Origin of the sequence: Alkanindiges illinoisensis, from assembly GCF_004377485.1 — a bacterium.
Taxonomy (GTDB): Bacteria; Pseudomonadota; Gammaproteobacteria; order Pseudomonadales; family Moraxellaceae; genus Alkanindiges; species Alkanindiges illinoisensis_A.
In genome coordinates, this window is record NZ_SNTY01000088.1 from 1 (window position 1) to 57671 (window position 57671).

59 protein-coding genes and 2 pseudogenes (1 of these 61 running past the window's edge) are annotated in these 57671 nt (G+C 44.9%); 17 read left to right on the plus strand and 44 right to left on the minus strand.

The features are described 5' to 3' along the window. Positions 1-129: 129 nt before the first annotated feature. A pseudogene (locus E2B99_RS14010) lies at positions 130-600 on the plus strand (solute carrier family 23 protein); the annotation flags it as partial. 184 nt (positions 601-784) lie between these two features. Then, positions 785-1318: a DUF2058 domain-containing protein gene (locus E2B99_RS14015; RefSeq protein ID WP_134245903.1), complete on the plus strand. Its 534-nt coding sequence runs from the start codon at positions 785-787 to the stop codon at positions 1316-1318. Positions 1319-1476: 158 nt separating this feature from the next. On the opposite strand, the gene pyrF is transcribed toward E2B99_RS14015, so the two are convergent. The 9 genes from pyrF to ung all read right to left on the minus strand — a co-directional run bounded on the left by pyrF (position 1477) and on the right by ung (position 8464). After that, entirely contained in the window at positions 1477-2160 is a 684-nt protein-coding gene (gene pyrF / locus E2B99_RS14020) for an orotidine-5'-phosphate decarboxylase (RefSeq protein WP_134245905.1), read from the minus strand. A 35-nt stretch (positions 2161-2195) separates the two neighbouring features. Beyond that, positions 2196-2546: a lipopolysaccharide assembly protein LapA domain-containing protein gene (locus tag E2B99_RS14025; protein WP_134245907.1), complete on the minus strand. Its 351-nt coding sequence runs from the start codon at positions 2544-2546 to the stop codon at positions 2196-2198. Between the two features lie 27 nt (positions 2547-2573). Next, positions 2574-2882, minus strand: a complete 309-nt coding sequence (ihfB, locus tag E2B99_RS14030) for an integration host factor subunit beta (protein ID WP_134245909.1) — start codon at positions 2880-2882, stop codon at positions 2574-2576. A gap of 123 nt (positions 2883-3005) precedes the next feature. Then, positions 3006-4691, minus strand: coding sequence for a 30S ribosomal protein S1 (gene rpsA / locus E2B99_RS14035; protein WP_134245911.1), 1686 nt, complete (start codon positions 4689-4691; stop codon positions 3006-3008). 147 nt (positions 4692-4838) lie between these two features. Next, positions 4839-5537, minus strand: coding sequence for a (d)CMP kinase (gene cmk, locus E2B99_RS14040; protein ID WP_134245913.1), 699 nt, complete (start codon positions 5535-5537; stop codon positions 4839-4841). Positions 5538-5568: 31 nt separating this feature from the next. After that, entirely contained in the window at positions 5569-5997 is a 429-nt protein-coding gene (locus E2B99_RS14045) for an SRPBCC family protein (protein ID WP_026470581.1), read from the minus strand. 101 nt (positions 5998-6098) lie between these two features. Then, on the minus strand, positions 6099-6590 hold the full coding sequence (gene tadA, locus E2B99_RS14050) for a tRNA adenosine(34) deaminase TadA (RefSeq protein WP_276320947.1): 492 nt from the start codon (positions 6588-6590) through the stop codon (positions 6099-6101). Between the two features lie 51 nt (positions 6591-6641). Next, complete coding sequence (locus tag E2B99_RS14055; RefSeq protein WP_430981489.1) at positions 6642-7778, minus strand: enoyl-CoA hydratase/isomerase family protein; 1137 nt, start codon at positions 7776-7778, stop codon at positions 6642-6644. Next, positions 7760-8464: a uracil-DNA glycosylase gene (gene ung / locus E2B99_RS14060; RefSeq protein WP_134245917.1), complete on the minus strand. Its 705-nt coding sequence runs from the start codon at positions 8462-8464 to the stop codon at positions 7760-7762. Before ung ends, E2B99_RS14055 begins: the two co-directional genes overlap by 19 nt. Before the next feature lie 262 nt (positions 8465-8726). Here ung and E2B99_RS14065 point away from each other — a divergent pair, with 262 nt between their 5' ends. Continuing rightward, complete coding sequence (locus E2B99_RS14065; RefSeq protein WP_134245919.1) at positions 8727-9860, plus strand: HPP family protein; 1134 nt, start codon at positions 8727-8729, stop codon at positions 9858-9860. A 169-nt stretch (positions 9861-10029) separates the two neighbouring features. Here the strand turns inward: E2B99_RS14065 and E2B99_RS14070 are convergent, their stop codons facing one another. From E2B99_RS14070 to E2B99_RS14180, 23 genes and pseudogenes are all read right to left on the minus strand, one after another. After that, positions 10030-10632: a 6-pyruvoyl trahydropterin synthase family protein gene (locus E2B99_RS14070; RefSeq protein WP_134245921.1), complete on the minus strand. Its 603-nt coding sequence runs from the start codon at positions 10630-10632 to the stop codon at positions 10030-10032. A 163-nt stretch (positions 10633-10795) separates the two neighbouring features. Beyond that, complete coding sequence (gene gspK, locus E2B99_RS14075) at positions 10796-11803, minus strand: type II secretion system minor pseudopilin GspK (protein WP_134245923.1); 1008 nt, start codon at positions 11801-11803, stop codon at positions 10796-10798. Between the two features lie 14 nt (positions 11804-11817). Beyond that, entirely contained in the window at positions 11818-12615 is a 798-nt protein-coding gene (gene gspJ, locus E2B99_RS14080) for a type II secretion system minor pseudopilin GspJ (RefSeq protein ID WP_134245925.1), read from the minus strand. Positions 12616-12626: 11 nt separating this feature from the next. After that, entirely contained in the window at positions 12627-13043 is a 417-nt protein-coding gene (gene gspI / locus E2B99_RS14085; RefSeq protein ID WP_134246073.1) for a type II secretion system minor pseudopilin GspI, read from the minus strand. A gap of 47 nt (positions 13044-13090) precedes the next feature. Further along, positions 13091-13702 (minus strand): pilus assembly FimT family protein, encoded by a 612-nt coding sequence (locus E2B99_RS14090; protein WP_134245927.1) that lies wholly within the window; start codon positions 13700-13702, stop codon positions 13091-13093. A 101-nt stretch (positions 13703-13803) separates the two neighbouring features. Continuing rightward, positions 13804-14415: a TetR/AcrR family transcriptional regulator gene (locus E2B99_RS14095; RefSeq protein ID WP_134245929.1), complete on the minus strand. Its 612-nt coding sequence runs from the start codon at positions 14413-14415 to the stop codon at positions 13804-13806. A 12-nt stretch (positions 14416-14427) separates the two neighbouring features. Continuing rightward, positions 14428-15228 carry a TatD family hydrolase gene (locus E2B99_RS14100; RefSeq protein ID WP_134245931.1) on the minus strand — a complete coding sequence of 267 codons (801 nt, stop codon included), beginning with the start codon at positions 15226-15228 and terminating at the stop codon, positions 14428-14430. 74 nt (positions 15229-15302) lie between these two features. After that, positions 15303-15647, minus strand: coding sequence for a PilZ domain-containing protein (locus E2B99_RS14105; protein ID WP_026470590.1), 345 nt, complete (start codon positions 15645-15647; stop codon positions 15303-15305). A 50-nt stretch (positions 15648-15697) separates the two neighbouring features. After that, positions 15698-16741, minus strand: a complete 1044-nt coding sequence (locus E2B99_RS14110; protein ID WP_134245933.1) for a DNA polymerase III subunit delta' — start codon at positions 16739-16741, stop codon at positions 15698-15700. A gap of 37 nt (positions 16742-16778) precedes the next feature. After that, a complete protein-coding gene (gene kdsB, locus E2B99_RS14115) occupies positions 16779-17540 on the minus strand; it encodes a 3-deoxy-manno-octulosonate cytidylyltransferase (protein WP_134245935.1) in 762 nt (253 codons plus the stop codon). A gap of 62 nt (positions 17541-17602) precedes the next feature. Beyond that, positions 17603-18640: a tetraacyldisaccharide 4'-kinase gene (lpxK, locus tag E2B99_RS14120; RefSeq protein WP_134245937.1), complete on the minus strand. Its 1038-nt coding sequence runs from the start codon at positions 18638-18640 to the stop codon at positions 17603-17605. 105 nt (positions 18641-18745) lie between these two features. Further along, a pseudogene (msbA, locus tag E2B99_RS14125) lies at positions 18746-20494 on the minus strand (lipid A export permease/ATP-binding protein MsbA); the annotation flags it as partial. Next, positions 20494-20919: an ExbD/TolR family protein gene (locus E2B99_RS14130; protein ID WP_134245941.1), complete on the minus strand. Its 426-nt coding sequence runs from the start codon at positions 20917-20919 to the stop codon at positions 20494-20496. The gene E2B99_RS14130 and the pseudogene msbA, both read right to left, overlap by 1 nt. Beyond that, positions 20906-21583 (minus strand): MotA/TolQ/ExbB proton channel family protein, encoded by a 678-nt coding sequence (locus tag E2B99_RS14135; protein ID WP_134245943.1) that lies wholly within the window; start codon positions 21581-21583, stop codon positions 20906-20908. Before E2B99_RS14135 ends, E2B99_RS14130 begins: the two co-directional genes overlap by 14 nt. Before the next feature lie 70 nt (positions 21584-21653). Beyond that, positions 21654-22556 (minus strand): ParB/RepB/Spo0J family partition protein, encoded by a 903-nt coding sequence (locus E2B99_RS14140; protein ID WP_134245945.1) that lies wholly within the window; start codon positions 22554-22556, stop codon positions 21654-21656. After that, a complete protein-coding gene (locus tag E2B99_RS14145; protein WP_134245946.1) occupies positions 22553-23344 on the minus strand; it encodes a ParA family protein in 792 nt (263 codons plus the stop codon). Before E2B99_RS14145 ends, E2B99_RS14140 begins: the two co-directional genes overlap by 4 nt. Positions 23345-23577: 233 nt before the next feature. After that, a complete protein-coding gene (gene rsmG / locus E2B99_RS14150; RefSeq protein ID WP_134245948.1) occupies positions 23578-24201 on the minus strand; it encodes a 16S rRNA (guanine(527)-N(7))-methyltransferase RsmG in 624 nt (207 codons plus the stop codon). A 176-nt stretch (positions 24202-24377) separates the two neighbouring features. Next, positions 24378-25082 carry an N-acetylmuramate alpha-1-phosphate uridylyltransferase MurU gene (gene murU / locus E2B99_RS14155; RefSeq protein WP_134245950.1) on the minus strand — a complete coding sequence of 235 codons (705 nt, stop codon included), beginning with the start codon at positions 25080-25082 and terminating at the stop codon, positions 24378-24380. Then, positions 25079-26131 (minus strand): aminoglycoside phosphotransferase family protein, encoded by a 1053-nt coding sequence (locus tag E2B99_RS14160; RefSeq protein ID WP_134245952.1) that lies wholly within the window; start codon positions 26129-26131, stop codon positions 25079-25081. The genes murU and E2B99_RS14160 overlap by 4 nt, the downstream gene beginning before the upstream one ends. A gap of 152 nt (positions 26132-26283) precedes the next feature. After that, a complete protein-coding gene (locus E2B99_RS14165) occupies positions 26284-26652 on the minus strand; it encodes a hypothetical protein (protein WP_134245954.1) in 369 nt (122 codons plus the stop codon). Positions 26653-26664: 12 nt separating this feature from the next. Continuing rightward, positions 26665-27846: a BLUF domain-containing protein gene (locus tag E2B99_RS14170; RefSeq protein WP_134245956.1), complete on the minus strand. Its 1182-nt coding sequence runs from the start codon at positions 27844-27846 to the stop codon at positions 26665-26667. A 166-nt stretch (positions 27847-28012) separates the two neighbouring features. Further along, positions 28013-28213 (minus strand): hypothetical protein, encoded by a 201-nt coding sequence (locus E2B99_RS14175; protein WP_134245958.1) that lies wholly within the window; start codon positions 28211-28213, stop codon positions 28013-28015. 170 nt (positions 28214-28383) lie between these two features. Continuing rightward, positions 28384-28584, minus strand: a complete 201-nt coding sequence (locus tag E2B99_RS14180; RefSeq protein ID WP_134245960.1) for a hypothetical protein — start codon at positions 28582-28584, stop codon at positions 28384-28386. Positions 28585-29041: 457 nt separating this feature from the next. Here E2B99_RS14180 and lptD point away from each other — a divergent pair, with 457 nt between their 5' ends. Together lptD and E2B99_RS14190 are read left to right on the plus strand one after the other, a co-directional pair. Further along, positions 29042-31504, plus strand: coding sequence for an LPS-assembly protein LptD (gene lptD, locus E2B99_RS14185; RefSeq protein WP_134246075.1), 2463 nt, complete (start codon positions 29042-29044; stop codon positions 31502-31504). Further along, positions 31504-32823, plus strand: coding sequence for a peptidylprolyl isomerase (locus E2B99_RS14190; RefSeq protein WP_134246077.1), 1320 nt, complete (start codon positions 31504-31506; stop codon positions 32821-32823). Before lptD ends, E2B99_RS14190 begins: the two co-directional genes overlap by 1 nt. Positions 32824-33012: 189 nt before the next feature. Here E2B99_RS14190 and hfq read toward each other — a convergent pair whose 3' ends face one another. The 4 genes from hfq to tsaE all read right to left on the minus strand — a co-directional run bounded on the left by hfq (position 33013) and on the right by tsaE (position 37105). Further along, entirely contained in the window at positions 33013-33546 is a 534-nt protein-coding gene (hfq, locus tag E2B99_RS14195; RefSeq protein ID WP_134245962.1) for an RNA chaperone Hfq, read from the minus strand. Positions 33547-33635: 89 nt separating this feature from the next. Continuing rightward, on the minus strand, positions 33636-34616 hold the full coding sequence (gene miaA, locus E2B99_RS14200) for a tRNA (adenosine(37)-N6)-dimethylallyltransferase MiaA (RefSeq protein WP_240687850.1): 981 nt from the start codon (positions 34614-34616) through the stop codon (positions 33636-33638). Position 34617: 1 nt separating this feature from the next. Beyond that, positions 34618-36624, minus strand: a complete 2007-nt coding sequence (gene mutL / locus E2B99_RS14205; protein ID WP_134245964.1) for a DNA mismatch repair endonuclease MutL — start codon at positions 36622-36624, stop codon at positions 34618-34620. After that, positions 36608-37105 (minus strand): tRNA (adenosine(37)-N6)-threonylcarbamoyltransferase complex ATPase subunit type 1 TsaE, encoded by a 498-nt coding sequence (tsaE, locus tag E2B99_RS14210; protein ID WP_134245966.1) that lies wholly within the window; start codon positions 37103-37105, stop codon positions 36608-36610. The genes mutL and tsaE overlap by 17 nt, the downstream gene beginning before the upstream one ends. 116 nt (positions 37106-37221) lie before the next feature. On the opposite strand from tsaE, the gene E2B99_RS14215 reads away from it, so the two are divergent. The 3 genes from E2B99_RS14215 to E2B99_RS14225 all read left to right on the plus strand — a co-directional run bounded on the left by E2B99_RS14215 (position 37222) and on the right by E2B99_RS14225 (position 39018). Then, positions 37222-37545: a DMT family transporter gene (locus tag E2B99_RS14215; RefSeq protein WP_134245968.1), complete on the plus strand. Its 324-nt coding sequence runs from the start codon at positions 37222-37224 to the stop codon at positions 37543-37545. 87 nt (positions 37546-37632) lie between these two features. Further along, positions 37633-38571 (plus strand): pseudouridine synthase, encoded by a 939-nt coding sequence (locus E2B99_RS14220; protein WP_134245970.1) that lies wholly within the window; start codon positions 37633-37635, stop codon positions 38569-38571. 120 nt (positions 38572-38691) lie between these two features. After that, complete coding sequence (locus E2B99_RS14225; protein WP_134245972.1) at positions 38692-39018, plus strand: type II toxin-antitoxin system RelB/DinJ family antitoxin; 327 nt, start codon at positions 38692-38694, stop codon at positions 39016-39018. Positions 39019-39179: 161 nt separating this feature from the next. Here the strand turns inward: E2B99_RS14225 and E2B99_RS14230 are convergent, their stop codons facing one another. Next, complete coding sequence (locus tag E2B99_RS14230) at positions 39180-39428, minus strand: RNA recognition motif domain-containing protein (RefSeq protein ID WP_034279474.1); 249 nt, start codon at positions 39426-39428, stop codon at positions 39180-39182. Between the two features lie 388 nt (positions 39429-39816). After that, positions 39817-40524 carry a pseudouridine synthase gene (locus tag E2B99_RS14235; RefSeq protein WP_134245974.1) on the minus strand — a complete coding sequence of 236 codons (708 nt, stop codon included), beginning with the start codon at positions 40522-40524 and terminating at the stop codon, positions 39817-39819. 126 nt (positions 40525-40650) lie between these two features. On the opposite strand from E2B99_RS14235, the gene E2B99_RS14240 reads away from it, so the two are divergent. Together E2B99_RS14240 and E2B99_RS14245 are read left to right on the plus strand one after the other, a co-directional pair. Then, positions 40651-40899: a type II toxin-antitoxin system Phd/YefM family antitoxin gene (locus E2B99_RS14240; protein ID WP_205669696.1), complete on the plus strand. Its 249-nt coding sequence runs from the start codon at positions 40651-40653 to the stop codon at positions 40897-40899. After that, positions 40896-41267: a type II toxin-antitoxin system VapC family toxin gene (locus E2B99_RS14245; protein ID WP_134245978.1), complete on the plus strand. Its 372-nt coding sequence runs from the start codon at positions 40896-40898 to the stop codon at positions 41265-41267. Before E2B99_RS14240 ends, E2B99_RS14245 begins: the two co-directional genes overlap by 4 nt. On the opposite strand, the gene E2B99_RS14250 is transcribed toward E2B99_RS14245, so the two are convergent. The 3 genes from E2B99_RS14250 to E2B99_RS14260 all read right to left on the minus strand — a co-directional run bounded on the left by E2B99_RS14250 (position 41264) and on the right by E2B99_RS14260 (position 45147). Then, positions 41264-41638 carry a hypothetical protein gene (locus E2B99_RS14250; protein ID WP_134245980.1) on the minus strand — a complete coding sequence of 125 codons (375 nt, stop codon included), beginning with the start codon at positions 41636-41638 and terminating at the stop codon, positions 41264-41266. The two genes, E2B99_RS14245 and E2B99_RS14250, sit on opposite strands and share 4 nt — an antisense overlap. Before the next feature lies 1 nt (position 41639). Beyond that, complete coding sequence (locus E2B99_RS14255) at positions 41640-42353, minus strand: hypothetical protein (RefSeq protein WP_134245982.1); 714 nt, start codon at positions 42351-42353, stop codon at positions 41640-41642. Between the two features lie 154 nt (positions 42354-42507). After that, a complete protein-coding gene (locus tag E2B99_RS14260) occupies positions 42508-45147 on the minus strand; it encodes a bifunctional aconitate hydratase 2/2-methylisocitrate dehydratase (RefSeq protein ID WP_134246081.1) in 2640 nt (879 codons plus the stop codon). Between the two features lie 633 nt (positions 45148-45780). Here E2B99_RS14260 and E2B99_RS14265 point away from each other — a divergent pair. After that, positions 45781-47148 carry a hypothetical protein gene (locus E2B99_RS14265; protein ID WP_134245984.1) on the plus strand — a complete coding sequence of 456 codons (1368 nt, stop codon included), beginning with the start codon at positions 45781-45783 and terminating at the stop codon, positions 47146-47148. Between the two features lie 67 nt (positions 47149-47215). On the opposite strand, the gene E2B99_RS14270 is transcribed toward E2B99_RS14265, so the two are convergent. The 3 genes from E2B99_RS14270 to tsaA all read right to left on the minus strand — a co-directional run bounded on the left by E2B99_RS14270 (position 47216) and on the right by tsaA (position 50429). Further along, complete coding sequence (locus E2B99_RS14270) at positions 47216-47563, minus strand: hypothetical protein (protein ID WP_134245986.1); 348 nt, start codon at positions 47561-47563, stop codon at positions 47216-47218. Between the two features lie 290 nt (positions 47564-47853). Then, positions 47854-49620 (minus strand): GspE/PulE family protein, encoded by a 1767-nt coding sequence (locus E2B99_RS14275; RefSeq protein ID WP_134245988.1) that lies wholly within the window; start codon positions 49618-49620, stop codon positions 47854-47856. A gap of 80 nt (positions 49621-49700) precedes the next feature. Further along, the gene (tsaA, locus tag E2B99_RS14280; protein ID WP_134245990.1) at positions 49701-50429 is read right to left on the minus strand and encodes a tRNA (N6-threonylcarbamoyladenosine(37)-N6)-methyltransferase TrmO; all 729 of its coding nucleotides are present in this window, start codon (positions 50427-50429) and stop codon (positions 49701-49703) included. Between the two features lie 98 nt (positions 50430-50527). Between tsaA and E2B99_RS14285 the strand changes: the two genes are divergently transcribed. The 6 genes from E2B99_RS14285 to gcvH all read left to right on the plus strand — a co-directional run. Continuing rightward, positions 50528-51307 carry a ferredoxin--NADP reductase gene (locus E2B99_RS14285; RefSeq protein ID WP_134245992.1) on the plus strand — a complete coding sequence of 260 codons (780 nt, stop codon included), beginning with the start codon at positions 50528-50530 and terminating at the stop codon, positions 51305-51307. Positions 51308-52043: 736 nt separating this feature from the next. Further along, a complete protein-coding gene (locus E2B99_RS14290) occupies positions 52044-54287 on the plus strand; it encodes an FdhF/YdeP family oxidoreductase (protein WP_134245994.1) in 2244 nt (747 codons plus the stop codon). Further along, complete coding sequence (gene fdhD / locus E2B99_RS14295) at positions 54284-55087, plus strand: formate dehydrogenase accessory sulfurtransferase FdhD (RefSeq protein WP_134245996.1); 804 nt, start codon at positions 54284-54286, stop codon at positions 55085-55087. Before E2B99_RS14290 ends, fdhD begins: the two co-directional genes overlap by 4 nt. Positions 55088-55237: 150 nt before the next feature. Beyond that, the gene (locus E2B99_RS14300) at positions 55238-56155 is read left to right on the plus strand and encodes a LysR family transcriptional regulator (protein WP_134245998.1); all 918 of its coding nucleotides are present in this window, start codon (positions 55238-55240) and stop codon (positions 56153-56155) included. Between the two features lie 152 nt (positions 56156-56307). Then, positions 56308-57333 carry an AraC family transcriptional regulator gene (locus E2B99_RS14305; protein WP_134246000.1) on the plus strand — a complete coding sequence of 342 codons (1026 nt, stop codon included), beginning with the start codon at positions 56308-56310 and terminating at the stop codon, positions 57331-57333. Positions 57334-57492: 159 nt separating this feature from the next. Next, positions 57493-57671, plus strand: partial view of a glycine cleavage system protein GcvH gene (gene gcvH, locus E2B99_RS14310; protein ID WP_134246002.1) — the beginning only. The gene runs 199 nt beyond the window's last position; 179 of the gene's 378 nt are visible here — the first part of the coding sequence; it begins with the start codon at positions 57493-57495; its stop codon lies off the right edge, out of view.

Sequence of the window (57671 nt, forward strand, 5' to 3'; positions counted from 1 at the left end):
TGGGCGCACGCCTATGGAAACATTGCTTGATGGAAAACAGATTTGGGCTGAAAAGAATCTAGCTCAAATTTAACCTGACACTCATCATCAAAACGGGTAACTGTCAGATCAGGTTTGAGCTAGTACAGTTTAGTCTATGCACTTATTGGCGCTATTGTCGTTTTCGCTGGAACAAACTGGATTGAAAAAATGATGCCACCTGTAGTGACAGGTGCGATTGTCATGATTATTGGCTTAAATCTCGCGCCAGCAACTGTTGGCAGCGTGGCCAAAACTCTAGTAGCAGCACTGATAGCTATTGCATTAGGTTTATCCCCAAAATTTGGTGCCGTCATAAGTATTATTCGGGCAGCTATTTTAGGTGGCGCTTCTATTGTGGTTTTTGGCTTAATTACGGTTGCTGGTGCAAAGATCTGGATTAATAACCAAGTAGATTTTAATAATAATAAAAATCTGCTTATTGCAGCAGCAACATTAATTTTAGGTACTGGCAACTTTGCACTTCACATTGGAACATTTGACCTAGGTGGCATTGGCACAGCAACTTTTGCAGCGATCTTACTCAATGCATTTTTTAACCTAAAAAAAGAAGTTAACTAAAAAAATTAATTGAGTTAACGAAGGTGCAGTTTTAAAATAATTCTGTACCTTCACAATTAATAAACTACTGTAAAACAGCTTACGTTAAACTTATAAATAACCATTAGTTCACTTTAGAAATAATTGGCACTCAGCAAATTTTGCTAATATAACAAGCTGTTCTTTAAGATAAGGTAATTGCATCATGGCTAAAAATGCTCTACAGGCGCAGCTTTTAAAAGCCGGTTTGGTTGATACCAAAAAAGCCCAGCAAATTAATAAACAAAATCAGCATGCGAAGCGCACGGGTGAGCAAACTGATGCTGAGGTAAAACAGGCTCTTGCTGAAGCACAAAGAAAGAAATTACAAAAAGATCAGCAGCTGAATCTGGAAAAGCAGCGCGCTCTTGAAGAAAAAACGCTAAAAGCTAATATTATACAAATGCTTAAGCAGCATCGTCTTAAAGAAACTGATGGAGATATAGCTTATCAGTTTGTTGATAATGGCAAGATTAAAAAGATTTATATTACTCAAAAGCTTTATGATCAGATAGTCGCTGGCCATGTTGCCATTGGTCGTCTGGAAGATAGTTATGCCCTGCTCCCACGACCACTGGCTGATCGTATTAATGAAAAAATGACAGGATTTATTGTTGTGGCTAATACCAAGAGTGAGAAACAGATGGATGAGGATGATCCATATGCTGCTTATGTGATTCCAGATGATTTAATTTGGTAAGTAATTTATCTGGTTATAATTTGGGTTAGTGGATTTAATTTATTAATTTTTTAGAAAACTACACTAGGATATTAAATTAGTTTCTTATTGTGATAGAAAAATTAAAAACCGCTATTCCACAAAAGAATAAGCGGTTTTTTATTTAATCATTATCAAAGCTACTGAATAGACTGATAAATTTCTATAAGTTTTTGTTGAGGGTTATCAGCCTTGGTAATCGGACGACCAATTACCATATAGTCCACGCCATCCTGAATGGCCTGTTGCGGTGTAACAATGCGTTTTTGATCATCTGTAGCGCTATCAGCTGGCCGAATCCCAGGAGTTACCAATAAAAAATCTGGCCCCAATTGAGCTCTAAGAATTTTTGATTCCTGTGCCGAGCACACCACACCATCTACCCCACAGGATTTTGTTAAAGCTGCCAGTTTAACCACCTGCTCTGCTGCATTAGCCTGAATGCCCAGCTCATGAAGATCGTCGTTACTCATGGAAGTAAGCACGGTAACGGCAATAAGATGGGTATTGTAATTGCCCTTTTTAAGTCTTGATATCGTGGTTTCCATCATTTCACGGCCACCACTGGCATGAACATTAACCATCCATACCCCGAGATCAGCGGCTGCCAGTACGGCTTGTGCTGTAGTATTTGGAATATCATGAAATTTAAGGTCAAGAAATACATCGAACTGCCGCTGATGTAACTCCTGAATAATCTGGGGTCCAAGCCGTGTAAATAACTCCTTACCGACCTTAAGGCGGCATAATTTCGGATCCATCTGATCTGCCAGACTTAAGGCATCACGCTGGTTATTGACATCAAGGGCAACAATAATACTCAAAATCGTATCCAAACATCAGGCAATAAAAAAGCCCATTATAATGGGCTTTTGTGTTGAGCGGGAGTTACATCGACTACCGATTTTTCCTGCTGTGCAGCAATTGCAGCGGCACTTGCAGCCTGAATTTGCTGTTGTCTTAAAATATCAATTTCACGATTCAAGCGCTGGATCTCCCAGTTACGTTGAAAGACCTTGAATAAGACAACACCCAGCAAGAGTCCAACTACAATTCCTAATATCAGGGTTAATAGCAGTAATAAACCCACTCTCATGGTTGGAACTTGAGTAAATAACAGATCAACAGGTAGCTCAGTACTATTTTGCAGGACCAATGCAAGCGCATAGCCAAAAATAATGATAAGCAAGACTATTAAGACATAGCGCATTGCATTCTCCAGCTGAAAATTTATATCTTATTTGGAATTTAAGGGATCGTTCACTGCATCACGCAGTGCTTTACCAGGTTTAAAGTGTGGCACTGCTTTAGCTGCTACTTTTACAGAATCACCAGTTTTTGGATTACGGCCTACACGGGGATCACGATGATGCAAAGCAAAACTGCCAAAACCGCGGATTTCGATTCGGTTGTTGGTGGCCAAAGTACCAATCATTTGATCCAGCATGGTTTTAATGGCCTCTTCAACAACAGCTTCGGAAATGTTGGGTTGCTTACCAGCAATCCGTTCTATGAGGTCAGATTTATTTAAAGCATTCGTTGTCATGATTAATCTCTTAGAAATTCAGATAGTTAATCATAGCAGTTTTTTATAATAGTTCGGTAGCACGAGTATTATCACTGTGCTACCGAATGCAACTTTTTATTAAAAGTAAGTGCTAATTCTCACTTACTTGTTTTGAGCTGCCTTGATCAGGTCGCCCAAAGTCTTAGGACCAGCGTCCTGGTTACTAGCAGCTGGGCTGGTAGTACGCAGATTATTGATGGCTTCACGCTCTTCCGCTTCATCTTTTGCCTTGATAGACAGGTTGATGGTACGGGATTTACGGTCAACATTAATAATCTTGGCTTCGATTTCCTGACCAATGCTTAAGTGCTTGGTCGCATCTTCAACGCGGTCACGATTGATTTCAGAAGCTTTCAAGGTTGCTTCGATGTCGTCAGCCAGTTTCACAGTAGCGCCACGGGCATCAACTTCAGTAATCGTACCTTTAACCAGAGCACCGCGCTCATTCTTGGACAGATAGTCATTGAATGGATCGTTGTTCAGTTGTTTTACGCCAAGGCTGATACGGTTGCCTTCTGCATCAACTGACAGGATAACGGCTTCAACAGTGTCGCCTTTCTTGTAACGACGGATGGCTTCTTCGCCAGCTTCGTTCCAGGAAATGTCAGACAGGTGAACTAAACCATCAATACCACCAGGCAGGCCAATGAAGATACCAAAGTCAGTGATTGACTTGATAGTACCAGACACTTTTTCACCTTTTTCATGGTTCTTGGCAAACTCTTCCCATGGATTAGCACGAGTTTGTTTGATACCCAGAGAAATACGACGACGCTCTTCGTCCACTTCCAGAACCATAACATCAACTTCATCACCAATCTGAACCACTTTGGATGGATGAATGTTTTTGTTGGTATGATCCATTTCAGATACGTGTACCAGACCTTCCACACCTTCAGCGATTTCTGCAAAGCAGCCGTAGTCAGTCAGATTGGTTACGCGTGCCTTAACAATGGAGCCTTTTGGATAACGGCTCATGATTTCTAACCATGGATCAGAACCTAATTGTTTCAGGCCCAAGGATACACGGTTGCGCTCGCGGTCAAACTTCAGGACTTTAACAGTCACTTCCTGACCAACTTCTACCACTTCAGATGGATGCTTGATGCGTTTCCAAGCCATGTCAGTGATATGCAACAGGCCATCAATGCCACCCAGATCAACGAATGCACCGTAGTCTGTCAGGTTTTTGATTACGCCAGTAACAACCTGACCTTCTTCCAGTTGACCCAGCAGTGCTTCACGCTCTGCAGAGCTTTCGGCTTCCATAACCGCACGACGGCTTACCACAACGTTATTGCGCTTGGCATCAAGCTTGATAACTTTGAACTCGAGATCCTTACCTTCCAGGTGAGTCGTATCACGGATAGGACGGGTATCTACCAGAGAGCCAGGCAGGAATGCACGAACTGGACCGATGTCCACAGTGAAGCCGCCTTTAACCTTACCAGAAATAACGCCGGTAACGATTTCGCCATCTTCAAAGATTTTTTCAAGTTTGGTCCAGGTTTCAGCACGCTTGGCTTTTTCGCGAGACAATACAGTTTGACCCATACCGTTGTCTAACGCTTCAACCACGACGTCAACGGAGTCGCCAATAGCAACTTCCAGTTCACGCTGATCGTTTAGAAACTCTGAACGCGGCACTACACCTTCAGACTTAAGACCGGTATCAACTGTTACCCAGTCGCTGTCGATGTTTACTACGGTGCCTTGGATCACTGCGCCTTTTTCGACGTCAAGATTTAATTGGCTTTCTTCAAATAAGGCGGCAAAAGATTCCGTCATGGTATACCTTGTTGGTTAGTGAAGCCGTCCTGGATCAGTCAGGTACGGGATTAAGTGAGATAACCTGCAATGACCCTGAATCTGATCAATCATCGCGGCTATCATAAAAAAACTGTACAACTGGTTTAAGCTGGCACCAATAACAGGCTATGGTGAATTGACTGTAGTCTGATATCTGCTGTCAATATAATCAATGAGTGTTTTGAGCACTTGATCAATTGTCAAAACTGAGCTATCAATAACCAAGGCATCATGCGCTGGTTTAAGCGGCGCAACGGTTCGTTCCATATCGCGCTTATCGCGAGTCTGTAGGTCAGCTAAAATGGCATCAATTTTAGCATCTACCCCCATATCCTGCAACTGTTTTACACGACGGCCTGCCCTGGCCTCTGCACTGGCAGTCAGATAAATCTTGGCAGGGGCGTCCGGAAACACCACAGTTCCCATATCACGGCCATCAGCCACCAGTCCCGGCGCTCTGGCAAAATCGCGTTGACGCTTGAATAAGGCTTCACGCAGACTTGGAATTACCGCCACTTTGGACGCCATACTGCCCACTTCTTCGGTACGGATCTGGTCAGTAACATCCTGACCATTTAGCAAAATCTGTGTACCCTGATTATCCTGAACAATAAACTGAATATCCAGTGAAGCTGCAAGGTGTTCCAGTGCAGGCAAATTTAATGGTTCCTGCAACAGATCAGCCTGATAAGCAGCCAGTCCCAGCAATCGGTACAATGCACCAGAATCCAGAAAGTGGTAGCCATAATGGCGGGCCAGTTTTCCGGCAAGTGTTCCCTTGCCCGAACCACTTGGCCCATCAATTGTAATCACAAAAACAGACATGCAATAATCGCCTTATAACCTGAAATTCGCTTTATAGCTGGCGCGCAATTTTTGCAAGACCTACACCAATCGCAACTTTTAGACCAGCCAGAACAGGTAATGACATTAAAGGTAGTTTGCCAGTGAGTTCAATCTCATAAGTCAGCAAAGTACCACCGTCAATAGTAGTAAATTTAAGCCGCCCTACATGATGTTTAATTAAAGGATTGCCAATTAACTTATATTCAATTAACTGATTTGGTTCTAGCGTGATGATTTGCTCTTTAATTGGCTTAACAGGGCCAAAACCCATCTGGCGCACAGAACCCAGACCATCCGGGTTTTGTGGATCAGCAGAATCCTTAATGCGCTCTACCTGTACTGGCCAAAACGCATCATTATAAATACTGTGTTTGGAAAATGCCTCAAAAACCTGTGCAGGCGATTGTTTAAATTTTTGTTGAACGGTAATTTTTGCCATAGCATCGATCTGTCGTAAAAAAATTGCCTTAGCCTATCATAATTTTTTTATATTGCTGGGTTTTTCAATAATTGTTAACAATCAGAGGGTTGTTTGAAATGTTATTTTTGACGACGTGCTGCAAAAAATTGCTTCAGTATTTGTTGTGACTGTTCAGCAAGAACACCACCCTCAAAACTGAAAAAATGGTTATAAAAGCCACTTTGCATCAGTTGGCGGGCGCTAATCAGTGAGCCAGCGCGAGGCTCTGATGCAGCAAATACCACATGCTGCACCCGGGCATGAATCAAAGCACCGACACATTGGGTGCAAGGTTCAAGGGTCACATACAATGTGGTATTAAGAGGCAACCGATAATTTTGCAAGCGCTGGCATGCGTCCCGGATCGCACAGATCTCAGCATGCGCAGTAGGATCATGCAATCCAATGGGCTGATTAAAACCTGAGCCGATGACCTGCTCATGATGAACCAGTATTGCCCCCACTGGCACTTCGCCATAGCTTGCTGCCTGCTGGGCCAGTTGTAAGGCTTGTTGCATCCAGTACGCATGCTTATCCGCTGGCGTACTATTATGGAAATCTACCTCAGCCAACAATGTACTATACCCAGTCTGCCAAATCGCGGCCCTTAAATATGATGAACATCAAACCACATCAAACTTTTGCAGGATTTCCATCCATTCCGGATCATCAGCTACTGGGACGGTTCCTAATGCTTCTTTTAAGCTATTAAATGACTTGGCCTGCCATGACGGTGATAAATCCTTATCTACCAGACGGGCACGTACCCCTTCATTAAAGTCAGGATGCACAGTTTTCCATTCAGCCAGCGTTTTTTCCAGTTCAAACACACGTGACCATGCCGGTGCTGTTTTACCCCATTGCCACAATAGCCAGGTTAGCGCAGCCGTAGAGGGCGAGCCTTTAGCCAGATTCTCACCTGCCTGACGCAGCCAGTCACTGCGGGCTTCCATCAAGCTAGTGATGGCCTGATAGTCCTGCATAAAACTTTGTCCACGGCAAACACTGTGAATCACATCCAGTGAATCCTGCAAAGGTCCAGCAGACAGTGGGCGATGCAGCGCATCCAGTGTGTCATCAATAGCGCGGAAAGACCCGGCAGGATAGGCGTCCCAGTCGATCTGGGTAAGACGGACCAATACTTCCTCACGGGTTTCGCCACTGATATGGGTTGCCCAGCCAATAGTATAGGCGCCTGACGCACTCATGATAGAGCCAGTTAGACCCAGAAACAGGCCTATCGCCCCACGTTCTGCCAGAAAGCGTGTAGCACCCACATCTGGATACAGGCCAATGTTGATTTCTGGCATTGCCAGTCGTGAATAGGGTGTTACTAGCCGAAATGGAGCAGCCATGAACAGCCCCATGCCGCCGCCCATTACATAACCTTCTCCCCAGACCACGACAGGCTTCGGATACTGGTGCAAAGCAAGGTCAAGTGCATACTCTTCTTTAAAAAAACCATGCGCGGCAGTAACTTCATCATTAAGGATAAGTTGCCGCAATTTGCGTACATCACCACCGGCACAAAATGCTTTGGGTGTAGTGCTATCGAGCCAGATGGCTGTGGTCTGCTCATCGGTTTTTAAGGTTGCAAATACATCCAATAATGCTTTGGCCAACGCTTCATCCAAGGCATGCAAGGATTTTGGACGATTCAGGCGTACCAGCGTCCAGCCATTGCCAATGTGTTCTACAATTAAGTCTGGATGCTCAGTTAGGTTTATCATGTAGTGATTACTCATTCGTCCAATTGCCATTGAATAGGTGCTTTTCCATGCTGGCTCAAATACTGGTTTGTTTTTGAAAACACTTTACAGCCAAAAAAACCACCCCGATTGGCGGCCAATGGTGATGGATGGGCCGCCTTTAAAATTAAATGTTTGCTGCTATCAATGCGCTTGCCTTTACGCTGTGCGTAAGCACCCCATAAAATGAAAACCGTATGTTCGGTCTTTTCATTAATGACATCAATAACACGATCTGTAAAATCTTCCCAGCCTTTATTCTGATGAGACGTTGGTGCGCCTGCATTGACTGTCAATACGCTGTTTAGGAGTAATACACCCTGCCGGGCCCAGCCGGATAAATCACCATGTCTGGCAGGTGGAACGCCCAGATCGTTATACAGTTCCTGATAAATATTTTTCAAGGAAGGCGGTAGTGGAACCCCGCGCTGCACTGAGAATGACATGCCATTAGCCTGATTAGGCCCATGATAAGGATCCTGTCCTAAAATCACGACTTTGACTTCATCAAGCGGGGTGGTATTTAGTGCACTAAAGATTAAAGGACTAGGCGGATAAATAACCTGTTTTTCCTGCTTTTGCGTGGATAAAAAATCACGCAGCTGCGTCATGGTATCGCTAACCAGAATATCAGTGAGAGGCTGCTTCCAGCTCGGATCAAGCTTTACCCGGTCCAGTATGGTCTCTTCCTGATTCACTGCGCTCTCCCTTTTACTTCAATGATTTTTCACACAAATGCAGTGCTTTTTTTAGCACTGTAATTATACCTTTAAATCAAGCTTAATAGGCTTAAAGCCTTTGAAAATACCACTCTATTGTTATTTTTTGTTCAAGAAATCAGCATCAATAACCATGTGAGCCTTAATATTAGTGTTTTTTCTAACTGTTATCAGTAAATATGTACGACAAATATATATTTATACCCTTAAAATCTAAACATTGGAATACAGGCTATGACTTTTGAAGAACTCAACCAATCTTACTTTACGTTATCTACTGTCAAATCTGGGAATTAGTTTTAATCAGGTTAAACCAAAAGAACAGGCCTTTAGCGCACTTGGCGCATTTCTGGGTTTATTGTTGTCTTCATTAGTCAGTCATCTGGTACTGGGATCGGTTAATCCCTGGTTTGTGGCGCCAATGGGTGCCTCGGCAGTATTGTTATTTGCAGTACCAGCAAGTCCTTTAGCACAGCCCTGGTCAATTCTGGGCGGCAATCTGGTGGCCAGTCTGATCGGCGTCTGGGCAGCCCATACATTTGTAAATATTAATCTTGCCTTGAGTGTTGCAGTTGGACTGGCAATTTTTGTGATGATTGGCCTGCGCTGTCTGCATCCGCCCAGTGGTGCCATTGCCATGACTGCCGTACTGGGCGGCCCTGCGGTATACGAACTGGGATATGGATTTGCCCTGTGGCCTGTGGCGATCAATTCGGCGCTCATGTTGCTTGCGGCACTGCTGTTTAACAATTTAATAGGTCGCCGTTATCCGCATCCATCCATACAGCAGGATGTTAAAACCCATGTTACCAATCCCCTGCCCAGTGACCGTCTGGGTGTGACATCTGAAGATTTTCAGCAAGTGATGAACAAGCATGCCGAGTTGCTGGATATTAATGCCAGTGATTTAAAAGAGCTCATGTTTGAGGCGCAGCAACAAGCATATCAGCGCATTACAGGAAATGTCCGCTGTCAGGATATTATGACCAAAAATGTCTTATACCTAAAAGCCGATGATTCACTGGTCACTGCCCTGTCCTTGTTTGAACAGAACAACCTGATGAGTCTGCCTGTACTCAATGAGCAGCATCAACTGGTTGGAAGCCTATCGGTTTATCATCTTATGCAGATTTATGATGGCTATGTGGGATTTAGAACTCATCTGGATGGTCCGGCGCAGTATGTGTATCAGGTGATGGAGCGCAAGGTATTTACTGTGAAAGCTGACCAGCCTTTAAGTGATTTAATTCCTTTCTTTACTGATAAAGGTTTTCATTATTTACCTGTAGTGAGTGATGAACGCAGGCTGGAGGGTATTATTGGCCGTGCTGATGTCATTGCTGCTTTGTTTGAATTACAGGTTAGTCGTGAATAATTGTGCATAGATCAGATGGAATAAATTTTGGTAATATTTAAATTTACACTAGGATATTATGCTAGTAATTATCTTTAATTAAAATATGCTGAATTCAATGACATGGATTCAGCAATAATAAGAAATATAGAGCTTAGTAAAACTGGCTTATAGCGGCTTAATCCTCAAACTAAGCCTGTAAAACAACCTGCGGAGTCACTTCAGGATTTAAAAAGCTAATGCCCTGCTTAAGTTGTTCATACATCTGGGGATTAGCCCATTCCTGCTGAACCTGTTCAGAAAATTCAATCTCTTGCAGGGTTAACAGGCCCATTTGCACATTTTCAATGTCTTCCCGAAAACACTGTGCATAACCCGTGGCCGTTTCGTGCACAATCACAGAATGTACCTGTACATCGCCTTCTCCATTCTGGGTGGTGGTTTGTTGAAGCACCTGATCTGCCAGAAAAAAGAAAACGCGGGAAAACTGTTCTGCCGAGGGTGATACTGGCAAGCTGATCCAGCGCGCGCTATAAGTTTTGCAGGCCTCTATATAGCCTGCATCATCCTTGCTCCAGAAACAGATGGCATGATCAAAGCTATCAATCAAATCCTTGATAACCCCTTTTAATAAACCAAAGTCATAAACCATTTGGCCATGATCCAGTCTGTTGGCAGATAAAATCAGCTCGACCTGATAGCTATGACCATGAATAGAACGTCGGCAACGGTCAGAGGTACAGTTGCGTACAATATGAGCATTTTCAAACTTGAAAAGTTTGCGGATAAGCATTGTTGTTAATCCTGTGATTTACCCTGCAAAAAGCCAGATGACTAATTAGGATGATTATAAGTCAATTTTAGTGCTTATGCGCAGGGATTCATGGCTGGTTTGTTGCTGGTCATTTGCACAACTTTATGAGTCAATTGATTAGGCAAAATAATCCCACATAAAGCTACTGCTTGATGGCCTGCTGCAAAAGCTCCAGTGCATTCTGGCTACTGCTGGCCAGCGCTGGAATTGGCATCTGATGACGCTGATAGGCCATCACATTTTCGCCCTGACGATACAGGTTACTGGTTAAGTAGCGTTTGCGGCCTGATAAGCTCACAATAATCTGCGCCTGAAAGAATTCACTTTGTATAGCCAGCAATCGGTCTATGTTCTCTGCTGGTGTGTCCGGCTTTTTCGCAATTTTAAATGCTGGTTGTGTCCATAGTGTTCCGACCTGATCCAGATATTGCATCCCCTGATCTCGCTGATTAACCCACTCTTGCACCTGACTAATTTGTAGATCATCACTTATGGCACTTAGCAGCATGGCAGACGCAGTATTGACATTTATAGGGCTAAAATATGGTACTGCCGTAATATAAGGGGCAATTAAGTCATAGCTGCGCTGATCAAACCCACGCACTTGCCGTAATTCCTCTACCTGTAAAAAAGGCCGGTTAGCTGCCACATAACCCGGCTGCTGCCCCAGATAAAAGCTGTCTTCTGCGCCCATTGCACCAGTGACGGTGTCATCCGGGTCCTGCCAGTCCAGCACACTTTGAGCCAGCTCTGGCGCCAGGCCGACTCGCTTGAGCAAGCGTCCCAAAAATTCAAAAGCCTCTTTATCGGGTGCGCCATCATGGTAAAGATTATTCAGGTTAAAGCGCGCAGACTGATCCAGTAAACGGCCCGTTACCGTCCCATCCTCAACTGGAAAAGGAGGAAGTGGCTGCGCCCATTGCTCACTCAGGTTATCGTTATTTTTGCTGTTTCTGGCATCATTGATTAAAAGTTCAGATAAAAAGTATTCACCAGATTTGGCATAAATCCAGGCCTGATCCTGTCGCAGCAAAATACTGCCTTCCTGAAGCATACGCTGTTGCTGGTTTAAAATGCCCATCGCCATAATACTGGCGATGACGACCATAAACAGAATAGTCAGTAAGGCAACACCACGCTGGTTCTTCACGTTAATCCTGATCCTTAATCATTGCTGGCTTGGTTGCCATTTCCAGTACTAGTGTCCTGCTGGCTGTTTTGTTGATTGGTTGGCGTATTATCTGTGCCATTATTTGTCTTTGAACCTGAAGCCAGTGGTTCTGGCAGTTTTTTAACCAGACTAAAACGCCATAATATTGGCTTGTCATTAAGAGTGAACTGTACCTGAATTCCCTGCGGCAGGCGGTTATCCCCTTGCGGCATTTTAGTATTATCTGTTGTATCCACCAGATTATTTACAGGTGGCCAGAAATCCGTTGGTGCTGGTTCAAGAGCCTGCACGCTAAAATTACTGATATTTGTTAGCAAGACACTGGTTGGTGGAGTCTGGGGACGCGACTGATCTGGATTACGATAGCTGGTACGGATTAGGCGTTGCTGGCTGGAATCATATTGATAAGTAACCCGTTCAAGACTGCTGATGCTGCGCAATGTTGGATCAAATGCGCCCATGCGGGTAAAGCTGATTTTATTGTCTGCAATCACCAGCGCAGGTTCGGTAGAGGCCGATTGTCTGGCAGGGCGTGCCACCATTTGGCTAAAATCACGCAGCATCAGGGTATAACTGCTTTGCAATGCAGACAAGCGCTGAGTATGAATCTGGTTACGCTCACGCACTTTGATTAATGCATCAAAAACTTTCCAGCCAGCCAGTGCAAGCACGGCAAAAATGGCCAATGCAACCAGCACTTCAATCAGGGTAAAACCGGATGCTGGGTTGCGTGGCTGATTCAACTGGCAACATGCGCTGGACTCCGTAAAACGCGGGGTATTTGGCTTCATAAACTAATCTTTTAATTCTGGCTAGAAGCCACGGGGCGCTGTAAAAACGCCACAATACTGGTGACTGGGGCAGGCTGCTTTCCCCGATCCTGATCGCCCAGTGGTGCGACCCGGATTTCTATCCGCCGTACACTGTCACTAATCGTATTATAGACCTGATGCGATACCAGCCAGCGCTGACCCTGTTCATCCACTGTTTTTTCACCGGTTCCTTCAGGCCATGCACCGTTAATCTCCAGTTCAGCCAGCTCATTCATTGCAACAAAATGCGCAAATGTGCGGTCATTCATTTGCCCAATACTTTGCGTGTAATTCATGCCAATTTTGGTCACTGCAATGGCTGCAACTGCAAAAATGGCCAGCGCCACCATCACCTCAAGCAGTGTAAATCCACGCGGTTTCCTAGTTAAAAGTACAGGTAAAGGCATAGCCAAGGATTTGGTCCTAAGAGGTTTTAAAAGCGGAAAATGTTTCATCAACTTCCCTGCTCAGTATCAGAAACCATCCCGGTACTATTGATATAAATCGGATTGCCGATGGGCTGATTATTAAAAATTAGTTGCAGGCGCGCTGGTTTGACCTCGCCATTACCAAACCAGATTAAGTCCGGGGATTTTTGATCCATCAAACCTTCTGGGCCATCGCGCTGTGGTGAATTATCCATACTCCTGATCTGTAAAACCGCGTTTTCATTCAAGCTTCGGGTTTTAAATGCTTCTACCGGCTGCCACAGCGGCTTTTTTTGCTGTGTGACCATCGCCTGACCAGTTTGCTGGTCAGTTTGTGGCGGCTGATATTCTGCAAAAAAATAACCAGCGGGTTCAGTCACCGTAGCTGAGGTGGTAATCAGGGCAAACACTCGTGCCTGATCCGCTGATTCCAGCCGCACCACATTAAGGTCATTAATCAGTTGATCTCGCTGCTGCATCAGCTTGCGCTGTTCAACCCCGCTAATGGAAACCACCACCAGCCCGGCAAAAACACTCATAATGACAATAACCAGCATTAGCTCAATCAGGGTAAATCCCCGCTGTGAGTAGCCATGCTGTGAATAACCAGGGTTCATATTATCGGGAGTTACACGCATAAAGTGCGATACTCAAAATCTTGTAATCATTAAGATGAATTGATGCTGATGGCCCATTTGTTTAATTCTGTTGAAATATCCCTGCACAGATACAGCCGAATTTAACTGCTTTTAACCTGCTTAAACTGTTGTGGCATGGCTAGCATCTGGTCAATAACAGCCACCCGAAATGTATCACGTGAGCCAAGATAGCGCTGGTAAAAACTGGAATTGAGCATGGATGCGGCGCCTTGAGTCATTGACCAGATGGCTGCCAGATAATCACGCACTGGCATAGTGCTGCCAATGCCTTTGAGATAATTGTCAGTGATACCAATAATCAGGCGCAGGCGCTGCTTGCGTATACGGTACAGCTGGTTAAACAAAATTCCCAGCCCCTGAGCACCAGCAGACAAACGCTCCTCAATCTGGTGAAATAGCACTGTACGCTCTGGATGATGCAAATGATGCAGCATATAAAACACCAGACGGGCCTGAAAATCGCCCTGATTATCCCGTACCATGTCCAGCAGTGCCTGTTCATTACGGATAATCAGTAGCAGATACAGTTCATCCTTGCTCTGAAAATGTTTGTATAACGTGCCCTTAGCCAGATCAAGCTCTAGCGCTAGTGCATCCAGCGTCATGCCCATTTCACCACTTTCCAGTAACAGGCGCTCAGCCACATCAAAAATCAGGGCTTCACGGGCGCGGAACTGTGCTTGCCGGTCCATTGCATCTGCTCCTTAAATCTTCTGCTGCTTGATCGTGGTAGAGTGTCTTGCCAATAGCTGTTCAAAATTATGGCTGGTAATCCGGCCCAGCTCCTGCTGGCTAATTCCGTGTACATCGGCAAGCGCCTGAGCCACAAAAGGCAGATATAACGGTTCATTTGGCTTACTGCGATACGGCATGGGTGCCAGATAAGGACTATCAGTTTCAATCAGGACGCGATCCATAGGCACTTGTCTGGCCACTTCACGCAAGGACTGTGCATTTTTAAAACTAATGATGCCGGAAAAGGAAATATAATAACCCAGATCCAGTGCTGCCTTTGCAGTCTCCCAATCTTCAGTAAAGCAATGCAAAATACCATGACTGGCCTGCTCGGCGCGCATGACGTCAATGGTGTCATGCTTGGCATTACGGGTATGAACAATGACAGGTTTGCCTAGCTGCTTGCCTGCTTCAATATGTCGTGCAAAACAGTCTTTCTGGGCTGGAATATGATCAGTGCTATGATAAAAATCAAGCCCGGTTTCCCCAATCGCCCAGACCTTTGGATCTTGTGCCAGCTTGCAGAGCTGCTCGACACTGGCACGTGCCATCATGTCCGGGTCTTCACAGGGATGCACACCTACGCTGTAGCCTACATCTGCATGCTCACTGGCAATTGCTTGCAATACTGGGCAATCATCCAGATCAACTGCAACAGCCAGAAATCGGCTAACGCCTGCTTCCCGGGCAGCTTGCAGGGCGCGGTTAAGATCGCCGTCATAACGGCTTAAATCCAGACGATTTAGATGACAGTGCGAATCGATATACAACTTAGGTTTTCCGTAATTTAAGATTAAGTAGCGACGATTAGCTAAATATTAGCCAGAACTTACTTAGCGAAAATTTATAGGGTAAATGTCGGGTTTGCTGAACTGAGCTTTCCGGCCAGCAGTTTTTCTGCGGCATTCTTGAATTTAATGCCTTCTTCACCCAGTAGCTGAATGGCAAAACCGGCAGGACGTGCGCCTGAAGCGCGGTGGGAAATCCAGATGACCTTACCGGTTAGCGGAATACGCTCGGAGGATTCAGGCAAGCTGGTGACCACAAAAACATCATCGCCTAATACCACAGGACGGTTACTTGGAATAAAAAGGCCGCCGCCTAGTACAAATGGCATATAGCACGACTGTAAATTGGAGATTTCGCGGATTGGAAAATTAATAATCCCGCCTGGACGTGGTGGTTGCATTATCACTCCTTTTGAAAATGTTTGGACCACTCATGCATAAGACCAGTGCATCAATCATGTAAATTCATGAGTTGCATCATTAAGCTATCATATACCAAACTGGATTGAATATTCTGGGTTTGTCCATGAATTGCGCTTAAAATTTGTTGTTGCAGGTTAAATAATTGCTCAATGCTGATACTTTTTATAATGGGTGTAAAGTTTAAATCAGTCTGACGTACGGGCTGGTTCAAGTGAGCCGCAATCGCATCCCGAATCATCCATTGTAGTAGGTTTAGCCATTCTGACAGGCTCAGACGTTTTTGCCAGTTGCCAGACAATGTCACTGGCGATAACCGTTGCTCCAGCAATTTTTGCCAGTCATGAATCCAGTCCTGTCGTGCTAGAAATTCAGGCTGCTCTGCCATGACTGATGCTGCCAGCGGTGCACCGCCACTGAGGTTAAGCAATAACTGGCTCTGCGCCGGATCAAAGTTGCCGTTAGCAGCTAAATATGCCAATGCCTGCTGATGAGTTACCTCACCGACACGATATTGTTGCAAGCGACTGCGAATGGTTGCTGGCAACTGTAAAGGCTGGTCACTCACCAAGATTAAAGTAACCTGCTCTCCGGGTTCTTCCAGTGTTTTAAGCAAGGCGTTGGCAGCGGCACTATTCAGGTTTTCCGCAGGCTCGATGATGATAACCCGCCAGCCCTTTCCAGTTTGCTGTACAAATGGCATCAATTCACGAATCTGGTCAATCTTGATAAACTGGCTTAGTTTGCCCTTATTGTCTACTTCCGGTGAAATCCGCAGCAAACTTGGATGCGTTTCTGCTTTTAGCCACTGGCAACTTGAACATTCCCCGCAGGCATGCTGATGATTATCGATTGAACTGCGATTTAGGCAAAGTAACCATGCGGCCAACTGGTCTGCAAACTGACGCTTGCCGGTTCCCGGTAGGCCACTAAGCAAAATCGCATGCGGTATTTTAGGAAACCGTGATACAAGCCTTTGCCAGGGTTCTTGTTGCCAAGGCAGGCGTGACGCAAAGTAATGCTGTCCTTCTGGCGCTGACCCGGTAGTTACCGCTGTCTGTATCTTTTTAGCCATAAATAAAATTTACTGTCAGTGACAATCCATATAATGATCAGGCAAAGGCAGAAATGTCCAGCGCCTGCAAGCGCGCCAAGTCTTCTGGCGTATCAACCCCGGCAGGTAATGAAACCTCTGCTGTCGCGATGGCAATGCGGCGGCCATTTTCCAGTACCCGCAATTGTTCCAGACTTTCCAGTTTTTCAAGCTGACCCATTGGCCAGTTAACGAAGTCTTGTAATAACGCTACCCGGTAAGCATACAAACCCAGATGACGCATGGCCTGCGCTGGCACCGTATGAACTCCTTGTGCAAACGCATCACGGTCCCACGGTAAAGGCGCGCGACTAAAATATAAGGCTTGGTTGTGTGCTGTTGTAACCACTTTGACAATACTGGAACGGGTAAATTCATCCAGCGTATGGATTGGTTCACATAAGGTCGCCATGGCACAGTCTGGCTGTCTCTCCAGCAGTCCTGCCACCTGTTGCACCAGTTGTGCTGGTAATAATGGTTCATCGCCCTGAACATTGACCACAATATCATCCCGGTTCCAGCCGCGGATACGTGCCACTTCACTTATACGGTCTGTACCTGATGGATGTTCGGGACTGGTCATGACCACAGCAACTCCCGCCTGCTGGCAAACCTGTGCAATTCGCTCATCATCGGTTGCCACACAAATATCATCAAAACCTTCTACCTTGTGTGCCTGATCAACCACACGCAAGATCATGGGACGGCCATGAATTTCCAGCAAAGGCTTACCGGGCAAACGTGAACTGGCAAAACGGGCAGGAATAACAAGGTGTTTCATGGTGATTTCTCGCTATTTTATTTCATTATTCAATATTGCTAGTTGGCTTTCAATTTTCCTACTCAAGCTTTGTCCAGATTAGGAATGCCAATATTAAGGTCTTTAAGCTGCTGTAATAACAGCTCATAGCAGGCCTTTGAAAGCTGCGCCTGTACAGGCAATATCCAGATGTCTTTTTCAGGCAGTAAATGGGCGAATCGCTGAATCTTTACCGCATCCTTACTGGTGATAATAATGGGTAAATGCTCATCAAAATCCAGATCCGATGGCTGATAGTCATGATGATCAGGAAAAGCATGTTCTATTAGTTCAAAGCCCAGCTCTTTTAAACTATTAAAAAAACGCTGCGGCACACCAATCCCGGCAACTGCATGTACCCTGGCCCCGGCTTGCGGTCTAGGATTTAAGCCAGTTTTTGCTGTGCCTGCCTTGGTGGTAGTTATTAATGGCAGTAAAGCACAGGATTCAAGCTGCATGGTTAAATCGGTTTGTGCTGCCTTGCCGTGTTCAATCACTGTAGCAGTTTGCAAGCGACTGGCTGGTTCACGTAAAAAACCGGCTGGCAGCAATTGCTGATTGCCCAGGCCACGGTCTACATCCAGCACGATCCACTCCAGATCACGTTGCAAGGCCAGATGCTGCAAACCATCATCACTTAAAATCAGGTCTGGTATCGTGTGTTGTAGTATCAATTCAATGGCTTGCTGCCGATTGGGGCTGACTGCCATCATCACACCGGTTTGCTGCACAATCAGTACAGGTTCATCACCTACATTGTCGGGTGTGTCATCATCTTCCACAATGCGGGGAAACGGTCCTTGTCCGCCATAACCCCGGCTAATTACGGCAACATTCAGGCCAAAATAATGCAAAAAATTAACCAGTTCAATAATCAGTGGTGTTTTACCACTACCTCCCACCGTAATATTGCCAATAACCATTACGGGTACAGGCGCGCGGTAGGACTTTAAGATTTTCTGTTCATATAAATAGCGACGACAGGAGATTGCCAACCCATACAGGCCAGATAAGGGCCGAAGTAGATTCAGCCATGCGGACTGCGTGGCCCAGGCCTGAGTAAAACGCTGATCAAGCTGCATGACAAAAACTACTGTTCAAATAAATCATGGGGCTGGCTTAGCACTTGGAATAATTGCATCAGAATCAGCCTGATCTTCTGTGCCAAGACCGATATCCAAATCATGGTCAAAATCACGCTGGTACATCTGGGCATACAACCCATTTTTGGCCAGCAGTTCTTCATGCCTGCCCACTTCCATAATTCTGCCTTTATCCATTACCACAATACGGTCAGCCTGCTCAATGGTCGACAAGCGATGGGCAATTACAATGGTAGTGCGGCATTTCATGGCATTTTGTAAAGCGGCCTGAATATAGTGCTCGGATTCATTGTCCAGCGCACTGGTGGCTTCATCCAGAATCAGGATTGGAGCATCCTTAAGCAAAGCCCGGGCAATCGACAAACGCTGACGTTGTCCGCCTGATAAGCTATTGCCTTGCGAGCCCAGGATTGTGTCATAACCTTGTGGCAGTGCCATAATAAAATCATGGGCATATGCTGCTTTAGCCGCTGCAATGATTTCCTCATCTGTTTTGCTGGCCAATTGGCCATAGGCAATATTTTCACGCACCGTACGGTCAAACAGAATCACCTGCTGGCTTACAGTGGATACCTGACTCCGTAAGGCAGACAGCTTAATATCCTCAAGGGCAATATCATCCAGTGTGATTTTTCCGCTAGTCACAGGCTGGAAGCGCTGTAACAGATTTACCAGTGACGTTTTACCTGCACCGGAACGCCCCACCAATGCGACCGTTTCACCTGCCTTGATTTGCAAGTTAAAATTTTGGATAGCCATTTTGTTGTCAGCATCCTGACTATAGCGCAAGCCCACCTGCTCAAAACCAATTTTGCCGGTTAATACCGGGGATTGCGTGCCACTATCTTGCTCTGAAGGCATGTCAATAATGTTAAAAATCGAATGGGCAGCAGCCAGACCACGCTGAATTTTTTCATTCACATCAGTGAGCGAGCGAATCGGTCTGCTCAGCAATCCCGCTGCTGTCAGGTAAGCCACAAACTCACCTGCGGTAGTATCCCCCAGAATTTCCGGGCGCAGGGCAATCCAGATCACAATGGCCAGTGCAATGGCCATGAACACCTGAATAATAGGCGTACTAATGCTGGCAGTGATTACCAGTTTTAGCCCACGCTTTAAATTCAGTAAGGAGAAGCGTTCAAACCGCTGGCTTTCAAACGTTTGCCCCCCATAGCTTTTAACCACGCTATAACCATTAATAGCTTCCTGAACCACATGATTGACATCGCCCATGGTGGCCTGCATTTCACTGGACAATTTGCGCATGCGCTTACTGGCACGCCGCACCAGAAAACCAATGACCGGGGCAACAATTAGCAAGGACAGCGACAGTCGCCAGTTGGTATAAAACAGATAGCCCAACAGCCCTATCACCACTAAACCATCACGCAAAATGGTCTGGGTGGCTTCAGTCGACGCTGCAGTAACCTGTTCCACGTTGTAGAGGATTTTTGAAGTGATATGCCCGGTTGAATTCTCAATATAATAGCTGGGAGGCAGTTGAAGGAACTTGTTAAAGACTTCCTTGCGCAGGTTAAATACCAACCCCCGTGAAATATAGGCCAGAAAATAGCTGCCCATCACTGAGCCGATCCCACGAATAAAAATCAGCAGTACCACTAGAAATGGAAACAGGTTACGGGCCGAATGGTCATTATTATTGATGGCATCAATAATAAACTTGATCAGCTTGGCAACAGAAACTTCAGTACCGGCATTGATGGCAAAACCAATTACAACCAGTACGCCTGCCCACCAGTAGCCTTTTAAATACGACAGTAAGCGTAAGTAAACCTTGAAGTCCTTTGATTTGTTCGCTTCTGCCTGATTCACTAGGACTGACCTCGATGTGGCACACGTGTGCTGATATTCAAATTAACAAAACCCAGCTTGCCGGCAACATCCATCACCTGTACCACGGATTGGTGGCTGGCCTTGCCATCGGCAGCAATAGTAAACGGCAAATTGCGTGCATTGCCTGCCGCTTGCTTGATGGCTGCAATTAGCTCGGCTTCGTTGTTACTGCTTAAGCTCAAGCCATTCACCAGATACTCACCATTAGGCTTGACTACCACCTCAATCTTTTGCTGACGGTTATCAGGTGGCACCCCAGAAGCTTCGGGCAATACCAGATTAAGGCGGCTATATTGATTAAACGTGGTTGAAACCAGCAGAAATACCAGTAAAAACAACAGGCAATCAATCATCGGGGTGAGATTGATCTCAATTGGCTCAATTTTGGGTTTACGAAGCCTCATAATGAAGCCCTTGATCCGGATGCTGCAAGTGATCATTCACACTCAGGTGTGATGGCTTAACGTCACTATAAAATAAAATATTGATGAGCTGGTTGCCTTGGGTTTCGAGCTGCATGGCAATATCAACGATCTTACGCTGAAAATAACGATAGGCGATTAAAGCCGGAATCGCAACCACCATGCCAGCTGCCGTGGTAATTAACGCCTGCGATATCCCTGAAGCCAGCATGGCTGGATCAGTTACACCGCCTGCATTAACTGCCATAAATGCTTCAATAATACCAATCACCGTACCCAGCAAGCCTAGCAATGGCGCAATAGCCCCAATGGTGCCCAGAAAATTCAGGTTTTTTTCCAGCAAATGCACCAGTTCATTGGCACGGGTTTGCATCTGGTTTTCAGTAAAGTTAAAGCCATGTGGCTGGCTTTCAATGCCCGTAGCCAGAATATTACCAAGCACACTCTGCTGTTTGAGTTGACGTAGTGCCTGAGCATTGAAGGTACCAGCCCGTAGCTGCTTGCTGATCTGACTGGTTAGGCCGGCTGGCGCAATTTTTTGCAGACGCAGACGAATTGCCCGCTCAATAATAATGGCACACATGGCAATTGAACAAATCACCAGCGGTAGCATTAGCCATCCACCCGCTTTTACCATTTCCCACATGACAATACCGCTCCTGAAAAATCCCTTTAAGACTTAAACCCAAACTCTTACCAGCAATGAATTTGCAAAATTATTGCGGATCGATAACCGCTAAAATTCCTTCAAGTTCATCCAGCGTATGATAACGGATGACCATTTTGCCTTTGCCCTTGTTGTTATGATCAATCTCAACCTGCGCACCAAATCGCTCGGATAAACGACGGGTGAGCTGCTCAATATCTGCTGATGCCTGAACTTTTGGCTTGGTTGCTGGCGGATTGAGCAAATCGCGAATCAATTGTTCAGTCTGGCGCACTGACAGCACTTTTTCGACAATGGTTCTGGCCACCACAATCTGGTCTTTGCTTTTTAAGGAAAGCAAAGACCGGGCGTGCCCCATGTCAATATCACCATGATCCAGCATGGTTTTTACATCGTCATGCAGGCTAATCAGGCGCAATAAATTGCTGACAGTAGTCCGGGCCTTGCCGACAGTATCTGCAATTTCCTGATGGCTCATGCCAAATTCATCATGGAAGCGTTGCAGTGCTACAGCCTGCTCCATCGGATTTAGGTCTTCACGCTGGATATTTTCAATCAGGGCCAGTGCAATAGCCAGCTCATCGGGAATATCACGTACCAGTGCAGGGATATGCGTTAAACCAGCGAGTTTTGCCGCACGCCAGCGGCGTTCCCCGGCAATAATCTCAAAGGGAACCTTGGCCTGTTCACCTAGACGGCGCACCACAATCGGCTGCATGATGCCATGCTTTTTGATGGAATCGCTCAGCTCGGTGAGTTGCTCATTGGCAATTTCACGTCGGGGCTGATAGATGCCGCGCTGCAACTGGCCAACCTCAATATGCTGCAACTGTCCTTGTTCAGCACTATTACTACTGATAGTGCTGTTTTCAACGTCCTGCGTTACCTGGCGAATGGAGCCTAACAAGGCATCCAGACCACGTCCCTGAGCCAATCCCCGCTTCTTGGTCATGCCGGTTTTCCTTGTGCTTTTTTCTGTTTTTTGCCTTGCTTCACCAGTTCAGCCGCAAGGTTCAAATAAGCAATGGCCCCCTTGGAGCTTTTTTCATAAAACAAAATGGGCAAACCATGAGCCGGCGCTTCAGCCAGACGCACGTTACGGGGAATCACCGTTTCAAATACCTTCTCGCCAAAATGCGCCACCAGTTCGTTGGAGACATCGTTGGTTAGCGTATTGCGCGGATCATAAATGCTACGCAGCACGCCACGAATCTGAAGTTCAGGGTTTAAGCTGTGATTAATGCGGTCAATCGTGTTGGATAAATCAGCCAGACCTTCGAGCGCATAATACTCACACTGCATGGGAATAATCACTCCACCAGCGGCACACAAGGCATTTACAGTAATCAGGTTAAGGCTGGGCGCGCAATCAATCAGGATATAATCATAAGCATCGGCAATGCGGTTAATTGCATCTTTGAGTACATATTCGCGACGGTTTTTTTCAGCCAGATTTAGTTCAACACCAGCCAGTTCACGATTGGCACCAATCAGTTTATAGCCGGTTTTGGTGGTTAAAATGGCCGCTTCAATCGGTGCATCTTCCAGCATCACATCAGTGGCACTAAAACTCAGCTCGTTTTTTTGTACACCGGAACCCATCGTGGCATTGCCTTGCGGATCAAGGTCAATCAGTAATACCCGTTTTTTCAGTACAGCCAGTGAGGCTGCCAGATTCACAGCGGTCGTGGTTTTTCCTACGCCGCCTTTTTGATTGGCTATGGCTAGAATGTCGGTCATAAGTGCTCTATGTTATTGCGCAAATCATGTCAATGCAGGCAGTCTGTTTCAATAATAGTGAACAATGTCACCTGCAAATTGTCAGGCATTTAAACTGCCTATTAAAGCATTTTTAGCCTTGTATTTGTATGCCTGAATGCATCTTGTGAAAATCACGGTTATGTTTATCGCATGAATACAGTTAAATTAAGCCCTTAAATTCAGGTCAGACCTATTTCAGGACATCAGCACTTTTAGGACAACAGAATCAAATGCCGCTGCTCGTTTAGCTTAGGCACCTGCAAGGCAATAATCTCTTGTTTATATTGTGACAATTCCGCAAGTTCCTGTTCAGGAACAACGCCTTTCATCGCAGCAAAGTAACCATTTTTAGCTAAAAACGGCTGTCCTAGGGTGACAAAATCATTGAGTGCAGCAAATGCGCGGCTGGTCACCACATCAAACTGGCCCAGTTGCTCAAAAATGGCAGTGTCTTCCACCCGGGTCTGTACTGGTTTGGCATTAGCCACTTTCATGTCCGCGCTAATCTGTCTTAAAAACCGGATTTTCTTGCCATTACTGTCCAGCAATACACATTCACGCTCTGGCTCAACCAGTGCAATAATAAAACCGGGCATGCCGCCGCCTGTACCAATATCCAGCAAGCGGCCCTTGGGCAAGTGTGGAATAATACTCAGGCTGTCCAGCAAATGCTTGACCAGCATTTCCTTGGGATCACGGATTGCAGTCAGGTTAAAGGCTTTGTTCCATAGCACCAGCTGGTCCTGATACTGCAACAAGCGGTTTAAGGTCGCCTCTGGCAAATCCAGCTTTAAGGCCTGAACACCAGCTTGCAAATCACGAAACAAGGAATGCATGACGAGGCTCACTTCTAGTGATTAATAACAATTGATAAACAGGTGCATCATAGCAATTTATTGCTGCATCAGTGGGCTTACAATACATAAACCCTCGCCAATCCTGTATTTTTCAGACAGTTTTTAAGCAACCGGTTAAATTTACTGCTGCACTGAAAGGTGTAAAATTAAATCGCTTAAATTTGCTGTTGCCGGATTTGCTGATCCAGTAGGTTTAGGCGCTCGGGTGTACCCACATCCACCCATGCACTATTCATCTTGGTGCCGCTCACCAGTCCCTGCTGCATGGCCTGCCGTAATAATGGCGCAAGGGGACGTTTGCCACTAGGTAGATCATCAAACAACTGGGGCGACAATACACTTAAGCCGGAAAAAGTCAGCTTTTGTGCGTTTGTTTGAATTAGCGTTGGCACCTCTGACTGATCGACATACACACGTTCCCCAGCCAGTACAAAATCACCATGAGGATGTTGCGGCGGATTGTCCACCAATACCAGATGAGCAAGATCATCAGTTAAAGAATGCATAGTGAGCTGGCTATAATCAAAACGTGTCCATACATCACCATTGACCAACACAAATGGCTCATTCCCTAAAACCGGCAATGCCTGAATAATGCCGCCTGCGGTTTCCAGCGCCTCACTTTCCACCGACCAGTGAATATTGATCCCAAATTCGCTGCCATTCCCTAATGCATTCATCAACTTTTCGGCAAGCCATGCACAATTAATGACAATGTCAGTAATTCCAGCTTTTTTAAGCGCTTCAATGTGCCAGACAATTAGCGGTTTGCCACCTACACTCAGCAACGGCTTAGGGGTGTCCAGCGTTAATGGCCGCATGCGAGTACCTAGACCTGCGGCCAGAATCATGGCTTTCATATAAGCAAGCCCTCAACGACTGCACGGCTTTCGGGTTGCTGTTGCAAAAAGGCAGGTAAAACGCGTTGCTGTACAAAGGCTTCAAATGCCTGTAACTCGGGATAAGGCTTAATTTCCTGCAACAAATAATGAAATACCAGCGGTAAGTCTTTCATATAACCGGTTTTGCCATCACGCAGATTAAGGCGAATAAAAATGCCCAGCACTTTTAAATGACGCTGCGCCGCCATAAAGTCAAATTCACGGGCAAAATCATTCAAGGTTTTAGAAGTGGTCTGAGAGGCTGGCAAGTGCTGCCAGAAATACTGCATCCATTCGTTTACGCGACTAGCTGGCCACTGCACATAGGCATCACGCAAAATGGAAATCAGGTCGTAGGTATAAGCACCCACCACGGCATCCTGAAAATCAATTACGCCCAGTTCTTGTTTAACTTCCTGCTCCTGTTGCAGCACCATCAGGTTGCGGCTGTGGTAATCACGATGCACTACCACCTGTGGCTGAGCCAGCGCGGTATTGGCCAGCAAGCGATAGGTTTCTTGCAGCAGTTGCTGCTCGTCTGACGTCAACTGAAGATTCAGGTATTGTTCAACAAACCAGTGATCAAACAGGGACATTTCCTGCATCAGCTTGTCAAAGTCATAGGCAGACAATGGCTGCGCTGGATCATTGACAGGCAATTGCTGTAACTGTAATAGCTGATTCATGGCCTGACGATAATACTGATCTACCGTATCGTCATTCAGCACTTGCGATAGCAATGTGTCCCCAAAATCTTCAAGCAGAATAAAACCCTGACTTAAATCCTTTGCAATGATATGCGGCACCCGTACTCCATGTGTATCCAGCCACTGGTCAATTGCAACAAAGGGCTGGCTATCTTCCTTCTCTGGTGGTGCATCCATCAGCATATAAGTTTTTGCTTTGCTGTGAATCCGTGCATAGCGACGGAAACTGGCATCACCTGCCAGCGGATGAATCGTCAGTTCCGTATCATTTAATTGTTGTTGTACCCAGGTAGTCAGTGCTTGTTCACGCGGCAGGCCCATAGAAACAATCCAGTAAAAGCAGGTCAATAAAATAGTGCCGTGAGTTTAGCGAGTTGCATTATTTTTCTCTAGTGCTGCAATAGACAGATAGAATTATACCTGCCAGAACTTATTTTATTTTTTAGGTGACTTGCTTTTGAACCCTTCTGCGTTCAAACCCTTTTTTCCTCAAACCACTGCTGGGCAGGTTGATTAAAAAACAGTAAATAAATGGAATAAATATTTAAAGGAATATTGATGAGCAAATCGACCTTGTCCAGCAACGTCACCTGAATTTCACTGCCAGCCGCCAGTATAAACAGGATCGATAACACAAATAATGCCGTAAATACAAAGCGGCTTATATTACTTTTGCGTGCCAGCTTATAGGGAATCAGGCACATCAATACATTAACCACTAAAGCAGTAATCAAGTCGTTAAGGCTAATATCACCAAGAAACCGTTGAGCAATACTCAGCAGCATACTGATAATCAGGGAAATCCAGATGAGCTTGATGGCAATATTAACGGTCTTTGGCATTTTAGAATCAGATTAAAACGTGCTGCTATTGAGTAGGTTTAACTTTAAGGCAGTATAATATAAGGCATACAGGATTAAAAACACGCTAAGTATCATCATGAAGTACATAAAAGGGGTAATTTCCACACCTGACGAATTGCCCGCATTTTTTGCCCGTACCTGTGCCACATGCTGGGCATGGATAGGTGATATGGTTTCTTCATAGCCTGCCAGTACTTTAAAGAAATCATCAATATAATCACCTTGTAACAGGTATGGATCAAATTTTTGCCAGCTTTTTTCATGAAAAAAGCGTTGCATGGGTTCTTCTTTTAAAAAGTATTTGAGCGTCCATGAATTAAAAAACCGCTCTTGAGGCGTAATCACTACCCGGGAGAGCAGCTTTACATCAATATTCAACTCGGACTGCTGGGCAATTTCCCAGATTTTATCCACGGTGACGTCTGGTGCTTCAATACAGTGCAGATAATAGTTGTTGCCATAGACCAGTACCCCAAACATTTCACCTTGTGATGCCAGTGTCTCTGCCATGGTTCTAATCGTAATCAGGTCATCCCGAATAGTGGCAGGCAATGCCGTAGATGTACTGGCATAAATAAACCGGCTGTATGTTTTTGCACGGCTAATTGCCAATAAGCTTGGCGCTTCTACCCGTTTTTTAATAAGTCTTTTGAGTAGCGGTGCGCGGGGCGTATCTTCTTCAAGTAAATGATACTTGTAAAATTTTGGATCAGTGAGTACCTGTGCATGAATATCCTGCTGCTCACTTTCATTATCTTGAATCTGCTGGCTTAATAACTCAAGAAACTGCGCCAGTAGCCGACCCTGCAAGGCATAAGGATTAAATTTTTCCCAAAGAAAGTTCTTGTAAAATTGCTGAACCTTTTCATCTAAAAACACATATTTCATCGCCCAGTCTGCAAACAGGGGGGCTACGTTATCCTCATAAGCCAATTGCACCAGCTGTTTATGTCTCCGATCACTGGCTATTTTGGCATACAGTGCATCGACATGCTGTTTGTCACCTTCTATACATTGGAAAAAATAGTTATTGCCATAAAACATGACCCCATGAATATTATGGGTTGAATTATAATTTCGTGCTTCGGCCAGAATATTAACCAGATCCTGTCGAATACTTGCAGAGGTTGAAGTCGTAGTACTGGCATAGCTTAATCGCGTAATATTTGGCACAGCACTACCCCCAAAAATAAATACAAGATTTTGTATTCTCAAGCATCTTAAGGATAGATCTTGTGTTTTACAATCATTATTTTCCTTGAAAATCAGTAGGTTTTCTCTGTTATAAAGATATAGCAGATAAAAATAATTGAGCAATATTTTAAAAAAGGCTTAAAAATCAACCGAGCAAATACCATTTGTCACGGCGGTAAACGATAAAGATCTGGGCAAGGGCTTTGGCAATCTGGGGTTTTGCTGTTCTACCACAGGGTAATAATATTTCCTTATAAATTGGAAGCTCGCTGGTTCCATCAACAATACACGCCAACTCCAGCTTATCACCTGAACGGTTAATAAACTGATGCATTTCTTTTGCCATAGAATGTACCTTATTGGTATTCTTAATTTTAGGCCTATTCGCATCTTGCAGTACTCTGCAACGCATCAGGTAAGCTGAGAAAAGGACTGGGCTTATAAAAATATTAAAAGTCTTTTTTAAAAATAACCAGTACTGAAATAGACAAATTGTAAGCAGTTAATAACAAAGCCTTAGTTAAGCAAATACCACTTATCTTCTTTATAAGTAATGAAAATGTATTCATTCCCCCATAAGAACTGAGGCTTTATTTTTGTTCCTTCAGGCAGAATTACTTTTTTATAGACCATATGTCCATTGGCATGGTCCATTTCACAAAGTAATTCAATTTTCTCACCCTCCCTGTTCACAAAATCATGAGGCTTCTTTAGCATGTTAAACTCCGGCATTTATAGACAGCTTGATTGATGCTTCAGCTGCTAAACTTGAGTAGATGCTATTTAATATTAAGTTATTTTTAAAAAATAAAAGGTCAAAACTACGTAAACTACACGCTGCTCACTGACCAGATATATTTATAAATAAGTTACTTATACAAAACTACTGCTGAGTATTAAACACGTTGCAAGCGTGAATGATTATCCAGATTTTTTACTTCACTTTAACGGACTAGCGAAATTCAAACTATTATCCCACCCAAAAGAGTCCCGTAAAAATTCTTTTTGTCTGGATTTTCTTGTTCAGCTTTGCTTTTTTTAAGCAAATTTCCATGGCTGTCTCATGGATTTTTCAGGTAGCCAAACACAATTAAAACCAATATTTTATTGGAATTGGTCAGTGTTATTCTCTATCATTCAGCAAGAATTTATTATCTGCTTTGTGCTGACAACTATGCCCAATTGCTTCTTTTCTCATCAGTTTCAGTTAAATCCACTCGCCGCTGCCCTGCTTGTCTGCTCTTTATCGCCAGCCTATAGCCAGATCAGTTATGCACAGGAAACTACCAGCGAGAAAACCGCAGCCTCCCAGAAACCTGCCAATCCGACTGCAACTGAAGAAGCGCAAGCCTTTTTTTCCCAGTATTATTTAAACCGTGAACAAATGGCCAGCTTGCCTATTGATCAGCAACGGCCTATTTCTGCCACCTGTCATGGCACCTGGGTAACACCCATTGATATCAATACCAAGGCCGCAAACCCTGAACAGGCCACAACAGTAATTACCGCAGACTATGGTTATTATGACCCAACCCACGGCTCCGAGCTCAGTGGTAATGTGCTAATTGACCAACCGGGCCGCTCCGTACGCGCTGATAAAATCAATCTGGATGCCACCCAAACTATAGCAACAGCCCAGGGCAATGTGCAGCTGATGGATGCCGGACTGCTGAGTAACAGTGAACGCGCAACTTATAACCTGAACAAGGAAACAGGCAAAATTAACGACAGCCTGTTTATTAGTGAAGCACAGCGTGCACACGGTCATGCGACGCTGATTGACCGTCAGGGCAATGGCATTACCCGTTTTGAAAATGCGATTTATTCCACTTGTGAACCCAGTACCAAGCCAGTCTGGCAGTTGCGCGCCAAGCAAATTGAATTAAATGAAAATACAGGCCGTGGAGTCACGCGCGATACCACGCTATATGTTAAAGATGTACCTGTTATCAAGGTTCCGTATTTTAACTTTCCTATTGATGATCGCCGGACTTCAGGCTTTTTAGTCCCTACTACCGGCTACAGTAATGATGGCGGATTGCGCCTGAATGTACCCTATTACTTTAACCTCGCGCCCAACTATGACCTTACACTGGCACCGGGTTATTTAAGCCGTCGTGGGGTTATGCTGGAGGGCGAGTTTCGCTACCTGACTGAGAACTTCGGCGCTGGTAAACTTTCTGGTGGCTACCTTCCGTCTGATAATTTGTTTGGTGAAGACCGTAAGGCTGGTAGCTATCAGCATGCGTGGCAAATTGATCCTTCATGGCGCACTGCCATTGACCTCAATTATGTATCTGACAAGGATTATTATACGGATCTGGGCACTGACCCTTCCTCACAGAATATTTTAAATCAGGAACGCACCTGGAGCGTTTATTATGAAAACGGAATTCCCGGACTAACGGGTTTATTCCGGGTGCAATCATTCCAGACCGTTGATAAGTCCATTCTGGATGCAGACAGACCTTATGCCCGTTTGCCGCAGTTACTGGTGAATTATCGCGGTGGCTCGCCATTTGGTTTGCAATATGAGGCGCAAAACGATACTGCCTATTTTAAAAAATCCATTAGTGATGGCTCAGCACTGGAAAGCAGTGGTACACGGATTTTTAACCGTCTGGCAGCAGGTTATAACTGGCGCAATCAGTGGGGCTATGCCAAACCGGAAGTATCGGTTCGTAGCGTTAATACCTTTTACGATCAGGACAGTGTGGCCAGTCAGGGCCTGAATCCGAATAATGATGACAATCAGCGCTCTGCTGTAGTCCCACAGTTTACTTTTGACTCGGCCATGGTATTTGAACGTGAAGGACGATTTTTACAGAGCATTACGCCTCGCTTCTTTTATGCCTATGCGCCTTATAAACAGCAAAGTAATTATCCTAACTTCGATACCACAACGGCCTCATTAAACTTTGACCAGTTGTTTAGTCCCTATCGTTTTTATGGCCATGATCGTCTGGATGATAACAATTTTGCCTCACTGGGTGCGACCTATCGCGCCTATGACAATATTGGACTGGCACGCTTTCGGGTTGGTCTTGGTCAAAGCTATTATTTTAGTGATCGTAAGGTGCGACTGGATGAAAATAATCCGATTGCCACTGAACACAATTCAGGACCTGCGCTTGCACTCGGCAGTCAGTTGAGCAGGAATTTTTCTATTAACGGCAATGCATTATGGCTGGCTAATGGAGAAAATTCGCAGAATGATGTACAACTCAACTACACAGGCAATGATGGCAGCATCTACAACACAGGGTATTATTACCGCCGTCAGGTAAAATCGCAAAACCAGCAATCCTATCAGCAGGTTACGGCAGGTTTTGTTCAGCCTTTGCGGGATCAATGGCGTGCTATGGGTTATATGCAATATGATATAAACAATAATCTGGCGCGCGAATGGTTACTGGGTTTTAACTATGATGCCTGTTGCTGGCGTGCATCGCTCTATGGTCGCTATTATTATAATGATCTGGATGATCCTACCTTGGCAGAGGTTAAACCCAAGCGTGCCATCATGATGGAAATTACGCTTAAGGGACTGGCCGGTTTTTCAGGTAATCTCGGCAATTTACTGCAACAAAAGATTTTAGGTTATCAACAGGTGGAAACATTGTGGAACGAACGCTAATTAAACCTTACTTCATGCGTCAGACAATCAAATCGACGCTATTGGCCGCTTTGTTAGCGTCATCGTTCATGGTTAATGCCGCGCAGGAGACGCTGGATAAAGTAGTGGCGGTGGTTGATAACAGCATCATTCTTGAAAGTGAACTGGATCGTGCCATCGTTGCGGCAAAACAGCAGCTTACTCAGCGCAACCAGTCCATTCCCCCTGACAACCTTTTACGCTCCGAAGTACTACGTCAGGTTATCCTAAAGCGTGCCCAGCTTGAACGAGTCAAGCGTCTGGGCGTAACTATCGATGAAGCAAGCTTAAATGCCGCCGTTGCAGAAATTGCCAAGCAGGAAGGCGCCAGCAGTCTTGCTGATTTTCAGGCCAAGCTTGATGCACGAACGCCCGGTAATTATGCTGCCCTGCGTCGCCAGATTAGTGATGACCTCAGTGTTAATCGCTTGCGTCAGCAACAAGTGAGTTCGCGCATCAAGGTAAGTGATCAGGATATTGATAACTTTTTGAACTCTCCTCAGGGTAAAAGTAGCTTAAACAGTGAAGTGCATGTAGCACACTTGCGGGTAGCCCTACCTGAGAATGCCAGTGCTACTCAAATTCAGGCTGCTGAAAACGTAGCTAATAAGCTGCGGACTGACCTGCAAGCCAGCAATGATGTAGATGCTGTGGTAAAACGCAACCAAAGCGCCAGCTATCCTGTAGAAGGTGCAGATATGGGCTGGCGTAATACTGAAGAAATGCCTGATGAACTGGTTGCCAAAGTCAATGCACTTGACCTGAATCAGGTTACGCTACCAATTCGTGCCGCAGATGGCTTTCATGTACTTAAACTGCTGGAACGCCGTGGCAGTGAAGCCCGCACCATTGTGCAGCAATTTAAAGTACGCCACATTTTGCTGCGTCCAAGTGAAGTATTAAGTCCCAGTGATGCTGAACAGCAAATTAATCAGTTGTATAAACGCGCTGGTACTGAAAACTTTGCGGACTTAGCCAGTACTTTTTCCAGTGATCCGGGTTCCGCATCTAATGGCGGTGACCTTGGCTGGGTTAGTCCCGGCATGATGGTGCCACAATTTGAAGAAGTAATGCGCAAGACACCAGTGGGTCAAATCAGTAAGCCGTTCCAGACTCAATATGGCTGGCATATCCTGAAAGTAGAAGACACACGTCAGCAAGATGTCACTGAGCAAACCCGACGCAGCAAGGCACGTCAGGTTCTAGCAGAACGCCAGTTTGAACAGGAACTTGATAACTGGATGCGGGAAGTTCGCGCTGAAAGTTTTGTTGAAATCAAGGATGGCACACCAGTTAATTAATGAGGGTATTAATAATGGTTCTGGATAAATATAAATTAGCAGGTTGATGATAAAGTTGAATAGTGAATCAACCTGCTTGAAATTTATTAACCTGAACCATTTGTGCCTTAGTCGATTACATTGATGAAAATCCAGACAAGAAAAAAGCCCAATGAAGGGCTTTTTTCTTTTGACATAGCAATATATTAATTAACGGTTGTTGCCGTTGCCGTCATCTTCGCCATTGTCATCAAATTTCTGGTCGCCTTCAAAGCCACCCTGACCGCCGAAGCCGCCACCTTGGCCACCAAAGCCACCCTGACCGCCGAAGCCGCCACCTTGGCCACCAAAGCCACCCTGACCACCGAAGCCGCCACCTTGGCCACCAAAGCCACCTTGACCGCCAAAGCCAGCACCTTGACCCTGACCGCCGAAGCCGCCTTGACCACCGAAGCCGCCACCTTGGCCACCAAAGCCACCCTGACCACCGAAGCCGGCGCCTTGTGCACCTGGAGCACCCACTGGCGCGCCTGCAGGACGTGGATTACGTGCAGGTACTACTGTAGAAATTGCATGCTTATAAACCATTTGGCTTACTGTGTTTTTTAATAAAACAACGTATTGATCAAAAGATTCGATCTGGCCTTGTAATTTGATTCCATTTACTAAAAAGATAGAAACGGGGATGCGTTCTTTACGAAGAGAGTTTAAAAACGGATCCTGCAATGTTTGACCTTTAGACATCGTTATTACTCCAAAAAAATAACCAGCGCAAAAAAAACTGCCTTTCGTATCAATTAAAAATTATAAAAAGACAGGCGGCAAATTTTGCGTCATCTATACTTCATACGCAAGTCTAGTATGCCTTCATTCACTGTGTTGTATATATTAAAAACGTGCAACTCACGTAACGAACGTAGCCATGTATATTGACGTTTGGCTAATTGTCGTGTTGCAAATAATGCTTTTTCCTTCATTTGCTGAAGTTCCGCTTCAGTTTGCCCTCCCTGCTCCAAAAATTCCCAAGCCTGACGATACCCTACAGCACGCATGGATGGCAAATTTTCATGTAATTGATATTTTTCACGTAATTGCCTTACTTCATCCAGAAAACCGATTTGCCACATCATGTCGAGTCGCTGGGCAATTTTTTGGTGCAATAAGGTACGGTCTGGGATTATTGCATGTAAATCAAAAGCATACTGTGAGTTAAGCTGGTTTTCCTGGTCATCATGCAGATCACTGATAGCACGTCCAGTAATACGATAAACTTCGAGCGCACGTAGGACACGCTGCCGGTCAGAAGGCTTGAAGCGTATAGCAGCACGCGGATCAACACGCTGTAATTCATCATGAATAAATTGCCATCCATGCTGTTCAGCCTGTTGCTCTATTTCAGTGCGAATTTCAAGGTTAGCGGCCGGCAGATTATCGGCCATGCCCATGATAAGGCTACGAAAATATAACATGGTGCCACCCACCAGTAATGGAATTTTATCGCTGGCATGAATCTCATCAATGATCTGGCTAACATCTTCAACAAACTCAGCAGCTGAATAAACCTGGGTTGGATCAATAATATCAATCAAATGGTGAGGATACTGTGCCAGCTCAGCGGCTGTAGGTTTGGCTGTACCAATATTCATGTCGCGGTAAACCAGTGCCGAATCAACAGATATCAGTTCAAACTTTCCAGTTTCATAGAGTTCACAGGCCAATGCAGTTTTGCCACTCGCAGTTGGGCCCATCAGACACACAACAGGCAACGCTTGCAGGGATTTTTTCTGAGGCATAGAAGTGACTGCCAAGTTCATGTTATTCCCCACGGGCAAACAGCTTATCAAGCTGGGTTAAAGGAAATGCACGCCAGGTTGGTCGTCCATGATTACACTGACTGGCAAATTCAGTTTGTTCCATTTGTCGCAACAGGGCATTCATCTCGGCAAGGCTAAGCTGGCGATGGGCACGAACAGCACCGTGACATGCCATACCTGCCAGAATTTTATCGCGGGCGGCGGTTAAGTCAGCTTGCTGATTGGCCTGCAAATCCGCCAATAGCTGACTAAGTAGTTTTGAAAAATTGGCACGCGCCAACAGTGCAGGAACCGCACGCACGATTGCGCTGGTTTCACCATAAAGATCAACTTCCAGCCCCAGCTGATGCAAAGTCGGTTGTAACTCCTCAATCCGGCTGGCTTGCAGGTGACTTAACTCAACAACTTGTGGCACCAACAAATGCTGGGTTTGCCAATTCTGGGCGTTATCCCATGCTTTTTTAAGCTGTTCCAGTAAAATCCGTTCATGTGCTGCATGCATGTCCACAATAATCAGGCCATCCGTATTTTGCGCCAGAATATAAATGCCATGCAGTTGAGCAATCGCAAGCCCGAGTGGATATTCATCAATCCCGGTTTTTTCAGGTCTCACCAATGACTGATCCAGCTCCTGCCGTGCTGGCAACAGATAACTAGCCAGCGCGGCCTTTACGCCAGAGACATCAGGCACCGACCTACCAAAACCTGAATAAGCTGACTGTTCAGACTTTTGATTTAGATTAGCTCCTGTAGCCATCAAATTATCTGCTACAGAAGGCTGATGCTGAGTCACTGAATTCTGCTGTAGCGCTGAGTGATCTAATAATAAATTATGCAATGGCAAAGGATTTTGCTGCATTGACTGATAAAGTGGTTGCTCTGCTGATTGAGGTGCTTGTGCCATTGTCTTACGTTGTAAGGGATGCATGGCATCAGCCAGTTCTGCAGGTGCGGTTTTAAACTGGGCAAGTGTTTGCCGGGCATGATGACGTACGAATTCATGGACTTCACGCTGGGCCAGAAAGCGCACCTCATGCTTGGTAGGATGCACATTCACATCCACCTGATCCGGCTCAATTTCCAGAAACAGCAAATAGGCCGGATGCTGGTGGCCATGCAAGATTCCTTCATAGGCCATACGCAAGGCATGGCTCACTGTTTTATCTTTGACCATACGGCCATTGATAAACAGATATTGCAGGTCTGCCTGCCCCCGTGCTTCGCTGGGGTGCCCAAGCCAGCCAGACAGTTGCATATAAATACTAGAGCAATCCAGCCAGTGTGAGGTTTCAGTAAAACGGGCACCCAGAATACGCCGTACCCGCTGGGCACGCAGTTCACCACTGTCTGCAATCGGCAAATCCAGCCTGATCTGGCCATTATGAACTAGTGAAAATGCCACATCAAAATGACTTAAGGCGACCCGTCGCACCACTTCTTCAATATGACCAAACTCGGTACTGACTGATTTTAAAAACTTGCGTCGTGCCGGTACGTTAAAAAACAGGTCGCGCACTTGAATCCGTGTGCCACGCTGATGAGCCACGGCAGTAATAGGCTGACTATTTTCTGTTGGATTATAGGCGCTGCCATTGATGGTGACTTCATGGCCAATGCCTTCATCCGACTGGCTACTGCTTAAAGTCAGGCGTGATACAGCAGCAATCGATGCTAGCGCCTCCCCCCGAAAACCCAGCGTGGCAATTGCGGATAAATCCTCAGCACTGCTAATCTTACTGGTGGCATGACGCAACACCGCCAATGGTAAATCATCACTATGAATGCCATTGCCATTGTCTATTATTTCAATTAGGGTACTGCCGCCCTGCTCAATATAAATTTCAATACGTGATGCCCCAGCGTCCAGTGCATTTTCAATCAGCTCCTTTACCACCGAAGCTGGGCGTTCAATCACCTCACCAGCAGCAATCTGGTTGGCCAGTGCCGGGCTTAGGGGCTGGATACGGCGAATTTTCGCCACAATGCCATAATCAGGCAAACTGCTCATGCAAACTGTCCTCTAATGCTGTCCATGTCTGGCTTTTTGCAGCAGTGCTTAGCACAATATGCCGGGTAAGCTGGTTAACATCCAGGGTTAATTCAATCTGGTAATCTGCCGTCGGAACCACGGGCTGGCCTTTTTGCGGCCATTCAATTAACAACAAGGGTTTAAGGCTTGCCTGATCAGCATCTAAATAATCACGAATGCCCATTAATTCCAGTTCATAGGCATCCTGCAAACGATACAGGTCAAAATGATAAATAGGCTGGCCTGCAATGATATAAGGCTCAACCAGCGTATAAGTGGGACTTTTTACATTACCTGGATGTCCCAAGGCCTGTAGCCACGAGCGTGTTAGCGTTGTCTTGCCAGCGCCCAGATCACCTACCAGATAAACCACACCATGCGAAATATGCTGTGCCAGAACACCTGCCAGTTTTTGTGTGGCAGCCTCATCAGGCAATACAAGTGAAATGGTTTGCAGCATGGCAGTTGTCTTTCCCAACCAGAATTAAACCTGACTATAATAACACTGAAGCTGAAATTTTTAGGCCATAATCTGTTTTTGGCTATAATCCATTTTTAAGTGTTTTGGTTGTACTGATGAACGCATGGTTGTGGCTGGTGATTGCCGGATTGTTTGAAATTCAATGGGCTGTCACCCTTAAATACACTGAAGGATTTACCCGACTCTGGCCTTCAGTATTTTGTATTGCGGGCATGATTATTTCGGTATATGGCCTGTCGATAGCCCAAAAAACCCTGCCGCTGGGTACCAGCTATGCGGTGTGGGTTGGTATTGGCATTTTGGGCGCGGCAATTTGTGGCATGTTTTTATTTAATGAACCTAAAACCCTAATCCGGGTAGGTTGTATCTTGCTAATTTTAACCGGAATTATTGGTTTAAAAGTGACATCACCATCCTAAAAACTGAATAGTTTCTCTGTTGCATCTTTATCATTTAATATTAAACGTCACTGGAAATTCTGCTGAGCTGGACTGGCAATTATTTACATGCATATTCCTTTTAAACCTCCCATGATTGATGGCGTCAGCCCCAGTTGTGTATTTTTACCTTCATTAAAAAATTTGCACAATACGAATGGCGGTCAAAATTATACTACTATTGTGGAATTTTTGATTCAGCAGTTTCCACAAATTTCCAAACAGATATGGCTGGATCGAATTGAAGCCCAAAAGATTTATCAGGAATCTGGCAATTTGGTTCAGCTTGATAGTCCTTATGTACCCAACAGTAAAATCTACTATTATCGTGAATTACCCTACGAAGAACCGATTCCGTTTGAGGAACAGATTCTTTTTCAGAATGACCACTTGCTCGTGGTGGATAAGCCGCATTTCTTGCCAGTAACCCCAACAGGCCGGTTTGTAAAACAAAGTTTGCTGGTTCGGTTAAAGCAGCGCCTCAACTGTGAGGACATTACGCCAATTCATCGTCTGGATCGGGAAACAGCGGGTGTGATGCTGTTTTCATTACAGCCACAAACGCGGCATCTTTATCAGACCTTGTTTCAGGACCGCAAAGTCAGCAAACAATATCAGGCGATTGCACCTTATCGTGAAGATCTACTGTTTCCGCTTGATTACCAAAGCCACATGGTAAAAGGTCAGCCTTTTTTTACCATGCAGGAAATTGAAGGCCCAGCCAACAGTTTTACCCGAATTGAATTACTCGAAACCAGACAAGTTTTATCGCAACATCTGGCACGCTATCAGCTGTATCCCCTAAGTGGCAAGCAACACCAGTTACGTGTACATATGGCTGCACTAGGTATTCCTATTTTAAATGATCCCTTTTATCCTGCGGTACAATTAAAAGCAGATAATGACTACAGTGCGCCGCTGCAACTATTGGCACAGCGCATTGCTTTTGTTGATCCCTTGACGCGGCAAGCTGTAGACTATAGTTCATTGCAAACGCTGATTCTTTAGCCTTATTCGTAATGACGTTGCAATGATAATTATGCTTTAATGCGTGCCTAATAAACTCGTTTTTGTTCATTACTACTCATAAGCAATGATTAATAAGTAATTATTGGAAAGAGGTTACTCATGCGTCGCACGGAAGTTTATCAGGTTCGACTGGATGTCCATGAAAAAAAACAGGCCTTTGCCGTGTTTAAACAATTGGGTATTAGTCCTGCACAGGCTATTCGCTTATTTTTCCGTCAGGTGGTTGTTACCAGATCCATTCCGTTTGCCATTGAACAAGGCAACCATGAGCCACTAGAGACACCCAAAAAAGCCAGTCGAAAAACCGTTGCAGCGAGTGAGCTGAGTCATTTATCAGATCAGGATGTTTTTGACCAGCTCAATGAACTATTACAGGATAACGGTAGTTTGCAACATACGGACAAAAGCTCAAATAGTGATCAATAAAAGATCATGATCTAGGGATTTAGTTTTAAATATTTATAATAGATTTTTTTGTATTAGGTCTATTCGTTGGGTCTTAAAAGCAGCAATTGCATCAGATTTAATACCGATAATTGCTGCCCTGCTTGATAAACTAAAATGTTTATTGGAATGATTTTAAGCAGTTATTGATCTGTTGATTCAGCCGCTTTAACCCGGATTCCATAGCCATGAACCCGCAGGGTATTCAGTGCCTTAATGGCTTTAACTGCATCACGCCCATTTTCCATTTCCACGAAACCAAATCCCTTGGATTTTCCAGTAGCCGCATCCAGCACTAACGTGCAGCTTTTAATCTTGCCAAATGGTTTAAATAACGCTTCCAGCTCAGCTTCAGTGACACTACGCGCCAGATTGCGGATTAATACTTTCATTTTATTGATCAACTTTTTAAAAAATAACAGACAGGCAAATGCAGGTGTATGTCAACACATTGCCAAGCTACTATTAGATCATAAAACCCGTCAGTCCCCTAAACTATTTTTATCCAGACAGAAGGTGGCTTTCTACTTTTATTAATACCCGTTTTAGCAAAATAAAAAGCTATATATCGTATCCCAACCTAATCATCTACTTTGCAAAGCTAATAATTTGCCAAAACTGGCAAGCGCATAGCGGTTAGGTTAGTCTCTAAAATTGCTAGCCTAAGCCAAGTTAGATTGGCAGCATATCCCTCCCTATTCCATAACCCAACTCATTAGCTTAGCTTTCATATCTTTGTTTGAATGGACAAGGTAGATTATAAAAATCTCAAATATAAAATCATACAAGCTGCCTTGCCTGATTAACCTGCTCATCACTTAAATAAATCCACTGACCTTCCGTTAAATCATCCGGCAATTTAAACTGGCCAATTTGGTCACGGTGCAAAGCATCGACATGATTGCCCACTGCTGCAATCATCCGTTTCACCTGATGATACAAACCCTGATGAATGGTTAATACAAGCTGATTTTCACCTAATTGCATGCAGTCATCCGCTGCATAAATGCCTTGCTCATTGCGTAGCGCCACACCCTGCTTCAATTGCGTAATTTGCTCGTCAATAATTGGCCGATTGGTTGTAACGATATAACGCTTTGCTACATGTTTTTTGGGATGAGTGAGACCCTGCAAAAATGTACCGTCATCGGTCAATAGCAGCAGTCCGGTGGTATCCTGATCCAGACGTCCAACACACTGTATGCCACGCTCTATCAGTTGCGCTGGTAGCAAGCTAAAGACACTAGAATGATGCTGCGGCTGATGTGAACATTCAAAACCAATCGGCTTGTGGAGCGCTATATAAACCTTTTCGCGGTACTGCCAGCTTTTGCCAGCAACTATAAATTCAAGCTTATTCACCTCTATATCGGCTTTGGGATTGCTATAGACTTCGCCGTAAATAGCGATGTTGCCGTTTTCAATCAGTTGGCGACATTGCTTACGGCTACCAAAGCCTTGCGATTGCAGGATTTTTTCAAGTTGCATATTAAGTTTTAAGTAAAAAATTCCAAAAAATCTTAGCACATTCTGACCAACTTGACCAACTTGACCAACTTGACCAACTTGACTAGAATCAAGTTATACCCAGTGCGTTTTTAAGAGGAAATTGATGTGATTATTAACATTGCCGAAGCCAAAGCCCATCTTTCCGATTTAATCCAGCGTGCCTGTCAGGGTGAAGAAATTATTATCGCCAAAAATAATCAGCCCTTAGTCCAATTGGTTGCACATCAGCCCAAAAGTCAGATTAAATTTGGTCTATTGGAAAATGATACGGCAACACAGGATCTGCTCAACATTATGGATATTGATGTGGCAGACGATTTTTATAATAACGACATTTTCCCTGAAACCAAATGAATATTCTCATTGATACGCATATTTTCCTGTGGCTACTTAAATCACCGAAGCAGCTTTCAAAACAACAAGTAGAGACATTTAAAAATCCACAACATCAGTTTTATTTAAGCAGTATTAGCATTGCTGAAATCATGATTAAACTTTCTATTGGCAAACTGGCTGTGGACTTTGATCCGATTCAGGCCGCTGAAATGAGTGGCCTTAAATTCCTGCATTATCAGTCTATTGATGCCGTTGCGCTTGGTAATTTACCGTTTCATCATAAAGACCCGTTTGACCGCATGCTGATTGCACAGGCCAAAACCCAGAATATGCAAATCATGAGCAGTGACACGGTTTTTGGATTATATGGGAAGGTGATTAACTAATTGTCAAATAAACGGCTTAGTTCATCCTGATTGGTATTGTAGTGTGGATCTTTTTTCCAGACAGAAAGTTTAGAATTAAAATCAAAAAACTCAGCGATTTTTTGTTTTACATTTGGTTCAAATAAGGTTTTATCCATATAGATAATGTGTTTATTTTGCTTGGTTGAATATAAAAGACGTCCTCTTGGAATTTGCTCATACTCCATACTTTTAAGCTCAGGTAACTGTATTTTTATTTCAAGCGTTTCCCAAACATTGACATGGTCAAAATTGCTATCGATTAATCCATTATAGCCTTTGAAACCTTGAGATATGTCCTCAGCAATACCAAGAATAGTATTTGTATAAAACCAGAAGACGCCTATTTTCATATTAATGATCTTTAATTATTTCGTTCAATGCATCCAAAGCTCTTTTTTTATAATTATTATTAAAACTACCAAAATAACTTGGATGATATAGCCTTAATCCTTTAATTCCTAAACATTCTATAACAGCCATTTCACGAATTGAATCAATGTCATTTGCTTTCTTAAACTCAATATTAGGAAAATGAAATTTGATGTCATGATCACGATTTGGACCAGTCATGAATATACATAAGTCTGGCTTTATAATTTCGATCTCCTTAGCAACCACAGAAAAATACTTTCTTTCTAAATCTCTCGTTATAGGATCAACACCAGTTTCCTGATCAGGTTGGCCAATTTTTGAAATATTGTTCCACATATAGATAATATCTAAGTCTTTTGTTTTTTCCATTTTTAAAATATTTTTCTGAAAAACACGAAATTTCTTCCAAAATGAACTCTTAGAATAGCCATCATAAAAATTTTTCTGCCAAAAAAAGCGATCATACCGATCCATTCCCTCAATAATGGAATCCGTAAATCCTGAACTATCGTACCATCCTTTAGTTTCTTGACCAAAAATCATTACCTTATAATCAGCTCTTGCATATGCATCTTCATCAATATTAATTAATAAAGGATTCGTATAAAGTTTTTTATCAATTTTACTCAACTCCACAAGTATTTGTTCCCAATATTTATCGTATAAATTAAATAGTTGCTTATTTATACTCATATTATTTCTCACCTTATCAAACAAATTTTAGAAATTGTAGCCATTTTCCCAAACAGATATTCTTTTAATTTTAATTCATGCGACATGAGGTGACGCATAAAAAACCCCACTCATTTGAGCAGGGTTTTTTAATTAAATCAAGCTTCTAAGTTGATTAAGTCAACTGAGCAGCACTGATTTTCTTGGTATCAACCTTGCCAGCTTCGGCAGTGTATTCACCCATGCGGTCAAAGTTCATGTAGCGATAGATTTCGCCAGCCATGCTGTCGATATTCTGCGCATATTCCATGTACTCTGCAACAGTTGGCAGACGACCCAGTACCGCAGCAACAGATGCCAGTTCAGCAGATGCCAGATACACATTGGCACCCTGACCCAGACGGTTCGGGAAGTTACGGGTTGAAGTTGACACACAAGTGGTGTTTGGTGCGACACGGGCCTGGTTACCCATACACAGTGAACAGCCTGGCATTTCAGTACGCGCACCGGCACGACCATAAATGTTGTAGTAGCCTTCTTCCATCAACTGGTGTTCGTCCATACGGGTTGGCGGTGCCAGCCACAGACGGGTTGATAAAGAACCACCTTCTACTTTTTCCAGCAGCTTACCAGCAGCGCGGAAGTGACCAATGTTAGTCATGCAGGAACCGATGAATACTTCATCAATTTTTGCACCAGTCACATCAGACAACAGCTTGGCATCATCTGGATCGTTCGGGCAGCACAATACTGGCTCAGTGATCGTGCTCAGGTCAATTTCATAAACCTTGGCATATTCAGCATCAGCATCCGCTTTGATCAGGCTTGGGTTATCCAGCCATTTCTGCATGTTTTCAGCACGACGCGCCAGTGTACGGGCATCGCCATAACCTTCAGCAATCATCCATTTCAACATGGTGATGTTGGAGGTCAAGTATTCAGCAACTGATTTTTCAGAAAGGGTGATCGAACAGCCAGCAGCAGAACGCTCGGCAGAGGCATCAGACAATTCGAACGCTTGTTCAACAGTCAGGTCGCCTTCATATTCGCTCAGGTCAATCTCAAGGATACGACCATTGAAAATGTTCTTCTTGCCTTTCTTCTCAACGGTTAAATCACCCGCCTGAATGGCAACATAAGGAATTGCATGAACCAGGTCACGCAAGGTGATGCCAGGCTGCATTTTGCCCTTGAATTTCACCAGTACTGATTCAGGCATGTCCAGTGGCATGACGCCAGTCGCAGCAGCAAACGCCACCAGACCAGAACCTGCCGGGAAAGAAATACCAATTGGGAAACGGGTGTGAGAGTCACCACCAGTACCAACGGTATCAGGCAACAGCATGCGGTTTAACCAGGAGTGAATGATACCGTCGCCTGGACGTAGGCTTACACCACCACGGTTCATGATGAAGTCTGGCAGGGTGTGGTGAGTTACCACGTCAACTGGCTTTGGATAAGCGGCAGTGTGACAGAAAGACTGCATCACCAGATCAGCAGAGAAACCTAGGCAAGCCAGGTCTTTCAGTTCATCACGGGTCATTGGACCAGTGGTGTCCTGAGAGCCAACTGTGGTCATTTTTGGTTCGCAGTAGGTGCCTGGACGTACGCCCTGACCTTCTGGTAAACCACAGGCACGGCCAACCATTTTCTGCGCTTGGGTAAAGCCCTTGCCTGTATCGGCAGGCTGCTGTGGATGACGGAACAGCGTAGATGGCGCCAGACCTAAAGCTTCACGCGCTTTGGTGGTCAGGCCACGGCCAATGATCAGGTTAATACGGCCACCAGCACGAACTTCGTCCAGCAGAACCGGAGTTTTCAACTGGGATTCAGCAATTTGTTCGCCGTTTTTGAACGCAGTAACGGTTGCAGTGTCTTTGTTGATTTTCAGGGTAACTTCGTCACCCATATTCATGTTGCTAACATCAATCTCAACAGGCAACGCACCGGCATCTTCCATGGTATTGAAGAAAATCGGCGCAATTTTGCTACCCAGACATACACCGCCGTCTTTCTTGTTCGGAATATGCGGAATGTCATCACCAAAGAACCACAGTACAGAGTTGGTAGCAGACTTACGGCTAGAACCCGTACCAACCACGTCGCCCACGTAGGCAACCTGATTACCTTTCGCAATCAGTTCCTTGATCTGGCTGATCGGGCCAACTTCGCCCGGTTTTTCAGGATTGATGCCTTCACGCACGTTTTTCAGCATGGCATTGGCATGCAATGGAATATCCGGGCGTGACCATGCATCCTGTGCAGGCGACAAGTCATCGGTATTGGTTTCGCCAGTGACCTTGAAAACAGTAATCTTGATTTCTTCAGCAACATCAGGACGGCTGGTAAACCATTCAGCTTCTGCCCATGATTTCAATACGGCCTGAGCATTGGCATTGCCTGCTTTGGCTTTGTCAGCAACATCATGGAATGCATCAAATACCAGCAGGGTTTTCTTCAGTGCTTCAGCAGCATCTGCACCCAGTTCGCTGTCATCCAGCAAGTCAACCAGTGGCGCAACGTTGTAGCCGCCCAGCATGGTTCCCAACAGGTAAACTGCACGCTTTTTGGTGACTAACGGAGAAGTCGCCTGACCCTTTGCAACAGCAGCCAAGAAAGCAGCTTTTACATAAGCAGCCTGGTCTACACCAGCAGGAACACGGTTTTCCAGCAAATCAACCAAAAATGCTTCTTCATGTGCTGGTGGATTTTTTAATAATTCAACCAGTTGAGCAGTTTGAGTTTCGTCCAGCGGCTTTGGCGGGACACCCAGTGCAGCACGCTCAGCAACGTGTTGGCGGTAGGCTTCTAGCACGGTGTTATTCCTCTTGTGGATGTTCATTGCGCTGTCCTAAACACGCTTGTCTAGCACACGCAATTATGGATGCGTGGATTTTACTAAATTTCAAGGCAAAAGTTAACGTAACAATGGCAATTGATGCAAATGCTCATTATTTTTTAAATAAATGATAGTCTTGGAAACGTAGATATTTTTGTTCGATAATTTTAATACTGAGATTTTGCCCTGCTTAAAGCGCACAAAAGTTGTAGATTCCAATAAGTAGCTATTTAAACATAAGATTTTTCAACTAACTATAAACTTTTAAAAGATTAGATCTCTTGCATAAGTTTGGTTTCGACAAGCTCAACCAACGCTGCCTGAGCCTGTCGAAGGCAAGTTGGTACAACTTATGAAAGAAGTCTATTAGTTAAGCCTTTAGATAAGTGTGAATTTCCTGATCCTCTTTAAGAAACTATAAAAAAGTAACTTTTCAGCACATTTTATTCAAACTTTGAGCAACTCATTCTTAATTCTACATTTTGATGCAATATTGCTGGTTGCAAGCATTGCCAGCGATGGTTCATTTTTTTAGACTGCCTGTTGCTATTGCTATCAACTGCCGTTGCTATTAGATCTCACAACCAAGGAACACACTCAGGTTTAAATATGAAAAAATTTTATATCCTTCCGTTGGCATGCGCGATTGCCGCATTAACCGCTTGTAGTCCTGCACCTGTAAAACAAGAAATTATTATTCCGGCCACACCACAGCCTGCACCTCAGCCCCTGGTATTACGCAAGGTTGAGCCTGAAGCCACCGCACCGCACTATCGTTTGAACCCCCGCAATTATGAACAGCCTTTAAATCCGGTGGTGGTACAACGCATTCGTGAAGCCCTGACCCCAAAAATCATTAATCCGGCCACTGGTGAAGTGATAACCCGACTGCCTATACGCCTACCAGATGACCCAGTAGCGCAGACCCAACATGTAACGGCCAATCAAGCCACTGCCACTGAACCTGCTGCTACGGGCACAAGCACTGATGCAACAGCACTCACCAATTCGGCGCACACCCAGCAAAACCCAGCGAATTCCACTGAATCCAATAATAACAGTGCAACACCAGTCGTTGCAGTGGATGCTAATGGCCTGCCCGTTGCCGAACCACAGGATACCCAGGCAGCATTATTAAAAATTGACCCGGCACTCAAACTCGATGAACAGGCAGTGGCCAGTCTTGCCGCAAGCCAAAATCAGCCCTCAGTTCCGAACACTCAGCCTGCCACCGCCTCAGAAGCTAACCCAACAGGCAGTACCTCAACAGACAGTACCCCAGCAGTAAGCACGACAGCATCTGAGCCAGCCATACCCTCTGCTATCCCTGTACAAACTGTAGCGGATAACACAGCAAGGATTCTGATTCCAATTCATGAGCAGCAGATCACCCAGCCTATTGGCACGCCTCCACCGCGTGACGAAACACTGGATGTGTCTGAGATCGACAAGGATCTTACCCTGATTGGTGGTAAAGCCCGTCATTATCCAACTTATTTCAAAGATAAATTTGAGCGCTGGAAGTCTGAAAAGAAAATCCGCGAAATCACCCAGCGTCTGGATGTGCTGGCGGTAGATCCCCGTGCGTCTTATGAACTGTTGTTACGTGCCATGAAAGCCCATGTACTGGCACGTAATATGGATGCCGGGCCAGACTCTGCATTCAAGTCAGCAGTTTATTTCCAGCGTTTACTGAAGCTAAAGCCTGCAGATCCCGAAACCAGCTTCTGGTATGGGTTTTCTTTAGGTGAAGGCGGTGGCTTTAGGGAGTCCATTTCCCATCTGGATACCGCCGTTAAAGCAGACTATCAGGAAGCATATCTGGCACTGGCACACAGTTACCTGCAAATGGAAGATAAGAAAAATGCACTCACTGTGCTGAATAACTATAAAATCAAATATCCTGATGAAAGCGCAAGAACTGATCAGCTGATTGCAGAGATTGAGGCAGGCAAGCGTTATTCAATCTGGCAATAAATGACTTTTATCCAGACCAAAAAATAGGGCTTAACTGCCCTATTTTTTATACGATATTGATGTGATTTTAACGTGTGGCCGGTGAAATATCAGCAATATGCACCTGACCTGTTTTGCGCATGTACAGGCACATTTTTTCCTGAGTGGCTGTGGCTTTTGGCTGTGAACCAGCAACTGGCTTTAAATGACCCCGTATAATCACAGCCGTATAACCCACCGTATCATCAAACAGGATTGGTTTGGTCGACACCACTGCATTCATTAGACCACTGGCGCTGGTGCATTTTTGGCTCACTTTGCGATCATGTTCTGCCCACGCCGCATCCGACGATGCAAAGACTGGCAGGGTTAACGCCATAAGCAAGCCTGTAATCGTGGCTGTTTTGATGAGTGATAACTGCTTAAAACCCATCATTGTGCTCCTTAATCCTATAATCTGGACAATTATGCAGGCTTAACGATCCGGCAATATCAAGGCACTACACTTCTTTCATAAGTTGTACCAACTCGCCTTCGACAGGCTCAGGCAGCGTTGGTTGAGCTTGTCGAAACCAGACTTATGCAAAAGATCTACTGTATCAATTAGAGTCATAAAACGTAGTGGGCTGTAAACTAAAACAAGGAAACCTGCACCATAAACCTTAAGCTTAAAACCAGTCGCTTATCAGCACTGGTCTGCCGTTGCCGCGTGATTCAATGGGCGATTTAACTCAAGGGAACAACCCGCATGACTTCCTCAAGCGTGGTCATGCCATCTGCTACTTTTTTTGCACCGGCAAGCCGCAATGGTTGCAAGCCTTCTCGATAGGCCTGTTGCTTGATCTGGTTCAGGTTGGCGCCATCACCCACCATCCGTTTCATTTCATTGGTGAGCACCAGAATTTCATACAAACCCATACGCCCTTTGTAGCCTGTACCACGGCAATGCTCACAGCCAACTGCCTGATACACTTGTGGGGGTGGATTGCTGGTCCAGGGACTGACCAGTTGATTCCAGCTTTCGGGATCGATAGTGGTTGAAGCCTTGCAGTATTCACACAAGGTTCTCACCAGCCGCTGCGCCATAACGCCCAATATGGTTGCCGCAGTTAGAAATGGCTGCACGCCCAGATCATGCAAACGGGTTAGGCTGGATGGTGCATCATTGGTATGCAGGGTGGAAAGTACAAGATGACCCGTTAAGGCTGCCTGAATCCCCATATCTGCCGTGTCCTGATCACGAATCTCACCAATCATAATAATGTCGGGATCCTGACGCATTAATGCACGCACGCCTTCGGCAAAACCTAGGTCAATGCCTGACTGCACCTGCATCTGGTTAAAGCTCGGCTCAATCATCTCAATCGGGTCTTCAATAGTACAGACGTTGACTTCATCAGTAGCCAGTTGCTTGAGCGTGGAATAAAGCGTGGTGGTTTTGCCTGAACCCGTCGGCCCTGTCACCAGAATAATGCCATTGGGATGCGCTGCCATTTGCTTCCACTTGGCAAGGTCTTCCCCGGTTAAGCCCAGTTGTTCAAACGAGCGCACTAGCACTTCCGGGTCAAAAATACGCATGACCAGTTTTTCACCAAAGGCGGTTGGCAAAGTAGACAAACGCAGCTCAGTTTCAATCCCTTTAGGCGTGCGGGTTTTTAAACGGCCATCCTGCGGCTTGCGGCGCTCGGCCACATTCATGCGGCCTAAAATTTTAATGCGTGAAATCACGGCGGTTAAAACGGGCGCTGGCATGTCATAAACCGTATGCAACACACCATCTATACGAAAACGCACCCGCCCCCCTTGCCTACGGGGTTCCAGATGAATATCACTGGCGCGCTGGTCGAAGGCATACTGCAATAGCCAGTCCACAATGCGCACAATGTGCTGGTCATTGGCATCAGGATTTTGCACATCACCCAGTTGCAACAAGGCTTCAACACCTTTCGCCGTTGCTTCAGAGCCGCCTGTGCCTTTTGCCCCGGCAATAGCACGTGTCACCTGATAAAACTCAATCAGATAACGGCTTAATTGTTCAGGGTTTAGCATCACTCGCACAATCTGGCGTGGACGCACGATATGTGACAAATTTTCCAGCCAGTCATCATAAAAAGGCTGATCACTACCAATAGTAATGGTTTCGCTATCTACGGCCACTGCCAGAATGCGATGACGTTCAGCATATTCAAACGACATGATTGCCGTCACCGCAGGCACATTTACCTTTAATGGATCAATACGAACAAATGGAACTTCGGCTTTATCGGCTAACCATTGTGACAGCAGCGGCAGTGTGAGCTTTTGTTGAGTAGTGGCATCAGTTAAATCGAAACTGGCGATAAATTGCAGCGGATGCCATTGCAATTGGTCTTTTCTTCTAGGCGTAGTGGCAATGAGATTAACATCGCGCTGGGAAATTTTGCCATCTTTAAGCAGTGCATCCAGACACCATCTGACATCCACCTGAAACGAAAAATGATGTTTTTTATTCAAAATGCTCTCCTTGGCAGCAACTGCTTCAATATTGATTTTAAGCCTAAATTTTATGGTTTAGTCTATCGTGTAATTAGGGTTTAACGATGAATTTTGGTAAGTGACTCAACGATAACCTGCTGACCTGCTATTCTGAATGTGATATTCACAAAATCATAAGCCATCCCATAAACCCGATTTGCATCATCCTGATAAGCTGGCCGTGGATCAAGCGCCAACAATTCATTGATTAAACCTTGCTGTTCAGTATCAAACAGTTGCTGTTTAATTAAAGCTTTAGCTTGCTCACTGGCTTGTATGGTCCAATCAATATCTAGAAGTGCTGGCGCGGCTTGAGCAAAACCACTTTTTGCTTCAGGAATCGCATCGGAATACGCAATGTACGGTTTAATGTCGACAATCGGCGTTCCATTGAGTAAATCTGCTCCACGGATCAGCAACTTAGCCTTGCCGTTTTGCCTGATTACTTTCACCAGTTCAACCACTGACAATCCCAACTCACTGGGTCGATACATGCTACGGCTGGCAAAAACCCCCAGCTTTTGATTACCACCCAACCGTGGGGGTCGGATTTGTGTACGAAATTTTTTAGGACTTTGTGAATCTGCTTTATTTTGATGAAAGCTCCAGATTAGCCATAAATGACTGAATTCATCCAGCCCTTCAAACGCCAGCGCATCATCATAAGGTGGATTAAATTCAATAATTGCAGGCACTTGCACCAGATTAGGCTGACGGGGTATTCCAAATTTTTCATGAAAAGGTGAATGCACAATACCAATCACTGGTACTGTTAAATCCGACTTCATCACTTTTCCTTATAAATAACATTGGATTAATTCAGTTTATAGACAATTGCTTTGCGTTAGAATAGCTCCCTGTTTTTTATTATATCGATGAGAGCTTCATGGCCGCTTTTAATGTTGAGAAAATTACTCACGTTCACCACTGGAATGACACGCTTTTTAGCTTTAAAACCACCCGTGATGTGGCCTTACGCTTTAAAAATGGTCAGTTCGTGATGATTGGTCTGGAAGTCAACGGCAAGCCGCTGATGCGTGCCTACTCCATTGCCAGCGCCAACTATGAAGAAGAACTGGAATTTTTCTCAATTAAAGTTCAGGACGGCCCATTGACCTCTATTTTGCAGAAAGTTCAGGTTGGTGATGAAATCCTGATTAGTAAAAAACCAACAGGCACACTGGTTCATGATGACTTATTACCCGGCAAAAACCTGTATTTCCTGTCCAGTGGTACTGGCCTTGCACCATTTTTGGCATTAATCCGTGACCCGGAAACTTATGAAAAATATGAAAAAGTGATTCTGGTGCATGGCACGCGTTATGTGAGCGAGCTGGCCTATCAGGATCTGATCTTAAACGAATTGCCTAACAATGAATTTTTTGAAGAGTTGGGCATTAAAGACAAGCTGATTTACTACCCAACTGTAACCCGCGAAGAGTTTCATACACAGGGTCGTGTGACCACGGCAATTGAAACCGGTCAACTATTTGAGAAAATTGGCCTGCCGCGTTTTAATCCGGAAACTGACCGCGCCATGCTGTGTGGTAGCCCTGCGTTCTTAAAGGATGTCTGCGCACTGCTGGATGCACATGGTATGAAAGAATCACCACGGATGGGCGTGATGGGTGATTATGTGATTGAACGCGCGTTTGTTGAAAAGTAAGTTTTTATTTTTTAGCATATTACTTAAAGCAGCCTTTTTAAAAGGCTGTTTTTTTTATGATTATTTGCAGCACTTTTAACTAATGAAATTATGATAAAAAAAGATTTCTCTTATATAAAACAAATTTATTCAATAGACTTCTTTCATAAGTTGTACCAACTCGCCTTCGACAGGCTCAGGCAGCGTTGGTTGAGCTTGTCGAAACCAGACTTATGCAAGAGATCTAATGAGAGAAAAGCTCCCCTATAACCAATTTGCAGTTACTACGGCTTGCCCTGTTTCGATCATCTCGCCTGAATGATTGTATTTTGCTAGCAAGTTTCTTCTTCAGCAAATTTTAGCCCATGTTTGGCACCAATGCAGGGATAACCTAGAATATGCGTTTGAATACTTATACTTAAAATACTTTAAAGACTTCGACACGCTATATTGCGGACAACACTTAAGATGAATCAAAGACATCTTTTCCAATATGTGATGAATATTTTTTAATTTAAAATTTTTCTTGAATCTTAAGTGACACATTTATCTATTTTTCTTGCAAAAAATTGCCTTTTGTCACAAATATAAGCTCGAAGTGTATGGCAGGGATTCGATACATTGAATTTGCATTTTAAGTTCAGTAATGATGCTAACAATCTGACTATCGCTAGATATAACTGCTTATAGTCGTGTTAAAACAGAGCTTTAAAAAACTGAATTCGTGCAGAACCTGCTTTTTAATCAGGGAATATTAATGAAAAAAATTGAAGTTTATCCAGCGCCTGCTGGTGGTTGGGCATCATTACGTGGCACAGCAAGTACCTTGTTTGGCAAAGACACCCTGTTAAAAGGTGGTAGTACTATGCGCCGGGTGAACCAGCCACACGGCGGTATTAAATGTCCGAGTTGTGCATGGCCTGATGCCTCCCATGCCAAGCCGATTGATTTTTGTGAAAGCGGCGCCAAAGCTGTCGCGTTTGAATCTACTGCCAACCGCATCACACCCGAATTTTTTGCCCAGCATACCGTAAGCGAGTTAAAAAACTGGTCAGATTATGAACTGGACCAGCTCGGTCGTTTGACCCAGCCACTAAAATATGATGCTGCAACCGACAAATATATCCCAGTTGAATGGCAGCAGGCCTTTGATGAAATTGGCAGCTTTTTGCGTCAACAAACCACTCCTGAACGTGCAGTGTTTTATACCTCTGGCAAAGTGGGCAATGAACCAGCTTTTTGTTATCAGCTCATGGTGCGTGAGTACGGTAGCAATAACCTGCCGGATTGCTCCAATATGTGTCATGAACCCACCAGCGTGGCACTCGCCGAGCAAATTGGCATTGGCAAAGCCACCGTGATCCGCAGCGATTTTTCCAAATGCGACCTGATTTTATCCATGGGCCATAATCCAGGTACTAATCATCCGCGCTCACTCATTGCATTGCGTGAAGCACGCAAACAAGGGGCTACCATTGTGGCGGTTAATCCCATGCGTGAAAAATCACTCATGCATTATCGCCATCCACAAAGCCCGGTTGAAATGCTGACAGGTACCTCGACCGAGCTGGCCAGTGATCATTATGTTCAGGTAAAAGTCGGTGGTGATAGTGCGTTTTTAACGGGCGTGATTAAGGCTTTTCTGGAAAATGGCACACCGGATTATGCGTTTATTGAAGAGCACACTTCTGGCTTTGACGAATTTAAAGATTTTATAGCGCAACAGGACTGGTCATTGCTGGAAGAGGCTTCTGGCGTAACCCAGCAGCAAATGCAGGAAGTCGCACGCCTGTATGACCAAAGTAAAAACACCATTTGCATGTGGGGCATGGGCATTACCCAGCATGAAACCAGTCTTGATAATGTGCACCTGATTGTTAATTTGCTGCTGTTAAAGGGCAATATTGGACGTGAAGGCAGTGGTTTGTGTCCAGTGCGTGGTCACTCCAATGTACAGGGTAATCGCACAGTGGGCATCCATGAAAAGCCGGATCAGGCCATGCTGGACCGCATTGAAAAATACTTTGGCTTTACCCCACCACGTGACGATGGCCTGGATGTGCTGGCGACCCTGCAAGCCATGCAGGAAGCTAAGGTTGACTTTTTTATGGGGCTGGCCGGAAATTTTGCTAAGGCTACACCAGATACGACGACAACCTTGCGTAATCTGGAAAACCTGAAAATGAGCGTGATGGTGTCAATTAGCCTGAATCGCTCACACCTGCATCATGGTCAGCAGGCTTATATTTTGCCGGCGCTAGCACGTACCGAAGGCGACCATCAAGATAGCGGTTTTCAGGGAATCACTATTGAAGATTCCATGTGTAATATTACGCTGTCAACTGGTAAAAATCCTCCAGCTTCCAAGCAGTTGCGATCGGAAACAGCAATTATTGCAGGAATTGCTCAGGCAGCCATCCCGAATAGCCGAATTCCATGGCACAAATTTTTGAGCAACTACGATTATATTCGTGATGCTATCGCCGAGACAGTCGAAGGATTTACCGACTTTAATCGACGCGTTCGTGAGCCACGCGGGTTTTATCTGGGTAATAGCGCACGGGAACGCAACTGGAAAACAAAAACCCAAAAAGCCCAGTTCATGTTACCGCAATTGCCTTTTATCCCCGAGGTGTTACAGCAACCGGACATTTTTCGTTTAACCACTGTTAGGGCACATGGGCAATTTAACACTACTATATACGACTTAAACGACCGCTATCGGGGTGTTTATGGCGAACGCGATGTGCTGTTTATGCATCCTGATCAAATTAGTGCCAAAGGCTGGCAAGTGGGACAGCGTGTCGATGTAACTGCGACTTATGGCAGCCAAACCCGCTGTTTAAATAACCTTAAACTCATGCCCTTTGATTTACCCATGGATTGCGTTGCAGCTTATTACCCCGAGGCTAATGATTTAGTGCCACTGGAGCATCATGCACCACGTGCCAATACACCAGCTTATAAGTCCATCCCAGTACGCATACAGGCCAGCCTATGAATGCCCTGTTAAAAATTACAACGCCTGAAAGCAGTGACACTCATAGCATTATTCAGGCTCGGGAACAAAATGCCAGCACTGAACAAGCCATTAGACTGGATCTCGCAGAAGAAGTGCCGGTTGCGCTGGTTTATAATGGCATTTCGCATGTCGTCCTGATGGCAACGCCACAGCATCTTATAGAGCTGGCTTATGGTTTTTCCTTATCTGAAGGCATTATTGAGCACGCCAGCCAGATTTATCAGGTTGAGGTTGAAAGGCATCCTACGGGTATTACCGTATATATAGCGTTGGCTTCAAGCTGTTTTGCCCAACTTAAACAGCGACGGCGCCAGATGAATGGCCGCACTGGCTGTGGTTTGTGTGGCATTGAAGCACTGAGTCAGTTGAATATGCCACTACCTCCTGTTGTGCCTAAAATTCAAATAACTGCGCAACAATTGGCTCAAGGGTTTAACCGTCTTACTGCTCAACAGCTCATTAATCAGCGAACTGGTGGTTGTCATGCCGCTGCGCTATGGCAGCCTGATAATGATACGTTGCAAGTGTTTGAAGACGTTGGACGCCACAATGCGCTGGATAAACTCATTGGCTGGCGCCTGCTTAATAATAATCCTTTAGGTGCACTACTACTAACATCGCGGCTTTCTTATGAGTTAATTCAAAAAGCAGCTTATGCGCAGTTGCCTCTGGTTGCAGCGATTTCAGCGCCAACAGGCATGGCCGTGCGATTGGCTCAGCAAGCAGGAATTCAGTTGGCGGTATTTGTGCGTGATAGCCGGGTAACGTGGATTAATTAAAAGATTTAATTTTTTAAATAACTGACAGCTGATAACTAATACTTTCAGATTCCCTACTCTCCAAATCGTTCACTTACTAATATGTAATGAATAAATTTCATCTTATTTAAGATATAATGAATTTTATTTTTAATTATTTATTTTTTAGACATGCTTGAGCTTAGACACTTAAAAACCCTGCAAGCCCTGCGTGAACATGGTTCACTGGTTGGCGCTGCCCAACATATTCATGTTACCCCCTCTGCCTTGTCGCATCAGTTACGCGAACTGGAACAATGGCTGGATTTAAGCCTGCTCAGCCGCAAAAGCCGCCCTTTACAGTTTTCACCAGCTGGTTTACGTCTGCTGGAACTGGCTGATCAGGTATTGCCACTGGTGAATAATACCCGCACTGAGCTGTCACGCATGGCGCATGGCCAGACCGGGCGCCTGCTGCTTGCTTCGGAATGCCATAGTTGCTTTGACTGGCTTATGCCTGTGCTCAATCAATACCGTCAGGATTTCCCCGATGTTGACCTTGATTTTGCCAATGGGTTTGAACCCGAACCACACCAGCAGCTCCAGCAAGGTGATATTGATATTTTAATTACCGCTGATGAATTGCAACTTAGCGGTTTGGCCTATCAGCCTGTTTTTGACTATGAATCCAGGCTGGTGCTTTCACCTAATCATCCGCTCGTGCAACAGCAGAACATTACTCCACAAGATATTGCCGCACAAACCCTGATTGCTTATCCGGTAGAACCCAGCCGTTTGGATATTATTGCCGGGTATTTAAGCTTACATGAATTACAGCCCAGCCATATCCGAACCACGGAACTGACACCCATGCTTATTCAGCTGGTGGCCAGCGGTCGTGGCATTGCTGCCTTACCCGATTGGGTGGTTAAAGACTACGAACAGAAAGGCTGGGTGGTCAGTCGCCGCTTTCCATTTGCTGAGACAGGCAAGCAGGATAAAGGATTACGCCGGACTTTATATGCTGCCTATCGCCAACAAGATATCAAGCAGGCCTTTATTGAAGGTTTTTTAAATCAGCTTAAGATTTTTTCTAGACAACGTGGCTAAAATAGGTCAAACAGCACTTAAAGCACCTTTTGTAAAGTCAATTTAAGGAATAAATTGTCTAACAATCAGCAATTTTGCTGATGTTTTATGCCATTGACCATGTTATTTTGCTCTGGTTATGTTCTGCATGCTGAAATAGAAATGGATAACACATGACCCTACCAATTGCCCGCCCAGATAACGGTATTCCAGGTGTATACGGCTTATTGTTACTCGAGGTAGTGTCACGCTTTGGAATTAGCGAACATACCCTTTTTTCACCATTTAACCTGAGCAGTGAAAAACTGGCAGAACCCAGTTTTAGAATAGCCTTGCCGTTAGCCAATGAGTTATTCAAGCACGCCATTGAACTGACTGGCGAACACAGTCTGGGTTATCATATTGGTACACAGATGCGTATTTCCATTCATGGTTTTATTGGTTATGCCATCATGAGCGCATCCAATGTCACTGAAGCCTTAATGCTCGCGTCACGTTTTATTCATATTCGGGTGCCGTTTATTCATTTGCATGTCTCTACCATGCAACCCAAAGCACGCCTGCAACTCACCTGTGATGAACTTAACCTTGAACCGCTTCGGCAGGAAGTCCTTATTGCCCTAACTGTAGGCATTTTAACCATGGGTAAAGCACTGACTGGCAAAGAACTTTATGCAGATATTGAATGTGACTTTTCACAACCAAAGGATTTTGAAAAGTACCAAAAAATGATCAATGCCAATATCAAGTTTAACCAGCCGCATCTGGTAGCCTATTTTGATAAAAGCTATTTGAGCTTGCCGCTCATCAATGCCGATCCAATTGCCAGTCAGATTGCCATTAATCAGTGCGAAGCTGAGCTTTCGGCACTCGGTGAACGCAAACGTATTGCCATGAAAGTGCGCGACTTGCTCACACAATGTAATGACCGCTACCCGACCATTGAAACCATTGCCGATATGCTGCATATGTCAGACCGCACGCTAAAGCGCCAGCTGGCTGCTGAAGGCACATCCTATTCCAATGTGGTGGATGAAGTACGTTATCGTCATGCGGTCTCACTATTGTCACGTTCAGATTATAGTCTTGAGCAGATTTCTGATGAGCTGGGTTACTCCGATGTTGGCAACTTTACCCGCGCCTTTAAGCGCTGGACTGGCCGCACGCCGGGCAACTGGCGTAAAGACCCTTATCTGTAAAATCTATTAGGCAAAACAAGGTAATATCACTGGGTATGGCTAATTTTTTAGAATCATTCCAAACACTGGGGCTACAATTTGTAGAAAACAAACGCTACACTTGCGCCAGACTTTGAAGTCCTCTTTTGGGGACAAATACATTTGAGGGAGTTTTACATCATGAATCATCCTAGCGAGCTGAAATATGCCGGCACTCACGAATGGGCCAGACAGGAAGATGATCTGATCGTTACTGGTATTTCAGATCACGCTCAGGATTCGCTGGGTGATCTGGTTTATGTTGAAATTCCTGAAGTGGGCAGCACGGTAACCGCAGGTGAACCGACTGGCGTGGTGGA

What these genes read in the sequence shown, in the direction of transcription:
- rsmG (WP_134245948.1), bottom strand. Translation starts at nt 24,201, where the DNA reads ATGCATTCCTTGTTTCGTGATTTGCAAGCTGGTGTTCAGGCCTTAAAG.
- mutL (WP_134245964.1), bottom strand. Translation starts at nt 36,624, where the DNA reads ATGAGCAGTTTGCCTGATTATGGCATTGTGGCGAAAATTCGCCGTATC.
- tsaA (WP_134245990.1), bottom strand. Translation starts at nt 50,429, where the DNA reads ATGAAGTCGGATTTAACAGTACCAGTGATTGGTATTGTGCATTCACCT.
- gspJ (WP_134245925.1), bottom strand. Translation starts at nt 12,615, where the DNA reads ATGAAGCCAAATACCCCGCGTTTTACGGAGTCCAGCGCATGTTGCCAG.
- gspI (WP_134246073.1), bottom strand. Translation starts at nt 13,043, where the DNA reads ATGCCTTTACCTGTACTTTTAACTAGGAAACCGCGTGGATTTACACTG.
- fdhD (WP_134245996.1), top strand. Translation starts at nt 54,284, where the DNA reads ATGAATGCCCTGTTAAAAATTACAACGCCTGAAAGCAGTGACACTCAT.
- E2B99_RS14290 (WP_134245994.1), top strand. Translation starts at nt 52,044, where the DNA reads ATGAAAAAAATTGAAGTTTATCCAGCGCCTGCTGGTGGTTGGGCATCA.
- E2B99_RS14055 (WP_430981489.1), bottom strand. Translation starts at nt 7,778, where the DNA reads ATGGCAATTGGACGAATGAGTAATCACTACATGATAAACCTAACTGAG.
- rpsA (WP_134245911.1), bottom strand. Translation starts at nt 4,691, where the DNA reads ATGACGGAATCTTTTGCCGCCTTATTTGAAGAAAGCCAATTAAATCTT.
- E2B99_RS14225 (WP_134245972.1), top strand. Translation starts at nt 38,692, where the DNA reads ATGCGTCGCACGGAAGTTTATCAGGTTCGACTGGATGTCCATGAAAAA.
- E2B99_RS14070 (WP_134245921.1), bottom strand. Translation starts at nt 10,632, where the DNA reads ATGCTTATCCGCAAACTTTTCAAGTTTGAAAATGCTCATATTGTACGC.
- E2B99_RS14105 (WP_026470590.1), bottom strand. Translation starts at nt 15,647, where the DNA reads ATGCAACCACCACGTCCAGGCGGGATTATTAATTTTCCAATCCGCGAA.
- E2B99_RS14135 (WP_134245943.1), bottom strand. Translation starts at nt 21,583, where the DNA reads ATGTGGGAAATGGTAAAAGCGGGTGGATGGCTAATGCTACCGCTGGTG.
- cmk (WP_134245913.1), bottom strand. Translation starts at nt 5,537, where the DNA reads ATGTCTGTTTTTGTGATTACAATTGATGGGCCAAGTGGTTCGGGCAAG.
- E2B99_RS14095 (WP_134245929.1), bottom strand. Translation starts at nt 14,415, where the DNA reads ATGGACCGGCAAGCACAGTTCCGCGCCCGTGAAGCCCTGATTTTTGAT.
- E2B99_RS14270 (WP_134245986.1), bottom strand. Translation starts at nt 47,563, where the DNA reads ATGATGGGTTTTAAGCAGTTATCACTCATCAAAACAGCCACGATTACA.
- hfq (WP_134245962.1), bottom strand. Translation starts at nt 33,546, where the DNA reads ATGTCTAAAGGTCAAACATTGCAGGATCCGTTTTTAAACTCTCTTCGT.
- E2B99_RS14235 (WP_134245974.1), bottom strand. Translation starts at nt 40,524, where the DNA reads ATGCAACTTGAAAAAATCCTGCAATCGCAAGGCTTTGGTAGCCGTAAG.
- E2B99_RS14180 (WP_134245960.1), bottom strand. Translation starts at nt 28,584, where the DNA reads ATGCTAAAGAAGCCTCATGATTTTGTGAACAGGGAGGGTGAGAAAATT.
- E2B99_RS14160 (WP_134245952.1), bottom strand. Translation starts at nt 26,131, where the DNA reads ATGGGCCTGCCGCGTGAACAAGCACTGACTACCTGGGTACAACAACAA.
- tsaE (WP_134245966.1), bottom strand. Translation starts at nt 37,105, where the DNA reads ATGCTGCAAACCATTTCACTTGTATTGCCTGATGAGGCTGCCACACAA.
- lptD (WP_134246075.1), top strand. Translation starts at nt 29,042, where the DNA reads ATGCCCAATTGCTTCTTTTCTCATCAGTTTCAGTTAAATCCACTCGCC.
- E2B99_RS14175 (WP_134245958.1), bottom strand. Translation starts at nt 28,213, where the DNA reads ATGGCAAAAGAAATGCATCAGTTTATTAACCGTTCAGGTGATAAGCTG.
- E2B99_RS14305 (WP_134246000.1), top strand. Translation starts at nt 56,308, where the DNA reads ATGACCCTACCAATTGCCCGCCCAGATAACGGTATTCCAGGTGTATAC.
- E2B99_RS14015 (WP_134245903.1), top strand. Translation starts at nt 785, where the DNA reads ATGGCTAAAAATGCTCTACAGGCGCAGCTTTTAAAAGCCGGTTTGGTT.
- E2B99_RS14215 (WP_134245968.1), top strand. Translation starts at nt 37,222, where the DNA reads ATGAACGCATGGTTGTGGCTGGTGATTGCCGGATTGTTTGAAATTCAA.
- E2B99_RS14165 (WP_134245954.1), bottom strand. Translation starts at nt 26,652, where the DNA reads ATGCCAAAGACCGTTAATATTGCCATCAAGCTCATCTGGATTTCCCTG.
- kdsB (WP_134245935.1), bottom strand. Translation starts at nt 17,540, where the DNA reads ATGAAACACCTTGTTATTCCTGCCCGTTTTGCCAGTTCACGTTTGCCC.
- lpxK (WP_134245937.1), bottom strand. Translation starts at nt 18,640, where the DNA reads ATGCAGCTTGATCAGCGTTTTACTCAGGCCTGGGCCACGCAGTCCGCA.
- E2B99_RS14250 (WP_134245980.1), bottom strand. Translation starts at nt 41,638, where the DNA reads ATGAAAATAGGCGTCTTCTGGTTTTATACAAATACTATTCTTGGTATT.
- E2B99_RS14230 (WP_034279474.1), bottom strand. Translation starts at nt 39,428, where the DNA reads ATGAAAGTATTAATCCGCAATCTGGCGCGTAGTGTCACTGAAGCTGAG.
- E2B99_RS14090 (WP_134245927.1), bottom strand. Translation starts at nt 13,702, where the DNA reads ATGCGTGTAACTCCCGATAATATGAACCCTGGTTATTCACAGCATGGC.
- E2B99_RS14145 (WP_134245946.1), bottom strand. Translation starts at nt 23,344, where the DNA reads ATGACCGACATTCTAGCCATAGCCAATCAAAAAGGCGGCGTAGGAAAA.
- E2B99_RS14245 (WP_134245978.1), top strand. Translation starts at nt 40,896, where the DNA reads ATGAATATTCTCATTGATACGCATATTTTCCTGTGGCTACTTAAATCA.
- E2B99_RS14255 (WP_134245982.1), bottom strand. Translation starts at nt 42,353, where the DNA reads ATGAGTATAAATAAGCAACTATTTAATTTATACGATAAATATTGGGAA.
- murU (WP_134245950.1), bottom strand. Translation starts at nt 25,082, where the DNA reads ATGAAAGCCATGATTCTGGCCGCAGGTCTAGGTACTCGCATGCGGCCA.
- E2B99_RS14265 (WP_134245984.1), top strand. Translation starts at nt 45,781, where the DNA reads ATGAAAAAATTTTATATCCTTCCGTTGGCATGCGCGATTGCCGCATTA.
- miaA (WP_240687850.1), bottom strand. Translation starts at nt 34,616, where the DNA reads ATGAACTTGGCAGTCACTTCTATGCCTCAGAAAAAATCCCTGCAAGCG.
- E2B99_RS14140 (WP_134245945.1), bottom strand. Translation starts at nt 22,556, where the DNA reads ATGACCAAGAAGCGGGGATTGGCTCAGGGACGTGGTCTGGATGCCTTG.
- E2B99_RS14220 (WP_134245970.1), top strand. Translation starts at nt 37,633, where the DNA reads ATGCATATTCCTTTTAAACCTCCCATGATTGATGGCGTCAGCCCCAGT.
- E2B99_RS14130 (WP_134245941.1), bottom strand. Translation starts at nt 20,919, where the DNA reads ATGAGGCTTCGTAAACCCAAAATTGAGCCAATTGAGATCAATCTCACC.
- E2B99_RS14285 (WP_134245992.1), top strand. Translation starts at nt 50,528, where the DNA reads ATGGCCGCTTTTAATGTTGAGAAAATTACTCACGTTCACCACTGGAAT.
- E2B99_RS14300 (WP_134245998.1), top strand. Translation starts at nt 55,238, where the DNA reads ATGCTTGAGCTTAGACACTTAAAAACCCTGCAAGCCCTGCGTGAACAT.
- E2B99_RS14045 (WP_026470581.1), bottom strand. Translation starts at nt 5,997, where the DNA reads ATGGCAAAAATTACCGTTCAACAAAAATTTAAACAATCGCCTGCACAG.
- ihfB (WP_134245909.1), bottom strand. Translation starts at nt 2,882, where the DNA reads ATGACAACGAATGCTTTAAATAAATCTGACCTCATAGAACGGATTGCT.
- E2B99_RS14110 (WP_134245933.1), bottom strand. Translation starts at nt 16,741, where the DNA reads ATGGCTAAAAAGATACAGACAGCGGTAACTACCGGGTCAGCGCCAGAA.
- E2B99_RS14025 (WP_134245907.1), bottom strand. Translation starts at nt 2,546, where the DNA reads ATGCGCTATGTCTTAATAGTCTTGCTTATCATTATTTTTGGCTATGCG.